Annotated in this window: 67 protein-coding genes (2 of these 67 only partly in view); 34 read left to right on the top strand and 33 right to left on the bottom strand. The window is 34.1% G+C overall.

Annotated elements, in window-relative coordinates:
• Window positions 1-162, bottom strand: the 5' portion of a protein-coding gene (locus tag OEM44_06885; protein ID MDH3516523.1) for a plastocyanin/azurin family copper-binding protein. It extends 1152 nt beyond the left edge of the window; the window shows 162 of its 1314 coding nt (coding positions 1-162); its start codon is at window positions 160-162; its stop codon lies off the left edge, out of view.
• A gap of 1 nt (window position 163) precedes the next feature.
• Window positions 164-652, bottom strand: coding sequence for a HEAT repeat domain-containing protein (locus OEM44_06880; GenBank protein ID MDH3516522.1), 489 nt, complete (start codon window positions 650-652; stop codon window positions 164-166).
• A gap of 99 nt (window positions 653-751) precedes the next feature.
• On the opposite strand from OEM44_06880, the gene OEM44_06875 reads away from it, so the two are divergent.
• On the top strand, window positions 752-1414 hold the full coding sequence (locus OEM44_06875) for a redoxin domain-containing protein (GenBank protein ID MDH3516521.1): 663 nt from the start codon (window positions 752-754) through the stop codon (window positions 1412-1414).
• Window position 1415: 1 nt separating this feature from the next.
• Here OEM44_06875 and OEM44_06870 read toward each other — a convergent pair whose 3' ends face one another.
• From OEM44_06870 to OEM44_06855, 4 genes are all read right to left on the bottom strand, one after another.
• A complete protein-coding gene (locus OEM44_06870; protein ID MDH3516520.1) occupies window positions 1416-1634 on the bottom strand; it encodes a hypothetical protein in 219 nt (72 codons plus the stop codon).
• A 105-nt stretch (window positions 1635-1739) separates the two neighbouring features.
• Window positions 1740-2285 (bottom strand): hypothetical protein, encoded by a 546-nt coding sequence (locus OEM44_06865; protein MDH3516519.1) that lies wholly within the window; start codon window positions 2283-2285, stop codon window positions 1740-1742.
• A 1-nt stretch (window position 2286) separates the two neighbouring features.
• The gene (locus OEM44_06860; protein MDH3516518.1) at window positions 2287-2742 is read right to left on the bottom strand and encodes a 50S ribosomal protein L15e; all 456 of its coding nucleotides are present in this window, start codon (window positions 2740-2742) and stop codon (window positions 2287-2289) included.
• Window positions 2743-2788: 46 nt separating this feature from the next.
• Window positions 2789-2998 (bottom strand): hypothetical protein, encoded by a 210-nt coding sequence (locus tag OEM44_06855; GenBank protein ID MDH3516517.1) that lies wholly within the window; start codon window positions 2996-2998, stop codon window positions 2789-2791.
• Window positions 2999-3269: 271 nt separating this feature from the next.
• Between OEM44_06855 and OEM44_06850 the strand changes: the two genes are divergently transcribed.
• Together OEM44_06850 and OEM44_06845 are read left to right on the top strand one after the other, a co-directional pair.
• Window positions 3270-3917, top strand: a complete 648-nt coding sequence (locus tag OEM44_06850) for a hypothetical protein (GenBank protein ID MDH3516516.1) — start codon at window positions 3270-3272, stop codon at window positions 3915-3917.
• Window positions 3914-4429: a thr operon leader peptide gene (locus tag OEM44_06845; protein ID MDH3516515.1), complete on the top strand. Its 516-nt coding sequence runs from the start codon at window positions 3914-3916 to the stop codon at window positions 4427-4429. Before OEM44_06850 ends, OEM44_06845 begins: the two co-directional genes overlap by 4 nt.
• Here OEM44_06845 and OEM44_06840 read toward each other — a convergent pair.
• From OEM44_06840 to OEM44_06830, 3 genes are all read right to left on the bottom strand, one after another.
• Complete coding sequence (locus tag OEM44_06840) at window positions 4426-5289, bottom strand: hypothetical protein (protein ID MDH3516514.1); 864 nt, start codon at window positions 5287-5289, stop codon at window positions 4426-4428. The genes OEM44_06845 and OEM44_06840 overlap by 4 nt on opposite strands.
• Before the next feature lie 114 nt (window positions 5290-5403).
• The gene (locus OEM44_06835) at window positions 5404-6336 is read right to left on the bottom strand and encodes a D-2-hydroxyacid dehydrogenase (GenBank protein MDH3516513.1); all 933 of its coding nucleotides are present in this window, start codon (window positions 6334-6336) and stop codon (window positions 5404-5406) included.
• Window positions 6337-6410: 74 nt separating this feature from the next.
• Window positions 6411-7796 carry a multicopper oxidase domain-containing protein gene (locus OEM44_06830; GenBank protein ID MDH3516512.1) on the bottom strand — a complete coding sequence of 462 codons (1386 nt, stop codon included), beginning with the start codon at window positions 7794-7796 and terminating at the stop codon, window positions 6411-6413.
• A gap of 86 nt (window positions 7797-7882) precedes the next feature.
• Here OEM44_06830 and OEM44_06825 point away from each other — a divergent pair, with 86 nt between their 5' ends.
• The 3 genes from OEM44_06825 to OEM44_06815 all read left to right on the top strand — a co-directional run bounded on the left by OEM44_06825 (window position 7883) and on the right by OEM44_06815 (window position 11573).
• A complete protein-coding gene (locus tag OEM44_06825; GenBank protein MDH3516511.1) occupies window positions 7883-9277 on the top strand; it encodes an aspartate ammonia-lyase in 1395 nt (464 codons plus the stop codon).
• A gap of 3 nt (window positions 9278-9280) precedes the next feature.
• A complete protein-coding gene (locus tag OEM44_06820) occupies window positions 9281-10549 on the top strand; it encodes a tRNA (N(6)-L-threonylcarbamoyladenosine(37)-C(2))-methylthiotransferase (protein ID MDH3516510.1) in 1269 nt (422 codons plus the stop codon).
• 73 nt (window positions 10550-10622) lie between these two features.
• A complete protein-coding gene (locus OEM44_06815) occupies window positions 10623-11573 on the top strand; it encodes a cell division protein FtsZ (protein MDH3516509.1) in 951 nt (316 codons plus the stop codon).
• Between the two features lie 32 nt (window positions 11574-11605).
• Here the strand turns inward: OEM44_06815 and OEM44_06810 are convergent, their stop codons facing one another.
• From OEM44_06810 to OEM44_06800, 3 genes are read right to left on the bottom strand one after another with little or no spacing between them, the layout of a single operon-like run.
• Window positions 11606-12031 carry a 60S ribosomal protein L31 gene (locus OEM44_06810; protein MDH3516508.1) on the bottom strand — a complete coding sequence of 142 codons (426 nt, stop codon included), beginning with the start codon at window positions 12029-12031 and terminating at the stop codon, window positions 11606-11608.
• A complete protein-coding gene (locus tag OEM44_06805; GenBank protein ID MDH3516507.1) occupies window positions 12032-12190 on the bottom strand; it encodes a 50S ribosomal protein L39 in 159 nt (52 codons plus the stop codon).
• A 37-nt stretch (window positions 12191-12227) separates the two neighbouring features.
• On the bottom strand, window positions 12228-12776 hold the full coding sequence (locus tag OEM44_06800; GenBank protein ID MDH3516506.1) for a CoA pyrophosphatase: 549 nt from the start codon (window positions 12774-12776) through the stop codon (window positions 12228-12230).
• Window positions 12777-12849: 73 nt separating this feature from the next.
• On the opposite strand from OEM44_06800, the gene OEM44_06795 reads away from it, so the two are divergent.
• Both OEM44_06795 and OEM44_06790 read left to right on the top strand, forming a co-directional pair.
• Window positions 12850-13587: a 5,10-methenyltetrahydrofolate synthetase gene (locus OEM44_06795; GenBank protein MDH3516505.1), complete on the top strand. Its 738-nt coding sequence runs from the start codon at window positions 12850-12852 to the stop codon at window positions 13585-13587.
• A gap of 202 nt (window positions 13588-13789) precedes the next feature.
• Window positions 13790-13927, top strand: coding sequence for a hypothetical protein (locus tag OEM44_06790; protein MDH3516504.1), 138 nt, complete (start codon window positions 13790-13792; stop codon window positions 13925-13927).
• Window positions 13928-13966: 39 nt separating this feature from the next.
• Here the strand turns inward: OEM44_06790 and OEM44_06785 are convergent, their stop codons facing one another.
• Window positions 13967-16465, bottom strand: coding sequence for a dihydropteroate synthase (locus OEM44_06785; protein ID MDH3516503.1), 2499 nt, complete (start codon window positions 16463-16465; stop codon window positions 13967-13969).
• 37 nt (window positions 16466-16502) lie between these two features.
• Entirely contained in the window at window positions 16503-17459 is a 957-nt protein-coding gene (locus OEM44_06780) for a homocysteine S-methyltransferase family protein (GenBank protein ID MDH3516502.1), read from the bottom strand.
• 112 nt (window positions 17460-17571) lie between these two features.
• On the opposite strand from OEM44_06780, the gene OEM44_06775 reads away from it, so the two are divergent.
• The 3 genes from OEM44_06775 (at window position 17572) to OEM44_06765 (ending at window position 20883) form a co-directional block, all read left to right on the top strand.
• Complete coding sequence (locus OEM44_06775; GenBank protein ID MDH3516501.1) at window positions 17572-18672, top strand: MFS transporter; 1101 nt, start codon at window positions 17572-17574, stop codon at window positions 18670-18672.
• A gap of 221 nt (window positions 18673-18893) precedes the next feature.
• On the top strand, window positions 18894-19160 hold the full coding sequence (locus tag OEM44_06770) for a hypothetical protein (protein MDH3516500.1): 267 nt from the start codon (window positions 18894-18896) through the stop codon (window positions 19158-19160).
• Window positions 19161-19545: 385 nt separating this feature from the next.
• Entirely contained in the window at window positions 19546-20883 is a 1338-nt protein-coding gene (locus tag OEM44_06765; GenBank protein ID MDH3516499.1) for an MATE family efflux transporter, read from the top strand.
• A gap of 416 nt (window positions 20884-21299) precedes the next feature.
• On the opposite strand, the gene OEM44_06760 is transcribed toward OEM44_06765, so the two are convergent.
• The 8 genes from OEM44_06760 to OEM44_06725 form a co-directional block, all read right to left on the bottom strand.
• Window positions 21300-21455, bottom strand: a complete 156-nt coding sequence (locus OEM44_06760) for a universal stress protein (protein MDH3516498.1) — start codon at window positions 21453-21455, stop codon at window positions 21300-21302.
• 97 nt (window positions 21456-21552) lie between these two features.
• Window positions 21553-22284, bottom strand: a complete 732-nt coding sequence (locus OEM44_06755) for a hypothetical protein (GenBank protein MDH3516497.1) — start codon at window positions 22282-22284, stop codon at window positions 21553-21555.
• A 276-nt stretch (window positions 22285-22560) separates the two neighbouring features.
• On the bottom strand, window positions 22561-22707 hold the full coding sequence (locus OEM44_06750; GenBank protein MDH3516496.1) for a hypothetical protein: 147 nt from the start codon (window positions 22705-22707) through the stop codon (window positions 22561-22563).
• 181 nt (window positions 22708-22888) lie between these two features.
• Window positions 22889-23254 carry a hypothetical protein gene (locus tag OEM44_06745; protein ID MDH3516495.1) on the bottom strand — a complete coding sequence of 122 codons (366 nt, stop codon included), beginning with the start codon at window positions 23252-23254 and terminating at the stop codon, window positions 22889-22891.
• A 14-nt stretch (window positions 23255-23268) separates the two neighbouring features.
• Window positions 23269-23454: a hypothetical protein gene (locus OEM44_06740; GenBank protein MDH3516494.1), complete on the bottom strand. Its 186-nt coding sequence runs from the start codon at window positions 23452-23454 to the stop codon at window positions 23269-23271.
• Window positions 23455-23621: 167 nt separating this feature from the next.
• A complete protein-coding gene (locus OEM44_06735; protein ID MDH3516493.1) occupies window positions 23622-24380 on the bottom strand; it encodes an ABC transporter permease in 759 nt (252 codons plus the stop codon).
• A gap of 5 nt (window positions 24381-24385) precedes the next feature.
• On the bottom strand, window positions 24386-25150 hold the full coding sequence (locus tag OEM44_06730) for an ABC transporter ATP-binding protein (GenBank protein ID MDH3516492.1): 765 nt from the start codon (window positions 25148-25150) through the stop codon (window positions 24386-24388).
• Window positions 25147-26175, bottom strand: coding sequence for an ABC transporter substrate-binding protein (locus tag OEM44_06725; protein MDH3516491.1), 1029 nt, complete (start codon window positions 26173-26175; stop codon window positions 25147-25149). The genes OEM44_06730 and OEM44_06725 overlap by 4 nt, the downstream gene beginning before the upstream one ends.
• Window positions 26176-26307: 132 nt before the next feature.
• Here OEM44_06725 and OEM44_06720 point away from each other — a divergent pair, with 132 nt between their 5' ends.
• From OEM44_06720 to OEM44_06670, 11 genes are all read left to right on the top strand, one after another.
• Window positions 26308-27507 (top strand): argininosuccinate synthase, encoded by a 1200-nt coding sequence (locus OEM44_06720; protein MDH3516490.1) that lies wholly within the window; start codon window positions 26308-26310, stop codon window positions 27505-27507.
• A complete protein-coding gene (gene lysW/argW / locus OEM44_06715; GenBank protein ID MDH3516489.1) occupies window positions 27504-27671 on the top strand; it encodes an alpha-aminoadipate/glutamate carrier protein LysW/ArgW in 168 nt (55 codons plus the stop codon). Before OEM44_06720 ends, lysW/argW (OEM44_06715) begins: the two co-directional genes overlap by 4 nt.
• On the top strand, window positions 27671-28528 hold the full coding sequence (gene lysX, locus OEM44_06710) for a lysine biosynthesis protein LysX (protein MDH3516488.1): 858 nt from the start codon (window positions 27671-27673) through the stop codon (window positions 28526-28528). Before lysW/argW (OEM44_06715) ends, lysX (OEM44_06710) begins: the two co-directional genes overlap by 1 nt.
• A gap of 28 nt (window positions 28529-28556) precedes the next feature.
• Window positions 28557-29603, top strand: coding sequence for an N-acetyl-gamma-glutamyl-phosphate reductase (argC, locus tag OEM44_06705; GenBank protein MDH3516487.1), 1047 nt, complete (start codon window positions 28557-28559; stop codon window positions 29601-29603).
• 2 nt (window positions 29604-29605) lie between these two features.
• Window positions 29606-30409: a [LysW]-aminoadipate/[LysW]-glutamate kinase gene (locus OEM44_06700; protein ID MDH3516486.1), complete on the top strand. Its 804-nt coding sequence runs from the start codon at window positions 29606-29608 to the stop codon at window positions 30407-30409.
• The gene (locus OEM44_06695; protein MDH3516485.1) at window positions 30402-31577 is read left to right on the top strand and encodes an acetylornithine/succinylornithine family transaminase; all 1176 of its coding nucleotides are present in this window, start codon (window positions 30402-30404) and stop codon (window positions 31575-31577) included. Before OEM44_06700 ends, OEM44_06695 begins: the two co-directional genes overlap by 8 nt.
• Complete coding sequence (gene lysM, locus OEM44_06690) at window positions 31570-31989, top strand: HTH-type transcriptional regulator LysM (protein MDH3516484.1); 420 nt, start codon at window positions 31570-31572, stop codon at window positions 31987-31989. The genes OEM44_06695 and lysM overlap by 8 nt, the downstream gene beginning before the upstream one ends.
• Before the next feature lie 116 nt (window positions 31990-32105).
• Window positions 32106-33266, top strand: coding sequence for a 2-isopropylmalate synthase (locus OEM44_06685; protein MDH3516483.1), 1161 nt, complete (start codon window positions 32106-32108; stop codon window positions 33264-33266).
• Between the two features lie 1349 nt (window positions 33267-34615).
• Window positions 34616-36823, top strand: a complete 2208-nt coding sequence (locus OEM44_06680; protein ID MDH3516482.1) for an FTR1 family protein — start codon at window positions 34616-34618, stop codon at window positions 36821-36823.
• A complete protein-coding gene (locus OEM44_06675; protein ID MDH3516481.1) occupies window positions 36804-38930 on the top strand; it encodes a methylhydantoinase in 2127 nt (708 codons plus the stop codon). The genes OEM44_06680 and OEM44_06675 overlap by 20 nt, the downstream gene beginning before the upstream one ends.
• Before the next feature lie 112 nt (window positions 38931-39042).
• Window positions 39043-40158 carry a PEFG-CTERM sorting domain-containing protein gene (locus OEM44_06670; GenBank protein ID MDH3516480.1) on the top strand — a complete coding sequence of 372 codons (1116 nt, stop codon included), beginning with the start codon at window positions 39043-39045 and terminating at the stop codon, window positions 40156-40158.
• 196 nt (window positions 40159-40354) lie between these two features.
• On the opposite strand, the gene OEM44_06665 is transcribed toward OEM44_06670, so the two are convergent.
• On the bottom strand, window positions 40355-40489 hold the full coding sequence (locus tag OEM44_06665) for a hypothetical protein (protein ID MDH3516479.1): 135 nt from the start codon (window positions 40487-40489) through the stop codon (window positions 40355-40357).
• A 153-nt stretch (window positions 40490-40642) separates the two neighbouring features.
• On the opposite strand from OEM44_06665, the gene lysW/argW (OEM44_06660) reads away from it, so the two are divergent.
• The 5 genes from lysW/argW (OEM44_06660) to OEM44_06640 are packed head-to-tail and all read left to right on the top strand — an operon-like array spanning window position 40643 to window position 44479.
• The gene (lysW/argW, locus tag OEM44_06660) at window positions 40643-40810 is read left to right on the top strand and encodes an alpha-aminoadipate/glutamate carrier protein LysW/ArgW (protein ID MDH3516478.1); all 168 of its coding nucleotides are present in this window, start codon (window positions 40643-40645) and stop codon (window positions 40808-40810) included.
• Window positions 40807-41649, top strand: a complete 843-nt coding sequence (lysX, locus tag OEM44_06655; protein ID MDH3516477.1) for a lysine biosynthesis protein LysX — start codon at window positions 40807-40809, stop codon at window positions 41647-41649. Before lysW/argW (OEM44_06660) ends, lysX (OEM44_06655) begins: the two co-directional genes overlap by 4 nt.
• A 3-nt stretch (window positions 41650-41652) precedes the next feature.
• Window positions 41653-42780 carry a M20/M25/M40 family metallo-hydrolase gene (locus OEM44_06650; protein MDH3516476.1) on the top strand — a complete coding sequence of 376 codons (1128 nt, stop codon included), beginning with the start codon at window positions 41653-41655 and terminating at the stop codon, window positions 42778-42780.
• Complete coding sequence (gene dph5, locus OEM44_06645; protein ID MDH3516475.1) at window positions 42780-43817, top strand: diphthine synthase; 1038 nt, start codon at window positions 42780-42782, stop codon at window positions 43815-43817. The genes OEM44_06650 and dph5 overlap by 1 nt, the downstream gene beginning before the upstream one ends.
• 44 nt (window positions 43818-43861) lie before the next feature.
• The gene (locus OEM44_06640) at window positions 43862-44479 is read left to right on the top strand and encodes an FAD synthase (protein ID MDH3516474.1); all 618 of its coding nucleotides are present in this window, start codon (window positions 43862-43864) and stop codon (window positions 44477-44479) included.
• Here the strand turns inward: OEM44_06640 and OEM44_06635 are convergent.
• The 4 genes from OEM44_06635 to OEM44_06620 form a co-directional block, all read right to left on the bottom strand.
• Window positions 44476-45159, bottom strand: a complete 684-nt coding sequence (locus OEM44_06635) for a DUF120 domain-containing protein (protein MDH3516473.1) — start codon at window positions 45157-45159, stop codon at window positions 44476-44478. The genes OEM44_06640 and OEM44_06635 overlap by 4 nt on opposite strands.
• Before the next feature lie 8 nt (window positions 45160-45167).
• On the bottom strand, window positions 45168-46313 hold the full coding sequence (gene dnaG / locus OEM44_06630) for a DNA primase DnaG (GenBank protein ID MDH3516472.1): 1146 nt from the start codon (window positions 46311-46313) through the stop codon (window positions 45168-45170).
• A 151-nt stretch (window positions 46314-46464) separates the two neighbouring features.
• Window positions 46465-46815: an iron-sulfur cluster insertion protein ErpA gene (gene erpA / locus OEM44_06625; GenBank protein ID MDH3516471.1), complete on the bottom strand. Its 351-nt coding sequence runs from the start codon at window positions 46813-46815 to the stop codon at window positions 46465-46467.
• A gap of 88 nt (window positions 46816-46903) precedes the next feature.
• On the bottom strand, window positions 46904-47257 hold the full coding sequence (locus OEM44_06620) for a CBS domain-containing protein (GenBank protein MDH3516470.1): 354 nt from the start codon (window positions 47255-47257) through the stop codon (window positions 46904-46906).
• A gap of 305 nt (window positions 47258-47562) precedes the next feature.
• On the opposite strand from OEM44_06620, the gene OEM44_06615 reads away from it, so the two are divergent.
• Together OEM44_06615 and OEM44_06610 are read left to right on the top strand one after the other, a co-directional pair.
• Complete coding sequence (locus tag OEM44_06615; GenBank protein ID MDH3516469.1) at window positions 47563-47718, top strand: hypothetical protein; 156 nt, start codon at window positions 47563-47565, stop codon at window positions 47716-47718.
• A gap of 42 nt (window positions 47719-47760) precedes the next feature.
• On the top strand, window positions 47761-48087 hold the full coding sequence (locus tag OEM44_06610) for a plastocyanin/azurin family copper-binding protein (GenBank protein MDH3516468.1): 327 nt from the start codon (window positions 47761-47763) through the stop codon (window positions 48085-48087).
• 57 nt (window positions 48088-48144) lie between these two features.
• Here the strand turns inward: OEM44_06610 and OEM44_06605 are convergent, their stop codons facing one another.
• The 3 genes from OEM44_06605 to OEM44_06595 are packed head-to-tail and all read right to left on the bottom strand — an operon-like array spanning window position 48145 to window position 51785.
• Window positions 48145-48906 carry an enoyl-CoA hydratase-related protein gene (locus OEM44_06605; GenBank protein MDH3516467.1) on the bottom strand — a complete coding sequence of 254 codons (762 nt, stop codon included), beginning with the start codon at window positions 48904-48906 and terminating at the stop codon, window positions 48145-48147.
• 35 nt (window positions 48907-48941) lie between these two features.
• Window positions 48942-51059: an acetate--CoA ligase family protein gene (locus OEM44_06600; GenBank protein ID MDH3516466.1), complete on the bottom strand. Its 2118-nt coding sequence runs from the start codon at window positions 51057-51059 to the stop codon at window positions 48942-48944.
• 42 nt (window positions 51060-51101) lie between these two features.
• Entirely contained in the window at window positions 51102-51785 is a 684-nt protein-coding gene (locus OEM44_06595; GenBank protein MDH3516465.1) for a type 1 glutamine amidotransferase, read from the bottom strand.
• A 49-nt stretch (window positions 51786-51834) separates the two neighbouring features.
• Between OEM44_06595 and OEM44_06590 the strand changes: the two genes are divergently transcribed.
• Window positions 51835-52212, top strand: a complete 378-nt coding sequence (locus tag OEM44_06590) for a topoisomerase (protein MDH3516464.1) — start codon at window positions 51835-51837, stop codon at window positions 52210-52212.
• 2 nt (window positions 52213-52214) lie between these two features.
• Here OEM44_06590 and OEM44_06585 read toward each other — a convergent pair whose 3' ends face one another.
• Both OEM44_06585 and OEM44_06580 read right to left on the bottom strand, forming a co-directional pair.
• Window positions 52215-53489, bottom strand: a complete 1275-nt coding sequence (locus OEM44_06585) for a Glu/Leu/Phe/Val dehydrogenase (protein MDH3516463.1) — start codon at window positions 53487-53489, stop codon at window positions 52215-52217.
• Window positions 53490-53557: 68 nt separating this feature from the next.
• Complete coding sequence (locus tag OEM44_06580; GenBank protein MDH3516462.1) at window positions 53558-53941, bottom strand: winged helix-turn-helix domain-containing protein; 384 nt, start codon at window positions 53939-53941, stop codon at window positions 53558-53560.
• Between the two features lie 111 nt (window positions 53942-54052).
• On the opposite strand from OEM44_06580, the gene OEM44_06575 reads away from it, so the two are divergent.
• Genes OEM44_06575 through OEM44_06565 form a run of 3 tightly spaced genes read left to right on the top strand, consistent with a single transcriptional unit; the run spans window position 54053 to window position 56663 of the window.
• Window positions 54053-54775, top strand: a complete 723-nt coding sequence (locus OEM44_06575; GenBank protein MDH3516461.1) for an archaeal proteasome endopeptidase complex subunit alpha — start codon at window positions 54053-54055, stop codon at window positions 54773-54775.
• 47 nt (window positions 54776-54822) lie between these two features.
• Window positions 54823-55512 carry a class I SAM-dependent methyltransferase gene (locus OEM44_06570; protein ID MDH3516460.1) on the top strand — a complete coding sequence of 230 codons (690 nt, stop codon included), beginning with the start codon at window positions 54823-54825 and terminating at the stop codon, window positions 55510-55512.
• Entirely contained in the window at window positions 55509-56663 is a 1155-nt protein-coding gene (locus tag OEM44_06565; GenBank protein MDH3516459.1) for an MFS transporter, read from the top strand. Before OEM44_06570 ends, OEM44_06565 begins: the two co-directional genes overlap by 4 nt.
• On the opposite strand, the gene OEM44_06560 is transcribed toward OEM44_06565, so the two are convergent.
• A complete protein-coding gene (locus OEM44_06560) occupies window positions 56660-56974 on the bottom strand; it encodes a P-II family nitrogen regulator (protein MDH3516458.1) in 315 nt (104 codons plus the stop codon). The two genes, OEM44_06565 and OEM44_06560, sit on opposite strands and share 4 nt — an antisense overlap.
• A gap of 127 nt (window positions 56975-57101) precedes the next feature.
• On the opposite strand from OEM44_06560, the gene OEM44_06555 reads away from it, so the two are divergent.
• A protein-coding gene (locus OEM44_06555) for a twin-arginine translocase TatA/TatE family subunit (protein MDH3516457.1) crosses the window boundary here: on the top strand, window positions 57102-57433 show its 5' portion. 13 nt of this gene lie beyond the right edge of the window; 332 of the gene's 345 nt are visible here — the first part of the coding sequence; it begins with the start codon at window positions 57102-57104; its stop codon lies beyond the right edge, outside the window.

Here is a 57433-nt window from a genome sequence, read left to right as displayed (position 1 = left end):
ACCATCAATACCACACATCGGTATCCATTCCAAAGTACAAGGACTAGGTTTCTCTTCAACAACTCGTGGTTCAATAATAAAATTGGGATCCATTATAATAAACCCAATTGATATTGCAACTAAAATACCAACAATTACAATTACCCCGTATGCGAAATTCATCTCATCCACCTGTTAACTTTGCAAACTTTTCATTCTTACTTAACTTTTCCATAAATTCAATATTAGATAGTGCTACAACTGCAGATTCTACTACTGATATATCTGTGTCATTTAATGCCTTTAGCAAAGTCTCTTTTGCCTCCTTATTTCCAACAACACCCAAAGCAATTGCAGCCTCATGTCTCACAAACATGCTAGGATCATTAAGAGTTGCATCTGCTAGTGGCGAAATTGCACTAGAATATGACATCTGACCTAAAGAAAAGGCGGCTTCATGTCGTACCAATTCATTTTCATCATTTTTTAAGACTTTAGCAATATATGGGATTTTATCTTCTCCACCAAAATCAACTAAAATGCAAGTTGCCCTTGTTCTTATCACATAATCAGGATGTTCCAAAAGAGAAACAAAATAATCAGTGTTTTTTTGCTCATATTTTGATTCCATTTCCGAAAAAAGCGCTAATCGTTCATCAGTTACTACTTGCAATTTGTTTTTGAATTTTCTGTGTCCTATATTAGGCTACTTGAAAAAGGATCTAAAATTAGTAGAGTTATGTATTTAATGGAAAAAAAATAATGGTACGCGATGAGTGCAATAATTGGTGAAAAGGCACCAAATTTTGGAGTTTCAGAATGGGTACAAGGTGCTCCAACAAACTTTGAACAAGAAAAAGATCATATCGTACTAGTTGAAGTCTTTCAGGTAAACTGTCCTGGATGTTTCATGCATGCAATTCCAGAGGCTATTAACATTTACAACAAGTACAAAGATGAAGGAGTGCGGGTTTTAGGGATTGCAACTGCCTTTGAAGATTTTGACAAGAATACATTGGATAATTTGAAGATGCTTGTAGAAACAGGTGAGGTGATTGGAGAAACAAAAAACGCACTTTCAATGTATGGTCAATTAAAGGATGGTAAGTTACCATTTAAGATACCATTTCCATTAGCGATGGATAATTTAACAAAGACATCTGAGGAAATAAGTCAAGAAAAAATTTTACAATTTATCTATCCACAAATTCCTGAATTTGACTCACAACCGGAAGAATACAAAAAACAAATCATTGAGAAGGTAAAAAGCTACATGAAATCAAAAGAATATTCTGCAGAAACTTTTGAAAAATTTGCTCTTCAAGGAACACCATCAACAATACTAGTAGATAGAAAAGGAATACTCAGAGATGTCTCATTTGGACAAGCAGGACATATTGAGACGATGATTCAAAAATTATTAAACGAAAACTAAATCATATGTTCAAAACATATTGATTTGTCAAAATTTTTGTCACATCATCAAGATACTGTTTTTTAGTGGTACTGACAAATCTCCAACGAATACTCATTTGTTCATCAAGTATTTTATAGACTTGAGAGACATCTTTGCCTGATTTTAATTCTTTTCTTGCAATAATCATTAATTTCTGTAATCGCAGTTTTTTTCTCCAGGTATGAGCACAATCTGACATTTGATTGTATTTTGTGTTAATGAACTAAAAGCATCACTATCAAGTTGTAGGACAAATATGAATTCCAACATAGAATTTTTTACAGATTGGATAAAATAGTAAATTTCATTTAGTCAAGGATTTCTTTCTTTTCTTCACCGCTATAATGAATCCTGAAACACATAATGAACCTGCCAATAGTAACCACCAGAAATAATCATCCTCTGGTTCTTCAGAGGCAAAAATGAATTCGTTTTGTTCCATATCAGTTAGTCCGGAAAGATTAGTGCGTCCAGAGATATCCAATTTGTTATTTCCAGTTCCTGTAAAGTTCAATGTTACAAAAGAGATTTTTTCATTTGATTTTATTTTTGGAAAAAATTGCTGATCATTTAGATTAAATGTAAGATTACTTCCCAAAAGGTCCTTAGGAATTTGCAATTCACCTAAGTTATTTTTTAATCCACTATTGATATGTAAAGTCAATCTATCTTCAGATACATCAAATTCAAAATTATAAATTTCAAAATTTGAAACGACTTCAACTTCAAAAATATTTCCGTTTGATTCCACATGTAGTCGATTTACTAATCCAGTTGCATCAGATAATTGACCATAAGCAGGAGTCAATACAAGAAGAAATGTAAGTGGAATTAAAAATACAATTTTCAACTTATGCAGTATGAGATATTCGTTTGTTTAATTCTTTATCTTGAATAATTCTTGGATGTAATGGATCGGCCAAGATGACTTCAAACCAATAATGTTTTCCATCTTTATAGATAAAGTAAGAGCCTAAAAATTTCATGTTTGGATATCTTTGAATAGCTCTTCTATTTGCAACAGTTTTCATATCATCGTCAGCCTTTATTCTTGTAACACCAAGATGTTTTGGTCTTCTGCCACCAGTGGGTCTTTGTTTTCTCATACCACCAGTACCAACCCTCATCCTAACAACGATAATACCTTGCTTTGCTTTGTAGCCTAATCTTCTAGCCCTTTGTAATCTACTTGGTTTGTCAATACGAGTAACTGCAGCTTGTTTTCGCCACCCAACTACACGATCACGTATTTCAGGACTGTTCTCTTTCCAAAGTTTGATCCAGCTTTGATCTTGAATACTAGGCATAACGGAATTGATGAAATTCCCATTAATAACTCAAATGCTTAGAGAACTATTTTGATTCTATGAATATAGTATTTACTAAATCACCATTACTACGCTTAGTCACTGTATCACGAGAGGCATTATGATGATTTTGAAGATGTGCCTTTCTAGTTTTTATTCCATAATTTCTACACAATCTACAAAAATAGGTCACTTGTCTTTCGGCTCTAGGAAGTGCCTGAAATGATATCGAATCCAAAACAGATTTTTGTTTCACGATATGATGCTCACCAAGATAATATTTTAATGTTGTCATGTTTATGACAACTTGTAATTATCTAATCATAGAAGTAAGATTAGTGTTTCATTTTGGACGACACCCAATTAATGTTAGTTAATAAAAATTCTCTTGAGTGGGGTTTCAGTCCACGCACTCAAAGAGTTTGCTTCCGCAGAAAACTCGATAAATAAAACACACTTGAGTGGTTAAAAAAGATTCCTCAGTATGGATTGGAGATTTTTATTGAGCAGATCAAACTAAGATGTTGATGAAAATATATGCATTATTTGTTGCACTTTGTGTCATTGTATTTTTGCCTCAAGTACATGCAGAACAAACAGTCTCTATAATTATGGAAAAAACAACATACACTTATTGTGAAAAATTATTTTATACGATCAAAGTTTCAGAAGTTACAGGAAACCCTGCAATCATACACATAAGAGATGAGGCAGGAAAAGGAAGTAGTGCAATTCCTATTCAGATCACTGGTTTAGAGAATCCAATTCCATCATTGATTCCATTTGAAAAAGAAGTGTTTCCATTAGGTAAATATTTCATAGATGTTGAGTATCAAAATAGTAAGGTAACAGCAGAGTTTGAATTAATTGATTCAGATAATACTTGCATTCCAGAATTAATAAAACCGATAATGAGTAATTGGCTTTCAGGAAATATTTCAGATGGATTTCTAATGGACGCATTTGAAAGATATGTAGATAATAAACTAGTCAGCATACCTTTTGAAATCAATGAGAGTAATGTGTATAGTATCAAGATACCAGAATGGGTAAAAAATATCGGATACTGGTGGGTAGAGGAATCAATCACAGATGATGAACTCAGTAAGGCAATAAACTATTTAGTAAATCGCAACATTATCGAATTTCCAATAGAGACAGAAAATGAAATATGAATAAACACACCATCATCACAATAACAGCAATTATAGTAATCGTCATACCTTTTGCAGTTTCAGGATTGAATATTATTGGAATTCAGCAGATGGAATATAGATGGAACGGTCCTGGAACATTTTCTTTTTTTACATTGTCTAATTCAGGGAATATGGAGTTTTGTAATGCAACTCCATTTTGGACGAGTTTTAAGAAATTAGAAGTAAAAACATTCTATGAAGCAAAGCACATAGGAACATTTACGGTAAAACCACTAACGATCAATCCATTCTCATCAACTATACAAGATGGGGTTTTTTCATCAGAAGAGATTGTTTCAGCTCAGCATATTTTCATGTCAATGGATTTTGAATTTGATGGAGGAGATATAAGACTTGATCCCAATAATCTCATTGTTGTAATACACACGGAAACCCCCATTATAGGAATAATTCCATACGCATCAAATATTCAGATTTCAGGATTTGATTTTGATAAAATGATGAATGTAGAAGATTTGTCTTGTGACTAATTGCTCTTACTTGCTTTAGACATTATACCCAAAATTAATCCAACAGTTCCAGCAACTATAAATGCCACTACCACTCCCATTACCAGTTCTTTACCCATTCCTTTTACAGAAGTCTGTGTTGGCTTTGATGTTGAATCAAGTACACATGTTCCATCTTTGAGAATAGTTCCAGGACCACATCTTTGATCAAGTACACATGCTCCATCTTTGAGAATAGTTCCAGGACCACATTGAATCTTAGGTGTTGTCACAATGGGGTTATCATCAATTACTGGTTCTTCAATTACTGGTTCTTCAATTACTGGTTCTTCAATTACTGGTTCTTCAATTACTGGTTCTTCAATTACTGGTTCTTCAATTACTGGTTCTTCAATTACTGGTTCTTCAACAGGAATTGATGGATTTCCAAATGCAGAACCAATAATTTCTACATCTTCAGTTCCTGAAGGCAAGTCAATACGGAGTATTCGACTTTGAGAATTACTTGTAGTTTCTGTAAAAGTTGGCTCAGTTCCATCTGCCAAAATAATAAAATCTTCATCTAATCCATTAAAAGTAGAATCAAAGAAGGAGCGGTCTAGTGTGATATCAAGAATTCCAGGTGAATCAGTAACATCTACTGCCAGAATCAAAGAGATGAAATCCAAGTCAGCCTCAATTGCAGACACAGTCATTCCAGTTGCAGTGTACTCTACATCATAGGTAGTTCCATCAACATCGACTGAAATTGTTTCTGCATATACAAGAGCGAAAGAAAGAATTGTAAACAACACCAAGCCCAACGTGATTTTTAAAAAAGTATTAACATTAAGAAAAGAAGTTCTTTTAGAGATTAATTTCTCTACAACATAGTCACTCATTACAATATTTTCACCTCCAAATACACGTTAAAAACAATGAGAGTATAATTAATCACGCAAAAGTCAATTTTTTTACTTATTTTTATAACTCACGCATAACTTATGTATGAAAATCTAGATTACACCACGCAAAATCTGAATGATTTTTTCACCGATCACATTTGCAGCCAGCGATTGTGCCTCTTTTGTTTGGGCTCCAATGTGAGGTGTTAAAATCACATTGTCTAATTCAGCTAATTTGTGTCCAACAGCAGGTTCTTTTTCAAACACATCCAAAGCAGCACCACCTAAAGTCCCATTCGTAATTGCCTCATAGAGTGCATCTTCATCAACTACACCGCCTCTTGATGTATTGATAATTTTGGCAGTTTTTTTCATGGTAGACATTTTTTGTGCATCTAAAAGATGATAAGTTGAATTTAGAAGTGGTACATGAATTGAGACATAATCAGAACTTTGTAAAAGAGTAGCCAAATCAGCTTTCATCAATCCAACTTCTTTGGAAAACTCTTCATCAATTGAAATAACATCATAACCAATGATATTCATGTTTAGTCCGCGAGCAAGTCTCGCCAATCTTTTTCCAATATTCCCTAAACCAATAATCCCAAGATATTTTCCACGCAGTTCTGTTCCTTTGAGTTCTTTTTTGAGCCATTGTCCATTTCGGATTGCTCTATCACCTCGTGTAGTTTGTCTTGCAAGAGACAACATCAGGCCAAGAACTAATTCTGCAACAGCATTCATTGCTCCTTCTACTGCATTAATTACTCGAATATTTTTTTCCTTTGCTGCATTTTGATCCACATTGTCTAATCCAACTCCAACTCTTGCAATGATCTTACAATTATCTGCTTTGTCAATCATTTCTTTTGTAATAATAGTTCTACTTCTAACAATTACAATATTGAAGTTTGAGATTTTTTCTAAAATTTGTTGAGCAGTAATTTCAGGTTCATATGAAACGTTTAATCCATTATCTTCTAAAATTTTGGTCAAGATAGGATCGACTTCGTCACAAATAAGCACCGACTCGTTAAATCCCATAATCTAATAGATAGAATTACGAAATATAATTGATTGTGAATGAAAAAGAGAAAAAGATTGAGATTAGTACCAATCTAAGGTACTGGTGGTAATGTTGGTATTACTTCCCATAAAGGAATCATACCTGCATCTTTCATTTCAGAAGCTACTTCATCAGTGTATAGACCATGAATGTTTACTGCTGGGTGTGCAATACTGTTCTTTCCCATTGGAGGGACAGCATCACTTGGGTTGCCCAATGCATATGCATATGATGGTACTGGTGCTGGAATTATTCCTGCATCAACCAATCTTGGGTTTAATCCAAATGGATCACCTGCTACAAATACTGTAGCTGCACCAGTGTAAAGTGCTGCATAATCGTGGTTAACTGCTGCGTATGCACCTGGTTCATCAAAGACCAAGTCAACAATCATGTTCTGTGATCCACCGAGCAACCATGTTTCAGTTGCTGCGGATTGTACTCTGTTACCTTGTGTAACTCTGTCCAAGATTTCTCCAACTATATGGAAAAATACTGGTTCATTACCATGGTTTTCAACAAAGAGTCTCACATGTTGATCATTTTCAACAAACAAGAGTTGTGATTGGTATTGCTTGTGTTCAAGTCCATTCCATGGTTGTGCAACAAAGATGTTCTTGTTTGCATCGCCCTTAACGAGGATGTTGTGGAGCATGTTTGGTACATAACTGAATTGCATTCCGTTAACAACTGTTGCAGTGTTGTGATGCAAGAACATTGCTCCTGCATCATAATTACCTTCAGGTGTTAGGTACAATTGATTGTATTGGAGTTGGAACTCTAATGCATCTGCATCGTAGAACTTTCTGTCTAATTCACCGCTTCCGCTGGTTTTCTCGACCATTAATTTGTTGTAACCATCAGCTGGATCAACGATTGCAATTCCGTACATGCCGGAAAAGACGTGTTGGTCCATACCAATTAGTTTAACACCAGAACAATGGTATTTGAAGACACCAGCTGCTTCAGCGATATAACAGTACTGACTTGTTTCACCAGGGTTAACTGATTCAAAAGCTGATGAAGAAATTTGTGATGAATGCATGTCGTTACCGTGACCAGTAATTTCATCTGATGGAATTGTTAATGTCATTTTTACAACATCACCTTGTGTTACTCTTAGTGTTGGTCCTGGGACTTGTCCACTAAAGGTCATGGCGTTGTAAGTTTTTCCTCCCATGATTGGAAGGGTGACACTTTCACCAGTCAAATTGAACTCAACTAAGTTGCGTCCAGTTTTTGATAATTCACCACAATCAGTTTCTGCGAATGCCTGTGGCATTACAAGCTGCAAACCGCCCATTTGGTGGATTTGTTCAATTACATCGACATCCATTTTATTGATGTCAAGTGATTGTCCGCCAATTTGGGTCTGTGTGTATGTGCTTCCGAATAAGGTTGCTCCCATTACAGCTACTGCTGCAATAGTAAAGAGCATACTAACGCGCTTATTCATAAGCACGGTGACTAGTGAATCCTATATAATAATTCCCATTATCAATCTATGAGATTATCTGGAAAGGAATGAATAAAGGTGAAGAAATTATCAAAATCATCATGAAATTTAGATTAGATGAGGATTCATTAGGAAAAGTCAAAATTCCTGCTGACGCATATTATGGTGCATTTACAGGTAGAGCAATCAAACAATATCATGTGACAGGAAACAAAAGTCACGAGAATCTGATAAAATCATTTGTAATGATCAAACGCTCAGCAGCAGTTGCAAATATGAAGACAAAAGCTATTGATGTTAAACGTGGTAAAGCCATAGTTGCTGCATGTGACAAGATTTTGTCTGGAAAATATATTGATCAATTTGTGGTAGATATGATAAACTCTGGTGCAGGTACGGCGTTCAACATGAATTCTAATGAGGTGATTGCAAATATAGCTCTAGAAATTTTACACAAAAAGAAAGGACAAAATGAATTCCTGCATCCAAATGATCATGTCAACATGTCTCAATCAAGTAACGATACATATCCAACTGCCATGCATGTTGCAATTTTAATGAATCTAAAAGATACAATTCCAGCGATAGATATTTTGATAAAATCATTATCTAAAAAAGCAAAAGAATTTTCATCATATAAGAAAATAGGTAGAACCCATCTCATGGATGCATTACCAGTAACATTAGGAAGTGAGTTTGCAGCTTATGCAACATCAATCACCAAAGCAAGAGAAGCAATCATTGCATCACAAAAAGAATTACAAAATGTTGCACTTGGTGGAACCGCAGTAGGGACTGGTGCAAATACGCCAAAAGGTTATAGAAAGATTGCCATTGCAGAACTTGGAAAAATTTTAAAGATTCCACTTAGACCTGAAAGAGATATGCAACACGGTTTGCAGAGTAAATTTGCAGTAGCAAATTTGTCAGGGAATCTACGAAACTTGGCATTAGAAATAGGAAAGATTGCAAACGATATCCGATTAATGGCATCAGGTCCAATCGCAGGATTGGCAGAGTTAGGAATCCCAGCAGTGCATGCAGGTTCATCAATTATGCCGGGAAAAGTCAATCCATCTTTGGCAGAATGTATGAACATGGTATGTTTTAACATTGTTGGAAACGATACAGCGGTTTCATATGCAGTGCAAGGAGGACAGTTTGAGTTAAACGTCATGTTGCCTGGAATGCTAAAGTGCATGTTAGAATCAACTGATATGCTCAAGAATTTCTTACCGATATTTTCTGCAAATCTAATTGACGGGTTAACTGCAAACAAAGAAAAATTACGTGCAGATATTGAGAACAGTCCAGTAATTGTAACATTGTTAACTCCAAAAATAGGATATCTAAAGTCAGCAGAGCTTTTCAAAGAATCATTAAAAACCGGAAAGACTATCAGAGAACTTGTTGTTTCAAAGAAACTAATGAGTAACAAAGAGATTGATTCTCTATTCGGGTAAATTATGGCAAAGATTTTCGTAGAAGCCTATGGATGTTCTGCAAGCTTTGCAGATTCAGAGATGATTTCAGGATTGATTCTAAACGGAGGGCACACTTTAGTTGGCAATTCATCCGAGTCAGATCTGAATATTATAGTTACGTGTTCTGTCAAAGATTCAACTGCAAACAAGATGATGTACAAAATAAAATCATTAAAGTCAAAGCCACTAATTGTTGCTGGGTGTCTCCCCAAAGCAGAGAAAGATATAGTTGAGAGATTTTCAGAAAAAGCCAGTCTCTTAGGGCCTAACTCACTAGGAAAAACACTTCAGGTGATTAATTCAACAATAAATGGGAAAAAGCAAATAGCATTAGAAGATTCGGATTTATCAAAGGTTGGACTTCCTAAAGTTAGGTTAAATCCAGCAGTAGGAATTGTAGAGATTGCAAGTGGTTGTATGAGTGAATGTACATTTTGTCAGACTAAATTATCCAAAGGAGATCTTTCAAGTTATAGACTAGGAGACATCGTAAGACAAGTTGAAACAGAAATCAGAGAAGGATGTAAAGAGGTGTGGTTAACATCTACAGATAATGGGTGTTATGGATTCGATATTGGAACTGACTTGCCGTCACTGATAAATGCAGTTGTAGATATTCCAGAAAATTTTATGGTCAGAGTTGGCATGATGAATCCAATGTACTTGCCAAGAATCAAGGAAAGGTTAATCAAATCTTTTGATAATGCCAAAGTCTTCAAATTCATACATGTTCCAGTACAATGTGGAAGTGACAAAGTTCTTCAAGATATGAAACGAGGTCACACAGCAGAAGCGTTTAGAGAAATTGTAAAAAAAGTAAAAGAAAGATTTGGACAATTCACAATTTCAACAGATATCATAGTCGGATTCCCTTCAGAAACTGAAGAAGAGTTTCAAAAAACGATTGCTTTGCTTGATGAAACAAAGCCTGACGTAGTAAATCTATCAAAATATAGTGCAAGACCAGGCACAGATGCTGCAGAATGGAAACAATTGGATGCCGCAGAGATCAAACGAAGAAGTAAGATAATTTTTGAGCAGATCAGCAAAATGTCAACTGAGAGCAACAAAAAATGGATCGGTTGGAAAGGTAAAGTGATATTTGATGAAATGACAGATGAAGGTATTAAAGGTAGAAACTTTGCCTACAAGCCTGTATCTGTTAGAGACAAAGTATGCATTGGTGAGTCACACATGGTTGAAATCACTGATGCCACCGTAAAGAGGTTAATTGGGAAGATCGTAAGTTAAATTTTTTCGATCTGTAATTTGATTAAAAAAACGTAAGAAGGTTTTTTATCCAAATTAGAAGAGAAGAGTAGAAATGAGTTTTCAAGTCAAAGAACCAGTTTTGGTCATAGGTTTAGGTGGAGTAGGCTCAAAGTTAGCAATTAAAGCAAAAAATGCCCTGAATTTAGATTGTCTAGTAATTAGTAATGATGTAAAAGATCACTCAACTGAGAATATATCTATCCACGTTTCAACTGGTTCAGTAATCAATCCATCTGTACAATTAATCAGAGGTTCAACTTACAGCCTCATAGATGAAATAAAATCAAAGATTTCAGGATATTCAACAATTATCTTAATGAGTAACTTGGCTGGAAAAGCGGGTTCTGCTATGGCACCCGTAGTATCAGAGATATGTAAAGATGCAGGTATTGGATTAGTTTCATTTGCAATCATGCCTTTCAAATATGAAAAAGACAGAATTTTTAATTCAGGAGTATCATTAAAGAGGATCAGAGAAAACTCTCAATGCACCGTTGTGCTTGATAATGATTCATTATTAGAGAGCAACCCAGAACTGAGTCCAAAAGCATGCTATGAGATTGCAAACTCTGCAATTTTGCATGTAGTGGAATCATTAAGTTCATCAGATATAGTAAAAGATACAAGCATCATCACAACAAGCAAAGAGGGACAAAACATAGAGGATTCATTAAGGGATTCACTAAAAATGTTATATGGAAATGCACCTCCAAATTCAGTTAAACGTTCGATGTTGTATGTTGTTGGAGGAAATAATATTCCAGTAGGAATCTTAAACTCAATCACCAAGATCACAGCAGGAATACTGGATGAAAGTAATTCACAGATAGATATGTCATCAACTGCGGATGAATCCAAAGTTGTAATGTTATCATCAATTCAAGGGATGACAAAATTTGATGGTTATGATCCACTTGGAATAATCCCACAGGAAAATACACTTGATTGGTCTACACCAGATTGTAGTATAGACTGCAAATTAGAATTATATCAACTAGAATAAGATAATTTTTTAAAATTATAATTTTGAAATAGTTATTCTTTCTTTGGTGCTTCTTTAACTGGGTCTTCTTTCTTTGGTGCTTCTTTAACTGGGTCTTCTTTCTTTGGTGCTTCTTTAACTGGGTCTTCTTTCTTTGGTGCTTCTTTAACTGGGTCTTCTACCTTAGATTTCTTCTCAGTGACTTCTTTAGATTCTATTGTTTCGTCATATATAGAAACAAGGATGAAACCATCATCAGTTTTACTCATTCTTACTCTGACTTTCCTTGGAGGACTTCGAACACCTTTAGACCATATAAGATGAGCCAATTCTTCTTCGATTTTAACAGTTTCAACTTTCATGTGATGACGAGCAAATTCTTTAATCATATTGATTGCTCTAACTGCTCTGTGTTGGGATTGCGAAAGTAAAACCTTTCCAAGATTAATTGTATAGACTCTTTCTAATTCTTGAGACATTTATCCTACCTCCACATCAGTTGATCTCCAAGCCCTACGTTTTGGATTTGTTCTAACATTTCTCTTTGTTTTGAGAATAATCCAAGCTGGTACTGCGGAAGTTTGTCTAGTCTTTTTCAATAGACGAATCTTTCTAGGTGAGGACTTACGAGCAGCCATAGACTTTCAGGCACGAAAAGCTCTTTTTAAATGAATCTCAGGATTTCAGGCAACTTTGAATCTGTTTGAGGATTCTCGCAGAAGCTCCCCAAACAATTTGGTTTTGATACTCAAATGTATACATTTCTTGAATAATATTGTGAGTAGGATCAGGATCCCTTGCTCCAGTTTTTAAAAAGGATTCCAAAGGAATATGAAAAATTTTTTCAACCTCGCAGTTAGCTGAAAGAGTTGGGATCTTGTCCACTATCGATACAAAAGGTAAAATCAGAAAACCAGAATTCAAAGTAACAACTGGTTCTAGTTGACCTATAACTTGATCTCTGGTAACAACCAATCCAATTTCTTCATTTGTTTCTCGTAATGCAGTTTCTAAAAGATCCGAATCATTTTCATCTAATTTTCCACCAGGAAATGATATCTCACCAGCATGAAATTTCATGTCTTGCGGTTTTTCAGTCATTACAATTATTGGATCATCACCGTAAATTATTACGAGTATTGAAGCTAAACGATATTTTTTATCAAATTGAATATCAGGGTTAATTGAAGTTGAAAGTATTGATTTTAATTCATCTAAGTGCATTTAGTTTCTTTCCTACTACTCCATATGGTTTTTAGTATTCAAAGGTTTTAACCAAGGATAAAAAAATTACAATATGACAATTAGATATGAAGCAAATCCTCCCAAAATTTTACCGGATGTGGATATTGATGAATCCATTCTAAAATTTATTGAAAAAATAAAAATTATATCAAAAAAATGTGATGCAATTCATCTTACTGAAAATGTATTGGGACATCAAAGAGTGTCTCCAATTAAGATTGGAGAAATAATTAAAAAAAAAATTCCAAATTTATCAATTACTGTAAGTCTAAGGGTTCGCGATAAGAGTGAAGAGGAGGTTTTAAAATTTGTAGAGAATTGCATTACTATAGGTTTTTCAGGAATTCTAGTATTAATGGGAGATCCATCACAAACAGGAAAACAAGATTCAGGTTTAATTCCAAGCACAATTGTGGGAAAATTAAGAGATAAAGGGTTTGATTCAAAAATTGACTTGTACCTTTCAATTTCAAACAAACCTAATTTTTTAAAGGTTAGAAAGAAGATAGAAGCAAAACCAAAGGGATTCATGACTCAGGTTGTCCAAAACATTGAGCAAGTTCAGAATCTATCAAATAATCTCAAAGGATTTTCAGTAATTCCAATCATCTTGTTTCCTTCTGAGAAAAATATAAAATCTGCAAAATTTCTGAACTTAGATTTAGCATTGTATAGCCAAGAGTTTGATGAATTTGTTAAAAAAATATATACAATTACAGGTGATATTCTAATTACATCTCCAAGTGACTTTAGTGGACTAGATGAGTTTTTAGGAAAAATCAAAGTTTAGAATATAGGATTAAATATTATACAAAAGATAGAAGAAAAAGAGATTAATCCAAATTTATTATTTTAGAAAGTCAGGGTAAAATCTAATGAGGTAAACTAGTCATAATATATCAGAGTTATCCCTTTTAGGATATAACAAAATTCTAAATTTAAACTAATTTTTATAAAAAACTAAAAATATTCGATATAATTATCCTACAAAAATGGCAGAAGGTAAAGGATGTATAACATGCACTTTAGAGCATGACGGAGATTTTTACAGGTTTTGTAAATGTTCATGTCATGATAAAATAACTAGAAATATTGTAGACCAAGGTAATATCAAAAGATACGCACAGTAATACACAGACTGTTCTTATTAATACACAATACAGCATGTATTACAGTACAAAGTATTTTGTTTTTGGATGATGAATTACAATTGCAGCAGTTGACTGTTCAGGGATTATCTGACCAGATTCAGTTAGAGTCATTCCAGACTTTTCAGGTTGTAAAAGTTTCCATACCAAGTGATGCTGTGCAACATCAGGGCAGCTAGGAAATCCCCAACTATACCTCAAACCGCCCTCACTCAAATTTAGTTCAGATTTTATTTTTCTATTTACCCATTCTGCCAAGGCCTCTGCAACTTCTACTGCCAATCCATGAAGATAGTAAGCATCAGTGTACTTGTCTTCTTTATTCCACTGATCTATTATTTCTGATACTTTGTTTCCAACAGTTACAGATTGAAATGCCACAATGTCATCTTTACCAAAATAATCAGTAAGGCACAGATGATCAGGTTTAGTAGAACGAGGAAATTCGAATTCCACATAATCTCCATCATGATTCTCAACAAGTAATTTTCTTCCTTTGTTGTGACATTTGAAATAGCCATATACTATTTCAGGCTCAAATAGATTATCTCGTATTATTCGGATTTTCCATTCAGTTAGTAGTTGATCATGTGCAGATTCAGATTCTGCACCAGTCTTTCCCCTTAACCCCCAAGACAGTTTGAAAAGAGATTTCTTGTCAATCATAGTCCAAACTTCATCCATGTTAATTTGATCTAGTTTTAGACGTATTGGTTCTCCAATTATCTTAGGGACAGGAGGTGTGACAGGTTGAATCTCACTCTTTGGAAGAGTGTCTTGATCTATAGTTTCAGTTGGTTTTTCTTTCCAACGTTTCACCTTTTCTTTCCAATCAGCTAAAAGTTTTGATTTTCCATCTGAAATTAAAATATCCATTGTTTTAAGACCCTCAAACATTGTATTGCAGTAAAATACACCTGGCTCGTAAATTCCGTCTTCCTTTGCAATTCGATTAATGTAATTACTGTTAATTGCGGCACCACCACAAAGAATGGGGATAGTCATGTTGTTTTTTCTTGCATGATCGACAAAAAATTTCATCTGCTTTGATGTAGAAACAAGCAATGCAGAAAGACCAACGGCATCAGGGTTTACTTCATCAATTTTTTCCAAAAATTTTTGCAGGGGAACTTGTTTTCCTAAATCATACACAGAATAACCATTATTTTGAAAAATTGTTTTTACAAGATTCTTTCCTATATCGTGAACATCACCATATACTGTACCCAATACAAGTTTACCCTTACTTGTTCCTTCTTCTTTTACAAGATATTTCTCAAGTTCGCTAACTGCTGCCTTCATACATTCAGCAGATTTGAGGACAAACGGCAAAATTAATTCCCCTGCGCCAAACTTATCACCAACTTCCTTCATTGCAGGAAGTAAGTCTTCATTAAGAGTTCTAATTGCACCATTATGTGTTACTACTTGTGGAAGATCCAAAGATAAAATACCATCATTATCATTGATTAATTCATTTTTTTTAATCTTGTCTGCAATCGCAGAAACAACATCATTTTGAATTCCATCCTTTAACCTATTGATGATTCTAAAATTAGCACGTTTACCAGGAGGCCAAGAGGAATCAACAGAAATTTTTTTTGAAGCAATTACATTTTGAGAACCTGTGTTTTCAAAATAAGATATTAAATCAGATAGAGCATTTGGCTGAGTGTTAAAGATCAGATCTTCGGCAAGTTTTTTCTCTTTTGGATCAATTTCACCATAAGGGATGATCTCTTTTGCATTAACAATGGCAGTATCAAGTCCGATTTTTACTGCATGATATAAAAATACAGAATTTAAAATTTTTCTAGCATATGGTGTTAAACCAAAACTGATGTTACTAAGACCCAGTGTTGTAAACGCATGAGGGAATTTTTCTTTGACAAGACGGATTCCCTCTAAGGTGTTTTTTCCCGCATCAATAAATTCATCCTCACCAGTTGCAAGTGTAAATGTAAGAACATCAAAAATAAACTGTTCAATTTTCAATCCATATTTTTTTCCTGTCTCAAAAAGTAACTCAGCAGTTTCCAATTTTTCTTGAGGAGTCTTTGCCATACCTTTGGGTCCAATACACAATGCAATGGCAGGTAATCCATACTTTGCCATCACAGGAGCTAACTTTTCAAATCTGCTTCCATCACCCTCAAGATTGATTGAGTTGATTATAGGTCTGCCAGGAATTTGCGTAACTGCTGCTTCAATGATTTCAGGATCAGTTGAATCAATTACAAGAGGAGCATCAATTTCCAAGCTCAATCTTTTGACAAGATTCAACATGAACTCTCGTTCATCAGAACGTTCGGTAGTTGCAACACATACATCAAGACAGTGAGCTCCATCTTCAACCTGAATTCTCCCCAGATCAACTAGACCATCATAATCATCATTAAGAACCAATTCCTTTGCCTTACGAGAACCTTGAGTGTTAATTCTTTCTCCAATAATCAGAGGTCCAGGAATTTGTTTTAGATCAACTGCCTTTAATGCAGAGCTCACTCTAGGAATGGTCATTGTGTAAAATCACCACCCTTTTTCTAAATACTTAACCCTAGATAGAACGGGTTTTTTCGTCAATTACTTTCCTTAGGACTTTAATGTGCTCAGGATTTGTACCACAGCACCCACCAATAATTCGAATTTTTTTGTATTCATTAAGAAAATCCCCCAAAGCCTCACCCATTTTTTCAGGAGTCATCTTATATACTGCCTTTCCTCCAATATTCTCTGGCATTCCTGCATTTGGAACAACAAGTACATCATGTTGGTTTTGCTCATCAAGCCATCGGATGCTTGGAGTCATCTCAATTGGCCCAGTTGAGCAATTCAATCCAAACACATCAATTCCCATATCAGAGACAGTAGTGTATGCAGCTTGAATATTTGTACCAAGTAGCATCTTACCATATTGATCCAATGTAGTATTACAAATTATCGGAGTTTTTTTGCTAGTTTTTTTCATTGCGTTGTGAGATGCTTCAATTACTAATTTCACTTCTAAGATATCTTGACTTGTTTCAATAAGTAATGCATCAACACCGCCAAGAATTAGCCCTTCTGCTTGAAGCTCAAAGGCCTCACGTATTTCATTAAGAGGTTTTTGACCTAAATCAGGATCATTTGAACTTGGAAGATAGCCAGTTGGACCCATAGAGCCAATCACATAACGTGGCTTGTCAGAGTATTCATTACATACTTCGCGTGCAAGTGTTGCAATTTTTTTATTAAACTCAATTGTCTCATTACCAAATCCATATTCATCTAATTTGATTTTGTTTGAACCGAAAGAATTTGTTTCAATACAATCAGCACCTGCATCCAAATAATTTCTGTGAATCTGTTTAATCCATTCAGGATGTGTTAATACCAACCCATCATTAAATCCATCTTGGCTGTTTGGAAAGTCCTCTGGTTTTGGATCATATTTTTGAATCTCAGTTCCCATTGCTCCATCAAAAAGCAAGACTCTATGTTTTAATGCATCCAAGAAAGGTTCTTTTTCAGACAATTTAATTTCAAAAATGCGATGCACAGTTTAACTCTTTTCAGAAAAATCTACAGAGACATGTTTGATTGAAACGTATGTTGAAATTAGGTGAAAAACAATTTGAAGTGTATTTATGCTAAAACTTCAAGTCAACAATCTAGTTCGTAGTGCAACTTTTTTTCAACACGCAGGAATTTCAATTATATTTGTATTCATGCCTATAATTGCCAAAGAGGTCACAAATTCGGTTTTTGAGATAGGACTTTTGGTTGCATCGTTTAGTTTTGCCCAGATTCTCTCCGAGATTTATTTTGGTAGACATTCAGACAAGAAAGGAACCAGACTCAAATTCATCAGAATTGGCTTTATTGGGTGTGCCATAGCCTTTGGATTGCATTATTTTGCAGATGATCTTACAATGTTTTTCCTTGTAAGAATTGCAGCTGGAATTGCAAGTGGGATAATGATTCCTGCAATGATTGCATATACATATGAGGCAAATACTGATAAAAAAAGAGCAGCTACAGTAATTTCATTTCATGCATTAGGATGGCTTGCTGGAATTGCAGCAGCTGGATTTGCAAATGATTTAAAATTAATTTTCTTGATTAGTTCAGCCTCATTTATTATTGGATTGCTCTTTACAATCAAACTACCAAACCCAGAACAAATAAAAGAACTGGCACCAGGAACTATGAAAAGAGTAATTTCGAAAAACAAATTTCTATTCACATCATTATTACTAAGACATATTGGTGCAACAGCTGTATGGACAATTTTTCCAATAATATTAATGGAAAAATGGGGTGCTGAACTTTATCAAATATCAATCGTGTATGTTGCGAATACGTTAACAGCATTTATTTTGATGAATGTGATGGCAAGTAAAATAAATCTCTCAAATATAACTAAATTCAAAATGGGTGTTGGCTGCACAACATTTGTATTTGTAGGGCTATTGTTTGTGACAGAATGGTGGATGACAATGCCGTTTATGGCACTTGTTGGTGGTACATGGGCATTTTTGTTTATTGGTGGAAACTTTCATCTAATGGAAAATAATCCACGTTCCACATCAACTGGAATATTTAGTTCTACAGTATCCATTGCAACTGTTGTAGGTCCGGTAATTGCAGGAAGTATCGCATTTACTTTTGATTATTTTTCAGTAATGTATTTTGCAATTGCAGTAATAATTTGTGCATTTATGATATCACTAAAGATCAGAAAATAAAAAAAGTTCGAAGGCATACTTTCTACGTACATGTTTGAGAACATTTACAGTTATCAATAATAAATAAATAAGATTCAAGATTATCTTAATCTACATGAACATATAAAAAAATCAGAATATTTCATTAAAACAAATGTTGTCAATTATGCAGGAAGATGTTATAAAGATATTTCTAAATTCTGTATCAAAAATTTTAATAATTATATTGTAACCTAATGTACATGGCACGTTCAAAGAAAATAGAAAAAAACCAAAAATTAAAAGGAGATCAGGCACGTTTAGAATTTTTACAAAGAATAGTGGAGGATAAACGATCTGAAGTAGTAATTTATGAAGAGCGTATAAAACAATATTCAAAATGGCCTGCAATCGCAAAACAGGCTCAAAAGAACATGGAAAATGCAAAAAAGGGACTTGACAAAGCACGTAAGGACTTAGAAACACAACAAGATCGTGTGAATAAACTAGAAGAAATATCGAATTTTTAAATTAGGATATAGTAAACATACATCTAATGGATACTAAGAGGTATGTTATATTACATTAAAAAAACTTCAAATTAAAAAAACCAAATGGTATTTTGTAAAAAAATAGATTTTCAAATGGAAATGATAAACACATTATTAACTGTAATCCTATGCAAATTGTGGTTGGATAGAGTTAATGTTATAAAAATGGTATTCACGTGAAACTGAAAAGTTTGAAGAAATACTTAATGTTCATTACATGGTACTGATCAGGATACTTTTTGCGGTGTCATTCAGAGAGCATTAAATTATCATCATCCACTCTCAATACATTATTCAGATAGAATAATTAGTGTTCTTTTAATACTCACATAGAAACGAAGGCGTAGGAAAAGGGATTAGAAAAATGGAAAAAATATTTGCAGAAGGGAAGGTCTCAAAAGTTTTTGTCAAGTTTGCAATCCCTGCAATACTCACAAATCTCTTGACTATGAGTGCATTTTTCATAGATGGAATTTTGATTGGTCAATTTATTGGCTTAGAGGGACTAGCTGCAGTTAATCTTGTCTTTCCCGTGTTCATCATGATTGGTGCTACAGGAATTATTGTTGCCTCTGGCAGTTCCGCACTTGTTGGCAAATATTTAGGGCAAGACAACAAAACAGAGGCAAAACATGTGTTTAATCTTGCACTGGCTCTGTGTATCATTCTTTCAATCATAATTTCTAGTACTGTCTTGATTTTTGTAGATGATATAACAGGATTGCTTGGTGCAACAGGTTCACTTTATGAGTTGACCAGAGAGTATTTTTCAGTAATTTTGATATTTTTTGGATTGATTTTGACAAGTTTTGTTTTGGAATTTTTCATAAGAAATGTCGGTGATTCTATTTTTCCTATAAAGTCCACCGGAATAGCATCTGTAGTAAATGTGGTTCTGACATATGTATTTCTGACGGTTTTTGACATGGGACTGGCCGGTGCGGCATGGGCAACTGGAATATCCTTTACGTCTAGCATCATCATACTGGCAACATATTTTTTGAGAAAAAAGTTATCTCTTTCATATGGCAAACCAGTTTTCAAAATCATTACAATAAAAAAAATTCTACATAACGGAGTGTCAGAAAGTTTATCGGAATTTTCCTCTGGAAGTGTCATTTTAATATTCAATCTGATGTTGTTGCAGTTTATTGGAGAAATTGGCGTTGCAGCATTTGCGATTATCTCTTTTATATCTTTGATGATGCTTATGGTGAATTTTGGGTTTTCAATGGCACTTCAACCAATGGTGAGCTATAATTACGGAGCCAAACTAGCAAAAAGAGTAACAGATACACTGAAAATTGCAATTACAATCTCAACTGCCGCAGGTATTGTTTTTTACTTCATAGTTTTGGTGTTTGGTGAGTATGTTGTTGGACTTTTTGTAAACAACAATCAGCAATTATCCACAATTTCACTTGAGGCGTTACAAATCTATGGATTGTCATACATATTCATTGGTATAAACATACTTGCTTCTGCATATCTTACAGCTCTTGAAAAACCCAAGCTCTCATTACTTGTTGCGCTATCATATAGTTTTATTTTTGCAGTGATTGGTTTAGTAATCTTCCCTCAAATTTTGGGTGTAACTGGCATATGGTGGGCAATCCCATTTGCAAACATAGTATCTATTTTTGTATCCGTGTATATGATTAAACGTTCAAATAGAAAGTTAATCTTGCAGTCAAATTCATAGTTTTGAACAATTTTAAATTATAGTATTACACCTAGAACATTCGATCAATCGTTAAATTTTATTTTTTTAGAGGTTACTATTCAGGATGATTTTTTATATTTTATCTAAAATAATTGCAGACAAGATAGACACTGGAAATAGAATAAGCTTTTGCGTTATTCCTTCTTATATTACTAATTAGATTTTTTAGAAGTGTTTACTCTAGTCGGTTTTCTAATGGCTACATTTTTCGGGTTTGTGTCAAGGTATGACAAGTACATCGGTAAAGACAATAATTTCAGGAATGTCTGTAAATATATTAGAAATAGGATCTTTGAATATACTATCTTATTGTTGGATATATTGCAGATTACATTACATATTTTGGAGAGAGTCTTTGCATGATTTTTTTTAGTTTGTGTTTTTATAAAATTTTTTTATGATTTTGACGGTTTGGCAATTAACACGGAGCAATCAGTTTTTTTTATAACTCCAGATACCACACTTTCAAGAACCAATTTTTTAAATCCTGATCTGCCGTGCGAGCCCATTACGATTAAATCCATATTGTTTTGGTTTGCAAAAACAAGAATCCTTCAGTGGAAGAAGGATTATGAAGAATTTCTATAGACATATCAAAACCATTATTTGATTTTTTTATATTATTCAAATCATCTAAAATTTGTTTTTTTACTTCATCTTGCGTTTCTTAACCAAGACATTGCCTGATGAAGATATGTTTGTCTTTGATCTATTTATTTTTCTTCTAATAACTATGATAGGAAGTGCAACAATTCCAATTAGTACCAAAACAAATATCGCAACAGATGCATAATCTTCCACAAACAGTTTTGTTTCGAGCCAAGCAGTTGGAAGAGTTGTAAACAGATCTTCTCCTGAAAAGTCTTCAATAGTCCCTACAGCTAGGCTATATTTTCCAACCTGATTTTTCTCATCTAAAACTATGAGATAATATTTGCCTTCAGTAGTAAGGGTGGTTTTTATCTCCTGTCTTTCCCAGTATGTTACTTGACCAAATGGCTCATAAAATTCGATTCCTGGAAAACCTTCATCATAGTCAACTTTTTCCATTACTGCCTGACTCTCCAGTAGATTGTCATCTTGTTCAATATAGTTACTATTTATCAGAACAAGTGTGGGAGAATACTCTTCCAATCCAGCAATTTTAGGAATAACTATACTTGCGTAAAAAGAATCTCCAGATTTTGCTTCAAATGAATAAAACTTTTCTTCATATGGACCAAGATTTTCGTAGATGGCCCATGAAATCTTGTGGTCTGAAATCTCCAACGCATTCTCTAAATTTCTGTGCTTATCATCATGGGTAATTAGTTTATGTCCATATGCCGAACTAGATGACATTATTGTAATAACAAACATCAGAGCAATGATTTTTTTCACATTCTTATGTTTCGGAATCAGTATTTTAACTCAAACAGATATAATTTAAGTTAGCACTAGATTATATTTTACCATTACTAGGTTACCACCAAAAAAAACTGATGATTTAATTTATTAACGATTACCAAGATTAAGATGTTTTTTATCCATCAAGAACATGATTAGTATTTTTTCTAAATAACTTTTAGAGTGTTAGTAAAATATTCGATAAATAGATATAGATGAATCTTTTCATGTAAGAAGATATAGACTAGATTTTATATTTTATATTCTTTCTTAAATAGTAAACAGTTTCTTCTTTAGTTCCTCTGCAAATATTGCTAAATTGCAACTTTTGCATGACAGCAAGTCTTCTCTTTTTCTTCCTGATGCAGATTTCAATAATACCAAAGAAGGTTTTCTACATTTAGGGCAATTTGCCAACAAGTCTTCTCTGCTCGAATAATTTTGATTCACAATTGTTATCATCTAAAATATTATTTAATAAATAACAAAAGAATATTCTAGTGGTAATGAGAAGATCAGAAAATAAATGTGTTAAAAAAGAAATTGATTGTATGAAAATTTCTAACTCATTTGTATTTTTATCTCATTTAAAATATTCTTAAAACTCATCACTCAATTTTTTTAATTTTCTCAAGTCAGTTATCTCGATATCACCACTAAGCGTGACAATCTTTGCTAGTTTTGGATTTGCCTTTTCTCCAAGCTTGAGTACTGGCTCTCCTTGTAATCGGATTTCAAGTGTAATGTTTTCTTGTTTTAGATTTTTTGCAAGTTCTTTTGCTTCTGATAATCCTTTGATGAGACCAGGTCTTTTTGTAATTTCAATTGGAATGTCAATAACATCTACAATTCTAGATCTCCCCTCAGCCATAAAATTAATTGATGGTATACCATCACATGTAATCTTTAGACTTCCATGTTGTAAGAAAGATAAAAAGTTGGCTGGGAGATCAAAAGAGGCCATTCTCATCTGCCGCCTCATTTTGCTGTAATTGTCAGTTTTCCATTTAGGGAAACCGTACCTGTTGGGATTACCTTGCCTTCCTTTTCAACCTTGCCTTGCATCTCAAGATTTTCAAAATCATAAGTGATTGAGGCGTGTTTTTGTGTAAGCTTGTCAAAAATTTCTGCAAGCAAATTTGCCCATTCTTGTTCTTCTGCCATGACTATTTTGATTAATTTATTATATTTAACCTAGTGATAAAAATAATTCTAGTGCCAATAAATAAGAAAATAATATATCTCAATTTTTGAAACAAATTCTACTAGGCATTAAGAATTTCCTCTTATGTCTATTTTTTAGAATCTTTTGTTAGATTAGAATAAAAAAACTATCGTAATCCCCATCTAGACATTACTTTATTTTCCAATTTTTTGAAAACAAGTCCATCAATTACTAAACCAATTCCCATAATTACAATCATTATCGCAATTACCTGAGATACATCAGTTAGAGAACGGCCAGCATTTAGCAAAAAGCCCAATCCCAAATATGAAAATAACAATTCAGCCCCAATTACACCTCTCCATGCAAATGCCCAACCTTGTTTAAAACCTGAAATCATGTATGGAAATGCTGCTGGAATTAATACAGCTGTGATTAACTGAGTTCCTTTTGCTCCCATATTCCTTGCTGCTTCAATAAAATGAGGATTGATGTTCTTGACACCAGTATAGGTATTGATGGTAACCGCAAAAACTGCACCAATTGCAGTTACAAAAATAATTCCACCATCAGTTAATCCAAACCAAAGAATTGCAAGAGGAACCCAAGCAACTGAAGGAATTGATTGGAGTCCTAAAACCAGCGAACCTACAGTTTGGTTTACCACTTCAACTCTTGCCATGAAAATTCCAAGTATAATGCCGCCAGCAATTGCGATTGCCAAACCAATTAATAGCCTCCACATACTAGTTGCAATTCCGTAGAACAAACTTCCATCTACTGCGCCATATGCCAAATCTTCAGCTACTTCAAATGGAGATGGAAAGATATTGTCAGGCCAAATTCCACCCATTGAGACAAGCTGCCAAATCACAACTATCCCAAGATAAAATATAATTCTATGAGGTGCGAAATTTTTTGCCATAGTTATCACTGCTTGCTTATTTTTATTTCAGGTCTGAGTTCTTTCAAAACATCCTGCTGAAGTTTAACTAAGGATTCATCCTCAGTGACTCTAGGTCTTGGAAAATCATTATCAATCTCTTTTTTAATTACAGATGGACGATTGCTAAAGATTACGATTTTGGTTCCAAGTACTGCAGCTTCAGAAACACTATGAGTCACAAACAAAATTGTTTTTTTTGTCTTTTCCCAAATCAACTGCATCTCAACTAGCAATAAATCACGAGTCTGGGCATCAAGTGCTGCAAACGGTTCATCCATTAATAAGATATCAGGATCCATTACAAGTGCTCTAGCAATAGCTACTCTCTGCTTCATTCCAGTTGAAAGTTGAAAAGTGTATGAATCGGCAAATTTAGTCAATTGCATCATATCAAGATATCTATGAGATATCTTTGCTCTCTCTTCTTTTGGAATACCTGACATTTTCAATCCAAATTCCACATTATCTTGAACCTTGAGCCAAGGGAATAATGCACCTTCTTGGAAGACCATAATTCTTTCAGGTCCAGTTTCATCAACTGGATGTCCATCAAAGAGAATTTGTCCTTCATCGGGCTTCTCCAAACCTGCAACTATACGTAAAAATGTAGATTTTCCACATCCAGAAGGACCTACCAAACATACAAAATCTCCTGCCTCAACTTTGAGATTTACTCCTCCTAATGCCTTGAGTTTGTGAGAATCATGACTGAAATATTTTACAATATTTTTTGCCTCAAGTTTAGTCATCTAGTTATCTCCTTCAAACCAGGATTTGAATCAAAAGAATAAAAAATTCCAGTCAAATCATAACCATTTCTTCCCAAGTACCCTAGCGCATCAGCTTTTTTTGCAAAGGAATAAACAGAGTCACTTTGAGGATCATCAGTAATTACAAGATTAGACAACGCAATATCCACAACATCATCAGATAATGATTTTCCCAGATGAGATTTTATAAAATCATTAAAGATAATTCTAGTTTCTACGGGGTTTTGATTAATCCAAGTAGCTGTTTCATGATGAGATGTTAAGAAATTAGAAACCACTTGCAAGTGATTCTCAACATAATCAACATTCCCAATTAAAAGAACAGATGCAAACTTTTTGTTTGGCCACAGATCCTCTTCATAAAATAATCTTTTTCCACCAAGTTCAGTTTCTAAAATAGTTGCCCATGGTTCTGCAACCCATGCACCATCAATATCACCTTTTACAAATAAGGTGTAAATATCAGGATTTGGAATATTGTAAATAACTACAGAACCACCTTTATCAGCTGATTTTAATCCATTTTCAAACAAATAGCTTCTCAGTGAAACATCCTGAGTGTTTCCAATTTGAGGTGTTGCAATTTTTTTTCCTGCAAAATCAGAGGCAGATAGGATTTGAGAATCAGGATGAACAATAAAACTAGCACCACCACTTGCTGCACCTGCAAGAATCTTTACGTTGTGATTCTCTGAATTCAAAAATCCAGTAATTGCTGGGCCAGGTCCTACATAAGCAAGATCTATAGAATTTGCAAACAATGATTCTATTGCTTGAGGTCCGCTATCAAAAACTCTAGATTCAATTTTAACATCATCTCCTAAACTTTTTGCAAAAAAGCCTTTTTCCATCCCAACTATTGGGATAACATGCCCTATATTTGGAAAATAAGCGATGCGAATCTTGTTTTCATATATAGTATCACCAGAATTAAGAGCAATCCCCAGTGCAGAAAGCAAAATAATTCCTACAGTACTGGCAAAAATCAGCGATCGAGACTTCATAAAACAGCGTTATATTTCACGGTTAAATAATCATCGAATTTTAGCTCAAGCTAGTCAGAAATTTTTTCAAAATTATCAAATTATCCGCCAACACAAAAGATAAATTCCAAATTACGACGGAAAAGATGTTTTATGACTCAAAAAGGAATTCTTGCATTTTCTGGAGGATTAGATACTTCAGTTGTTGTAAAATACCTACAAGAAGAACACGACATGGATGTAATCACAGTAACAGTAGATGTAGGACAGGGTGATGACAGTAAAAAAATTGCAGCCAAAGCAAAAAAACTCGGAGTAAAAAAACACTACAATGTAGATGCACGGAAAGAATTTGTCAAAAATTACATCTTTCCAGCAATTAAAGCCAATGCACTTTATCAGAAAAAGTATTGTCTTGCAACAGCTCTTGCAAGACCACTTATCGCAGAAAAAGTATTAGAAATTGCAAAAAAAGAAAAAGTCACATCACTTGCACATGGTTGTTCAGGTAAAGGAAATGATCAAGTACGTTTTGATATCACACTACGTTCTGGTTCGGACCTTCCAATCATAGCTCCAATTAGAGATAAAAATCTAGACAGAAAAACTGAATTAAAATTTGCAAAAAAGCACGGTATAGAAATTGATGCTGTTGCAAAAAGATTCAGTATTGATCAAAACTTATGGGGACGTGCAATTGAAGGTGGGGTATTAGAAGACCCATACAACGAACCACCAGATGATGCATTCATTTGGGTTAAAACAAAAAACTTGCCAGATAAGCCAACATACTTAGAGATACAATTTCAACAAGGAATCCCAATTGGTGTGGACGGAAAGATAATGGAAGGTCAAAAATTAATTGAGTATATGAACAAGAAAGCAGGTGATGCAGGTGTTGGGATTGTAGACCATATCGAAGACAGAGTTGTTGGAATTAAATCAAGAGAAGTTTATGAAACCCCAGCAGCAACCTGCCTAATTGAAGCACATATGGATTTAGAAAAAATGGTACACACTAAACATGAAAATAAATTTAAATCATTAATAGATGATGAATGGGCATATTTAACATATTCAGGATTATGGCAAGATCCACTTAAATCAGATTTAGATGGATTTATTGAAGCATCACAAAAACCAGTTACTGGGACTGTGAAACTCAAGTTATTCAAAGGAAGTCTCAGAGTTGTAGGAAGAAAGTCCAAGAACTCGTTGTATAGTCACAAGATTGCTACATATGGAACAGAATCTACATTTGATCAAAGATCGGCTAAAGGATTTGTAGAGTTATGGGGAATGCAGTCTACAGAAGCTAATAAATTACAAAAGAAAAGTTCAAAAAAAATATGAAATGCCCAGAATGTGATGCAATAATAAATATCCCAGAGGATGCCTCAGTTGGAGAAATAGTCTCCTGTCCTGATTGTGGTGCTGACTTTGAAATCGCAAAAAAAGATGGATCAAATGTTGAGCTTAAGCAAGCAGAAAGCGTAGGCGAAGACTGGGGAGAGTAATGTCAAAGGTCTGTATCGTGTTTGACCGCCTAAGAGCGGAAGAAAAGATGCTTCAGAAAGAAGCAATCGATCTAGGACACAATGTAGTGATGTTAGACGCAAAAATCACTCAAATCAACACAGATAGTAAAAAAGAAGACTATGATTTAGGAGATGTTGTCTTAGAAAGATGTGTTAGTTATTTCAGAGGTCTTCATTTTACAGCAAGTCTAGAATTTTTAGATATTCCAGTACTAAATAAGTTTGAAGTTGCAAATATTTGTGGAAATAAAATGTTTATGACATTATTATTGAAAAAACATAACATTCCAACACCAAAAACATATTTTTCATTCTCAAGTGAGAGTGCAGCAGTGAATTTAGAAAAAGTTGGATTTCCTCTGGTAATCAAACCAGTAATTGGAAGTTGGGGAAGAGGAGTAATGCCATTAAAAGACAAAGACACGATGGAAGCAGTTTTTGAAATTAGAGACATTACAGATAGTCCACACGACAGGATTTACTATTTACAAGAATTAATCAAAAGACCACCAAGAGACATCAGGATTATTACAATAGGAGACCAAGCCATTGCAGCCATGTACAGAAAATCATCTGGTGGTTTTAAGACAAATATCGCATTGGGTGCAGATCCAGAACTTTGTAAGATCACAAAAGAGATGGAAGATATGGCAATCAAAGCATCAAAAGCAATGGGTGGTGGAATTTTAGGGATTGACATGATGGAGGATGACAAGAAAGGTTTAGTCATTCATGAAGTCAACAACACAGTTGAATTCAAGGGACTGGCAAGAGTTGCGCAACGAAATATACCACAAGAAATGGTAAAATTTACGCTAGATTACGTTAGGAAATAAATTATAGGTCTTCACGAGGAGGTTTATGTTGAAGGTAGGTATAGTAGGAGCATCAGGTTATGTAGGTGGAGAGACGCTTCGTCTTTTAGTCAATCACCCAGATGTTGAGATCAGCATGGTAACATCAAGACAACATGTTGGAGAATATCTTCACAGAGTTCAACCAAGTCTGAAAGGATTTACCGATCTGACTTTTTCAGAATTAGATTATGACAAATTAACTGACAAATGTGATGTAGTGTTCACAGCAGTTCCTCATGGGACTGCGACTGAGATTGTAAAGGCACTATATGACAGAGGAATCAAAATAATTGATTTGAGTGCAGACTATAGATTACACAATCAAGAAGCATATGACAAATGGTATGGCTGGGAACATCCACATCCAGATTATTTAACAAAATCAGTTTTTGGAGTTCCTGAATTACACAGAGAGCAAATCAAAAAAGCACAGCTTGTTTCATGTCCAGGATGTATGGCAGTAACATCAATACTTGCACTTGCACCATTAATCAGAAATGATATTATTGACACTGAACACATCATAGTTGATTCAAAGATTGGTTCATCAGGTGCAGGTTCTGGTTCAGGAACTGCACATGCAATGAGAGCAGGAGTTATCAGACCATATAAACCAGCAAAGCATAGACATACTGGTGAGATTGAACAAGAATTAAGCGAAATTGCAGGAAAGAAAATTCGCGTTTCGATGAGTCCGCATGCAGTTGACGTAGTTCGTGGTATCTTGTGTACAAATCACACATTCTTGAAAAAAGATATTGGAGAAAAAGAATTGTGGAAATTATATCGTGAAGTTTATGGAGAAGAGAAATTCATCAGACTGATTCGAGATAAAAAAGGATTATACAAATTCCCAGATCCAAAATTCCTTGTTGGTTCAAACTTTTGTGATATTGGTTTTGATATAGATGAAGACAACAATAGATTAATTGCAATGTCTGCATCAGACAATCTGATGAAAGGTGCAGCGGGATCTGCTATTCAAAACATGAATGTTATGTGTGGCTTTGATGAAATGGATGGACTAAGATATACTCCACTAACTCCTGTTTAGAAATGATCACAATTAAGATTGGTGGAAGTGTTGTTGATAATCTCCACCCGTCCATAATTACAGACATTAAAAAAATTGCAGAGACTGAAGGAATAATTCTAGTTCATGGTGGAGGTAAAGAAGTCACAAAAGTTTGTAAACAACTTGGAAAAGAACCAAAGTTTGTAACATCACCAAGTGGAATCAAAAGTAGATATACGGATAAAGAAACTGCAGAGATTTTTACAATGGTAATGTCTGGCAGAATAAACAAAACAATAGTTCAGATGCTTCAGAAAAATGGCGTTAATGCAATTGGTCTTTCAGGAGTAGATGCAAAAATAATTCAAGCCGATAGAAAAAAGAAACTTCTCATAATGAATGAAAAAGGTAGAAAACAGGCAATTGACGGCGGATATACTGGAAAAATCACCGATGTCAACTCCAAATTTATCAAATTACTCTTAGAGCAAGGATTAACACCTGTAATTTCACCCATTGCCATCAGCGAAGAATCAGAATTCCTCAACGTTGACGGAGACAGAGCTGCAGCATATGTAGCAGGCAAAGTGGGTTGTAGCAGAGTATTATTCATCACAAATGTAGATGGATTACTAATGGATGATATGTTAGTTACAAAACTGACGCTTGCTGAAGCAAAAGAGATCAGATCAAAAATTGGACCAGGTATGGAAAAGAAGATCCTAGCATCTACTGAAGCACTAGATATGGGAGTAAAAGAGGCATTGATTGCAAACGGTCAAAAAGAAAATCCTATATCAGCGGCAATTGCACATGATAACTGTACGGTAATAAAAAATGAGTGAAGATCAATTCATGGGAAATCTCTATCAGAGGTTTCCAGTAACAATTGAAAAAGGGGTAGGATGTCATGTATGGGATGTAGACGGAAAAGAATACATCGATTGTATGGGAGGGTATGGAGTATCACTAGTGGGTCATCAAAATCAAAGAGTGAACAATGCAATCAAAGAACAGATTGACAAAATCATTACAGTTCACAGTTCATTATACAACAAGACAAGAGAGGAATTTTTACAAATACTTATCAAATTAGCACCAAAAGGACTCACACAAGTTCATCTAAACAACAGCGGTGCAGAAGCAATTGAAGCAGCTATAAAATTTGCAAGAAAGTTTACAGGTAAAAAAGGAATGGTGGCAATGAAAGGATCATACCATGGAAAATCACTGGGAGCATTATCATTAACATTTAATCCAAAATATAAAAAAGCATTTGAACCACTTGTTGAGAAAGTTTCCTTCGCATCATTTGGAGATATTGAATCTCTTCGTTCAGTAATTGATAAAGATACTGCATTTGTGATTTTAGAACCAATACAGGGTGAAAGTGGAATAAATGTTGCACCAGAGAGATTTTTGCAAGAAGTAAGAAAACTTTGTGATGAAAAAGGAATTCTGTTAATCTTCGACGAAATACAAGCTGGTCTTGGTAGAACTGGACGAATTTGGGCTTGTGATCATTGGAATACAGCTCCAGATATTTTGTGCCTTGCAAAAGGAATTGCAGGTGGAGTTCCAATGGGAGCCACACTTGTAAGACACGATATTTTAGCTACAATGAGTAAAGGAGAACACTCATCAACATTTGGTGGTAACCCATTATCTTGTGCAGCAGGAATTGCAGCACTTAAGGCATTAACTGAGGATGGATTGATTGAAAATTCTGAAAAAATGGGAAAAATATTCAGAGAGGGTTTAGAAAAACTAAAAGAGAAACACACCATAATTAGAGAAGTCAGAGGGATGGGACTAATGATAGGAGTAGAGATGAAATTTGAAGTAAAAGGTATTTTGATGGCATTGATAAAAAAAGGAGTTCTCATGCTATACTCAGGCAGAAACATACTAAGAATTCTTCCTCCTTTAGTAATATCCGAAGATGATATAAGAAAAGTTTTAGATATTTTAGATATTGTACTAACTGAAGAGGAGAAAAAACTTAATGTATAAAGACAGTATAGATGAAAAAATTATTGGTTACCTCAAAGAAGATGCAAGAGAATCATTTGTAGACATTGGAAAAAAATTAAAGTTATCAGAATCAGCAGTTAGAAGACGTGTAAAAAATTTAGTTGATAACAAAACTATTAAAAAATTTACTTTAGAACTTGGCGAGGAAAATACAACAAGTGCAATTGTTTTAGTTTCAGTAGATTCCGCAATGGACACATCCAAAGTTTCTCTGAAGCTTGCCAAGTTGGACGGAATAAAAACAGTTTATGAGATAACGGGACAATATGACATTACAACAATAATGAGTGGTTCAAGTATTTCTGAGATCAACAATACAATTGACGCATTAAGAAAAATTCCAGGTGTTGTAGATACCAATACCGTAATAATTTTGAGAAAAATAGTGTAAAACGACTTTCGTATTATAAATTGAATAATGAACTAATATAGGATCATTTCTAGTTATTTCCAACGAAAATAGTACGAATATGTTTATATCATCGATCTAGTTCACCGATTTTAGTAATGAAAGATCCGAATCACTATGCAAACATCTACAATGCATATGACAAGACTCCAAAGAAGATACGAATATTAGATAGTACTTTACGAGAAGGGGAACAACACCCTGGTGTTTCGTTTACAAACAAACAAAGGATTCAGATTGCGTGGATGTTAGATTATTTTGGTGTAGATCAAATAGAAATATCACCAGTTGTATCAGGCGACCACAAAGAGGCAACTAAGACAATTATCAAACAAGGATTAAAAGCAGATATTGTTTCCCATGGACGAGCACTAAAAGAAGACATAGATACTTCATTAGATTGTGATGCAAAGTGGTGTGCAGCATATTTAGGAATTTCAGATATACATCTAAAAGACAAACTACGAATTTCAAGAGAAGAGGCACTTGAGAGAGCAGTTGGAACTGTAGAGTATGCAAAGTCTCACGGTCTTAAAATCAGATTTACTGTAGAAGATGGAAGTAGAGCAGAGCCAGAATTTTTGCTAAAAGTTTGCACGGCAATAGAAAAAGCAGGTGTTGATAGAATTAGTCTTCCAGATACTGTTGGAATTTTGCGTCCTATTGGGATGTTCAATTTTGTTAAGAAAGTCAGAGAGGTAGTAGATGTACCATTAGATGCACACGTTCACAATGATATTGGTTTTGCACTTGCAAATGCATTTTCAGCATGTGATGCAGGAGTTGATCAAATTCATACTACCATTGACGGTATTGGAGAAAGAACAGGAATTCCACCTCTTGCAGAAGTGGCAGTAGCCTTAACATATCTTTACAAATCACCAAATGATTTGAGATTAGACATGCTACTTGATCTATCTAGATTAATTGAAGAATACACAAAGATTGTACCTTATGATTCTAAACCAATTGTTGGGAGCTCAGCATACAAACACAAAGCCGGTACACATCTTGCAGCAATTCTTAGAAACCCTGCAGCGTATGAGCCAATTCCACCTAGAGCAGTAGGAAACAGACGACGAATTGTTTTTGGAGAACTAGCAGGAAAAACAGGTGCAGCGTATTTAATGTCATTACTAGGTTTAGAAAAAGACGATGAAGGTGCAAAAGCAGTTGCGTATGGATTAAAGAATCTCAGAATGGGAGATTTAATTGAAATACCACTAGAAGACAGACTTGAGAGAAAAATATCTAAGTAATCTGTGTGTTTTTGGGAAATATCAATAGATCAACAAAAATCACCTATGTTAAATTCTTACGGACATCATGAAATTTCATAGTATCAAAGATTATGATGAAGATGGGAAGATCAGAAACTCATAGGTAATAGAAGCTAGAGGGTAAATTGTTTTAAATTTAATTTGAAAAAGAGAAATATAATTTTGGATCTTAAGACCAAAAACTACCGGTAGTATCTTGGTGACAGATCCTGTAAAGATTAGGATAACGTTTGATTAGTGTGATAGTATTTAGATCCTGCTGATCATTTGTATGGATAAATTCTACCGCTTTCTTTTATACAAATTTGTTCATATCAATAGTAATTCATACGACAGAGTCATCTAACCGTTTAAGCTATCATATCATATAGGATTGGGTAAACTTTGGCCCAATTCTAAAGTATAACATAATAACCAGAAAATTGATTTCATCCTATCCTGTATCTAGTGATGATTCATACGACAGTATTATATTTTAAGAAAAAATATCACATTATGCAAACCACAACAGTCTGGAAATGTTACAGATGTGATATGATCTTTAAGAAAGAGATAACTGCTACAATTCACAACGATGTATTCAAACATCCAGTACAAAAGATAGAGACAACATTATTTGCATAAAACTTTTTATTTTTACTTTTAAACAGATTATAATTACACACTCAAATTTGATTTTTCATAGCAATCACTGAATATTTGTATACACAAATTATTCCTGCTGTGTAACATAGTATTTCATACACTTGCCTTTAGTATATGGGATTTTAGATAAATCGTAAAAATAATAGTCAGTAGATAAATTTTGAACATAAGCAATTCGCTCATGGTAATTTTTTAAAATGTAATTATAGATTCAAATTTAGAAATGATGATTTTTGTATTAGTTATTCTACTCCAATACAATCTTGTTTTGAGTTTATTCTTTGTAAATGTTATTTGAGAATAAATTAATGTATTTCCTTCAAGATCTTGAATTTTTTTATACACTGAACTACTAGGAATTGTCAATTCTTTTTACATTGCAACTACGCTTTTTGATTTATTGATAATTGAAAATAAAATATGCCGGGATTCTAGATCAGATAATTCATTAAAGATCTTATGCATAATATCAAATTTTTTGGTCTACAATGGATCCATTTTTTTATCCTAAAAAATTTTAAAGTAATCTATTTAATAAAAAACCAGTAATTTCAGAAGTGCAGGATTTAGTTTTAGAATAAACTTCTAGAATTTTAATTACATATCTAAAATATTTTCATTCTATGATTGTAGAATTAATCAGAAATTTAAATACCTTCTATAGAATTTTCGACTTGTTCATTATGGAAACTAGAATTATAGTAATATTTCTTGCATTTTTTGTATTTACAATCAGTATTGATGGGGTATATGCATATTCAAACTCGGGAGATATTAGAACCGCTATTGAATCTACGTCCTTGGGATTAGATCAAACCAAAGACAGTTTGATTTTAAATAATTTAGAAGATGCAAAGAAATACTCTACATTCTCTTCAGAAATTTTTGGCAAATATATCCAAACACTCAGAATGACGGGTTATGAACATGTAGATGAGATTCATATTTCATTGTTAGATCTAAATTCAAAAATTAATTCAAATGCTGAAATATTGTCAGAAATTGATAAAAATCTAAACTTACTCCGAAAAATTCCACATGAACAAGATTCAATAAATTATGTGATTGTCAATTTGCTGTCAATTGCAGATGAGCGATATCAGAAGGGAGTTCAAAACAATGATGAAGTATCATACCAAATTGCTCTAAAACTAATCCAAAAATCTGAAAGTTTGCTTGATGAAACAACTTTTGATGATAGGCTTAATCTAGAAATTGAATCTTTTTTCAAGGATCTAAACAATCTTGCAGAGAAAAAGGAAGATTTTGTAAAAGTAAGTAGTTTGATTACTGCCATACAAAAAGATGTTTTAGGCACTCAGACTGTTGCCCTTGATCAATTAGAACTATATCAAAACATCTACAAGATATATGACGAACTTGTTGAATCACTTAATTCAGGAGACTATGTTATGGCTGAAGAAAAAGCCATCATTGCGTATCTTGATAATTTTGAATACTTAGAACCAACAATTGAAAAAATTGACAAGGATTTACTTTATACTCTTGAGATTGACATGCGTGAAAATTTACGTGACATGATAAAAAATAAAAAGACATCTAATGAGATTAAGCAATTTTTAGATGAAAAAATTGTTCCGGATCTTAACAAATCACAATCTTTGATCTCTAAACAATTAATCATAAACTCATCTGTATTAACACAAACTGAGATTTCAGATCAGGATCTTAAAAAAATGGGTGATTCAACTGAAGAAGCAAAATCTATAGTTAGAAATGAAGTTGATTTTATCAGAGATTCCTTGGATGATGTGGTAATTTTTTATGGTGACGGCGACTTCCAGTCTGCTTATGCTACAGCAAGAATAGCATATTTGGACAGTTATGAATTTGTAGAGATTCCACTAAGGGCAATAGATCCTGATTTCACTCTGGAGGTAGAATATCAATTTGCAGAACTGCGAAATCTTATCGATAAAAAAGAAGATTTGGAAAAAGTAAGAGATGTAGTGATTGAAATAAATAGGAATTTGGATGAATCTGAAAGACTTGTAAGCGGAACAGGTTCTTTGGCGCCTTCAATAGCATTTACTTCGTCATTTGCAATAATTTTCCGAGAAGGATTAGAATCTGTCTTAATTCTTGGTGCAATTATGACGTATCTTGAAGCATCAAGGAATAATCAACTGAAAAAATACATCTACTATGGCGTCATTGCAGCATTTGCAGCAACTGCAATTACTTGGATTATTGCATCGTATATAATTGAAATTTCAGGGGCTAATCGGGAATTAATTGAAGCAATAGCTGCATTGTCTGCAACTGCTGTTTTGTTTTATGTGAGTTTTTGGGTTTTAAATAAAATTGAACATAAAAAATGGATGGAGTTTGTAAAGGCCAAGGTGTGGCAGGCAACTACAACTGGTAGTGTTATGGTTTTTGTAATGCTTTCATTTTTTACCGTCTATCGAGAAGGATTTGAAACTGTCTTGTTCTATCAAGCGATGTCGGGTTTTGCAAAATACATGGAAATGTATGTAGGTTTGGGTTTTGTTTTGGGTATTATTTCATTATTGGGGTTATATTATGTGATGAAAAAACTTGGAAAACGATTACCATTACGCGCCTTGTTTGGATTGACTATGGGTGTTGGTGCATATCTATCAATTGCATTTTTAGGAAATGCCATACGAGAACTTCAGATACTAGATATTATTCCATACACTAGTATGATCGGAATAATTCCTAGATTGGACATCAACCTAGCAGCTATGACTGGAATTTATCCCACATTAGAAACTGTAATTGCACAAGCAATGCTATTGGGAGTTTATTTACTTGCATCGTCATATGTATTGGTGTTAAGGCCCAATAAAGAAAGACAACTGGCATCTATGAGAAAATCTAGAGGTGTTAAAAATACCCAATAAACAAAGAATTAGAATTGGAATTGATGTGGGTGGAACTTTTACAAAAGCTGTTGCAATAGATAATAAAACGGGATTGATTGTTTCAAAATCCACTGTACCCACCACCCACACCTCCAAGAAAGGGGTTTCTGAAGGAATAGTGCAGACTATCTCAAATATTTTGAATGAATCTAAAATTAATTTAGAAGACATAGAATTGATTTCTCATAGTACTACTCAGGCAATCAATGCTCTGTTAGAATCGGACACTTCCAAAGTTGGAATAATTGCTATGGGTGTTGGTCCTGAAAAGAAAGATGTCATCAAACGCACAAATTTGCAAGATACAAAAATTAATTCTGAGCAAGACATCAAGATATGTCATACATTTTTGGATACTTCCCATTTGATTTCTGAAGAAGAAGTGAAAGATGCTATACAAGATCTAAAGAATAAGGGTGCAAAAGTGATTGTTGCGACCGAGTCATTTGGTGTAGATGATCCTTCAAATGAATTGTTTGTAATGAAAAATGCCGCAGACCTTAATATGCCATCTACTGCATCGCATGAAATTTCTGGAACCTATGGGCTTGAAATACGAACACTTACAGGTGCAATTAATGCAAGTGTGTTACCTAAAACTTTCCAAGTTGCAAATTTTGTAGAACAAGCAATTCGCGATGTAGGAGTTAAAGCACCATTAATGATAATGAAAGGTGATGGAGGCGTCACAAGCATCGATACTTTTAAAATAAAACCTATCCTCACTATCCTGTCTGGTCCTGCAGCAAGTGTAGCAGGGGCACTTCTTCATCTTAAAGTCACTAATGGTATCTTTGTAGAGGTAGGTGGAACTAGTACCAATATCTGTATAATTAAAAATGGGAAACCCGAATTTCAGTATGTCACAATTAAAGATCATCCAACATGTGTTCGTTCTATGGATGTGAGAATTTTAGGAGTTGCAGGAGGTAGCATGGTTAGACTCAAAGACAATAGAGTGTGGAAGATAGGGCCTAGAAGTGCCCATATTGCTGGACTAAAATATTCCTGCTTTGCAGATCCTGAAGAACTAAAAAAAGGGAAAGTAACTAGGATTAGACCTAAAGAAAACGATGATGAATATGTCGTAATTGAGTGCAAAAGTGGACTATATGCTATTACAAACACATGCGCTGCTAACGCTTTGGGGATGATTGATGGTGATGACTATGCATTTGCAAACAAAGAATCTGCAAAAATTGCTATTGAGATTCTAGCAAAAGAACTGGGTGTGACATTTATCGAAATTGCCCAGTCCATAATCCAAACATCCTCTTTTGAGATAATGAAAACAATTAGTAAAGTTATAAAAGAATTTAAACTAAATCCTCAAACAACAAAAATAGTTGGTGGTGGAGGGGGTGCATCTGTATTGGTACCATTTGTGGCAAAACAACTACAATTACAATACCAAAAGGCAAAACATGCCGAAGTCATATCATCTATTGGTGTTGCATCATCAATGCTGCAAGAAGAAGTTGAACAGACATTAATTGATCCAACTCCAGAATTGATCAACCAGGCACATAAAAAAATTCATGCAATGATGATTGGTAAAGGAGCAGTTCCTGAATCAATTGTAATTGATAGTCAATATATCCCCGACAAATCTATTTTACGAATAACTGCTATCGGAAATGTAGAACTCGACAGTGTAGAAACCACAAAGAATGTTTTCACATTACATGAAGCAAAAAGTAGAGCCAGTGAAATACTCCAAATTTCAGAAGAATTAACTGATCTTAGTTTTGAATCTGATCATTATCTAGTATTTGCTGGACATATTACCGAAAAACATCTTTTTAGTAAAAAACATCGTCATCCATTTCTCATACTTGATAGATTCGGTAAAATGAAAAAATATTTAAAAAATGGAAAGATTTTCCAAGGTGGAAAAATGTCCATACTTGAGGAATTAGATGATTTTCTAGAATCTAGGAATAATGATGTTGCCCCGCAAGTATATCTGATCAATGATTTAAAATTGATTGATTATTCTAGTTTAACATCATCTTCCCACATACTCAATGCAGTCAAACAAGAGTTAGATGAAAATGAACGAGCATCAATTGTAATTGAATTATAAAATAATATAGAAATCCATAGTTAATTTTTCACGTAGTTACAATTCTACACATTTAGAATAAATTCAAAGAATACACCAACCCTTTAAATCGATATTCTATAGTTAACGACTAATGACAAAAGTTACAATATTGACATTTCTGATGACTTCTGTTCTTCTCACTACTGCTTTTTCACAAGTAGTTTCTGCAGAATCCTATCAAGACAAAGTCGACTTTGCTTCTTCCCTTGAGGAAACACTTGGGCATTTTTGGGCATTAGAACAAAATCTTGATGATAAAAATGCGGAACTTGCGTTAATTCATGCAACACATCCAATTTCAGAGCTGTATGATTCAATGAAACCTACACTAAAGGCATCAGATTCTAACCTTGATGCTCAAGTTCAAAAAACATTGATGGAACTAAAAGATAAGGTAAACACCAAGGTAACACGTGCACAGGCTCAGCAAGCGATTGATGATGCAAAAGGCGTAATTGCAATAGCACGTTCAACTGTTGTTGGAGATGAATTGAGTAAAGAAACGGCATTTAAGACTGAATTAATGAAAGTCTTACTTGAAACATCGATAGCAGAGTATGGCGAGGCAGTATCTGATGGAGTCATCGCCGAAATGGCTGAATTCCAGGATGGTTCTGCATTTGTATGGAGATCACAACAGATTTTCAGCGAAATAAAACCAGATATTGACTCACACATGGCCGAAGAGATTGATGAATTTTACATAGATCTTTGGGCAGCATATGATGCAAAAGCAGATCCTTTGCAAGTTGAAAATATAGTGAAGAGTATAATTCATGAACTTGATGAAGTCTTAGGTGTTGAAGATGAAGGAAACAATCTATTAGATTATGTCAAAAACATAAGAGAACTACTTGAGCAAACAAAACTAGAGTATGGTAATGGTAATACGGACTTGGCACTAAGCCTTGCTACAAAAGCATATCTTGATAACTTTGAATTTCTCGAAGCTCCTCTCATTGAATTAGACCAAAAAGAACTGATGGAGGAAGTAGAAATCATGTTAAGAGAAGATCTCCGAAATATGATTAAAGACAAGGAATCCATCTCTAAAGTTAATTCACAAGTGGATGTAATTCTTGAAAAAATTGATACTGTTGCAACAGTTGTCCCAGAATTTGGTACTGTTGCAATGATGGTATTGATGGTTGCGATTATAAGCATTGTTGTAATTACTGCAAGATCTAGAATCAGTCTAAGAGTTTAGACCCTCTTTTCTATTTTTATTTTATTCAATTAAACATGGATGCACTAAATTTTTAATTCATAATTTAAAAAATTAAGAATTTCTATCAATCATTCCGATAAAACGGATATAATTAGTATTACATCACATTGATTCATTTCATAAATGGGCATATTCTGAACAGATGCCTTCATGCTTTAAAAAAGTCCTTTTCTTCTTATTCTGAGGCTTCAAAAATTGCCATGGATGAAACTTGATTATCAAATGCATCTAACCACATTATTCTCCCTTGTGACTGCCATTCATCAATAAAGGTAGATTTTGCAGAGGAATCATTTAATTCAAAATACAACTATTTTACAAAAACGAATAATAAGATAAAATACATATTCTCATTACTGTTTTTATAAATTAGTGGTAATTTTGGAAGATAATGAATTTGTTAGGAAAAATACGATAATAAAGATAATTAATGATAAATAAAGAGGATTAATTGAGATAAAATATGTCAAAATGTGAAGAATGTGATGCAGACATTTCTGTTCCAAGTGATGCACTTGAGGGGGAAATTGTAACATGTCCGGAATGTGGCGCAAGTTTTGAATTAGAAAAAAAATCAGACGGTTTCCAACTAAAGCCTGCCCAAACGGTTGGCGAGGATTGGGGACAGTGAGTCCTGACGTTACTATTCTTTACGATACCATCCGTTGGGAAGAAAAAGCCCTGTTAGAAGCAGGTAAAAAAAAGAACATCAACATACAGATGGTTGATTGTAAGAAGTTAGCATTAGATTTAGAAAAAAAACCCGAGGATTATGGGGTAGTCATTCAGAGATGTGTAAGTTATTACAGAAATCTTCATTCAACTGCAGCACTTGAAGGACTTGGTGTTAAAGTGATCAATTGCCTTAACACGGGTGTTTTTGCAGGAAATAAATTATTTACACATATGTTATTAAAAAAATTTGGAGTTCCAACACCTGATGCAACTGTTGCGTTTTCAAAAGAATCAGCATTGGAAGCTTTGCAAACTCAAGGATTTCCAAGAGTCATCAAACCAACAGTCGGTAGTTGGGGAAGATTAATTTCAAAATTAAACGATACGGATTCTGCAGATGGAATTCTTGAGAGCAGAGAAAATATGTATCCAATTTATCAGATTCACTACTTAGAAGAGTTTGTACAAAGACCACCAAGAGACATTAGAGCAATAATGGTAGGAGATAAAATAATTGCAGCAATTTATAGAATTTCAAAACATTGGAAAACTAACATGGCACTTGGAGGAACAGCCGAACCATGCAAAATAACACAAGAAATGGAAGAAATGTGTATAAAGGCAAAACAAGCAGTTCAAGGAGATATCGTAGGTGTAGATTTAATGGAAAGTGATGAGAAAGGACTAGTTGTCCACGAGGTCAACAATACAACAGAATACAAGAACACTGTAAGAGTATGTGGAGTAGACATCCCATCAGCAATGCTTGATTATGCACGGAAGATAGACAAATAAGAATTGGACACAAATTTTACAGTTACACCAAGATTTGCAGTTAAGATGCTTGAAAAAGCATTAAGACTTTACACACCATCTCTTAGTGAAAAACCAATGGCGGAATTTTTAGCTGACAAATGTGATGATTTAGGGTTTGAAGATATTCAAATTGATGAAGTAGGAAATATAATTGCAAAAAAAGGTTCTGGATCACCAAAGATCATGTTATGTGGACATATGGATGTAGTTCCAGGAAAAGTCAAAGTAAGAAAAGAGGGAGATGCTCTTTATGGGCGTGGTGCATCAGATGCAAAGGCACCATTGATGGCAATGTTATTTGCTGCAGCATCAATTCAAAATAACAACGGAACAGTATTTTTTGTAGGAGCTGTAGATGAAGAAGGGAACGCCACAGGAATTAAAAATCTTGTAAAAAAAGAGATGGGTATTGATTATGCAGTTTTTGGAGAGCCAAGTGGAATTAAACAAGTTACAATCGCGTATAAAGGAAGATTAGCAATTAATCTTAAAATCAGTGTAGATGATAGTTCTCATGCAAGTGCACCGTGGCTTTCAAAAAATGCAATTCAAGAATCGATGATTTTTGTAAAAGAACTCAAAGAAAGATTAGAGATGAATCAAGAAGGTAAATCCAAAGGGATGCTACTTACTATAACAATGACAGAAATTAAAGGTGGAACAAGTCATAATGTAACACCAAAAGATTGTGAGACCACATTTGACATTAGAATTCCAGTAGATATGAACTGTAAAACTATTGAACAAAAAATTGCTACACTAGTAAAAGAAATTGCCCAAGAAAGAGAAGTTGAGGCATTCTACTCAATTCTTGATGAGACAGAGCCATTTGAGGCATCTCATACTTCACCATTAGTAAGAGCATTTACTCTTGGAATTATGGAAGCAGAGCACTCAAGACCAACCCTAATTAGAAAAACAGGTACAGGAGACATGAATGTTTTAGGCAATCAATGGAATATTCCAGTGGTTACATATGGTCCAGGTGATCCACATGAAGCACATACAATTGATGAGAAAGTCTCAATTGATGAATATTTAAGAGGTATAGAAATTCTCAAAAAGACCCTACAGCATTTAAAAAGACTTCACGACAGAAATATTCAGTAATGTTGTGGTTTATAGGTTTAGGAATTTCTGGATTTAAATCAATTCCTATTGAAGCATTAGATGCTTTATCAAAGGCAGATACTGTATATCTGGAACAATTTACCAGTCCAATTGGAAAATCTGATTTAATTAAAATCAAAAATGCTACAAAAGGTGAATTCATACTAGCTAAAAGATGGATGATTGAAGATGGTAAAGAGATTTTAGAAAATGCAAAGAAGAAGAAAGTGATCTTGTTAGCATACGGAGATCCATACATTGCAACAACACATATCGAATTAAGAACTAGAGCAATAGAAGAAAAAATAAAGACACACTCTATTCACGCATCTTCATCTCTTACTTCAATTATTGGTGAATGTGGTTTACATTTTTACAAAGTTGGAAGAATTGCAACAATTATGAATGAAATTAAATCACTCACAACTCCTTACTATATAATTTACAAAAATATCATTGAAGGAAATCATACTATGTTACTTTTAGAATATAATCAAGACAAGAATTTCTTTTTAGATCCTAAAGATGCATTAGAGATATTAGTAGAAACAGAAAAAGGACAAAAAAGAAATGTCGTAAATTTATCTACATATGTAATAGTTGCATCTAGAATTGGATTCAAGGATCAAAAAATAATTTCAGGTAAAATTTCTAGTTTAATGAAGATTAATTTTGGTAAACCTCCACATACAATAATTATTCCGGGAAGATTACACTTTACAGAATCAGATGCACTCAAAATATTTGGTCAGTGTGTAGATGAACCGTATGATAACAGTGAAAAAACAAAAAAGATTTCAATTCAGATGATGAAAAAGTATGTCCCAATGGTAAGAGACGCACTTGAAGAAATTACACCATATTATAAAGAACAAAAAGAATTTCATGGGATTTTAGAAAATGCAGAGCTGTATGTTCAAGATGCAGAAAAATTTCTAGAAGATGGTCAAGAAGAAGTAGCAATTTTGAGTATAGGGTATGCAGATGGTCTTGTAGATGCATTAAGATTGGCAAAAGGCCTTGAACCAAAAATGTAATTTTTAGTAATGAATTAAAGAGAGGTCTTAAAAATAAAAAAGCATTGGAAAAAAATGAAAAATTAATTCTTTCTGCTATTTACATAGGCGAAATTCAGGAAAAGGCACCATTTGAAATAATTATGGAAAAAATAATGTTATCATCTGATGAAGTCAACTCTAAGATAGACAAGTTAATTAAAAAACAACTTGTAAATAAAGACAGAAAAACACTAACTGGAATTGGTAGAGATTCATTAAAAATTGTATTAGCAGGAGGAGTATTTGACATAATTCATCCAGGTCATATATACACATTAAATGCCGCAAAAAAACTTGGTGATGTTCTAGTGGTAGTTGTGGCAACGGATAACACAGCAATTAAGATGAAGAAAAGGACACCACTTCATACACAAAATCAGAGACAGGAATTAGTAAACTCACTTTCTATGGTAGATCTTTGTTTGATAGGACAAGAAGATGATATTTTCAAGACGGTAAAACACGTCAAGCCCCAAATTATCGCATTAGGGTATGACCAAATTCATCAAGAGCAATTCATTACAGAAGGATGTAAGAAAATAAATTTGGATGCAAAAGTTGCAAGATTGCAATCTCCAATTCCAGAAAGTTCTAGTTCTAAGATAGAGAAAGAGTACGGTGAATCAATTCATGGACTCTAGGAATTTATTGAAATTTTAATTAAAACTTTAGAACCATCTTTTAATTTCGCAGTTTTTCTCAAACAGTATTTTGAGATTAATTCAATGATCGATGTATCATGGTGTGTGCGCTCAAGTATAATCAATTCGCAGTTTATAGAATTATTTAGTTTAGCGGTAAAACATTTAACCCAACCATATGTTCTTTTACCATCTGAAAAGCTGTCAATTTTAATGCCATCCAAAGTTTCAAATTGTTTTACTGCTGCTTGATGGATTTTTTGATCCAGTAAAACATTAAGAGTTCCAGGGAATGGGATGTATCCAATTTTTGATTGGAACTGTTTTGTATATCCTTTTAATCCCATATAATATGCGCCCTCACCCATTCCAGAAATCAATGTTCCTTTTAGTTCAACATGAGATGGTGATGAATCCAAACTTTTTTGTAAAATAGATGAGAGTTTTACCATCTCAGAAAATCCTTTTGGAGTAATTTTTACAGATATATTTCTCCCATTAATTATTCTCTCAATAAATTGATTTTGTTCTAATTCAACAAGATGTTTTGATGCTGCTTGTTGAGATTTATGGATATTCTTTCCAAGTGATGAAGTAGTAATAGAAACATAGTTGTGTTTGGCACCTTTTGATAATAAATAAGAAAGAGTTAGGATGTGCTGAATCTTTAATTCAGTCATCTAAGATCCTAAGATATGCCTAAATCACCGAATGTTTTAAGCGTCATTCCATCAGAGTTTGATAGCTTGGCAATTCTATGACCAATGATATATTCAACACCAGCAGTTTTGGCACCTTCCAAAAGCCTTTGAGTGATAATTCCATCCAATAGAAGGTATTTGATTCCAGATTGTGTAGATAATTTGCTTACAACTTCACTGATTGGAACTTTAAATATTTCATTCTGATCACCGTCTAATGCAACTGCTTCAAGAGTTTCATTAAGATTTGAGAAAACCTTTGCTGCCATTTCTGCAACTGGTTTATCATCTTCATTTTTGAGTATGGGTGTTGATTTCCCATGTTTGATTTCATCAGCAACAGGTCTCAGAATCTCGTCAATTCTTTGTGGAGTTAATTCTTCAACTTCGACATCTTTGTCTGCTCGTAATTCATAATCTAATGTAACTACAGATTTGAGTTCTTTGAGAATAAATCCACCTGCTCTATCACCATCGATGAAAGCAACAACAGTATCTTTTGAATTACATAGTTCTTTGATAGATTCATCAATTTTTGCACCTTCAATTGCAAGTGCATTATCATATCCAGATCTTAAAAGATTGATTACATCAGCTCTTCCTTCAACCAGAATAACCCAATTAGAAGTAAACAGACCAGAACTACAGGTTAGTTTTGATGGCCCATAGGTTGCTAGTTTTCCAGTATCACCCTGATGAACATCATTTAGCATGCTTTCACCCTCACTAACAGTCTTAGTTGCCCATTTTTGCTTGATCTCTTTTGCACGTCTTACAATATCTTCTTTCTTTGCAGCACGAACATCATCAATTGCTTCCAATTTGAATTTGCAATCAAAGGGGCCAACCTTGTCAATACTTTCAATTCCTGCTGCAATTAATGCACAAGTATCAATATCCGTACTCATAGGAATTAACGCATCACCAAGTGTTGTGTTTGATGTAGATTTTGCATTTACTTCAATGCGACCTACCTTAGAAACCCGTTGCAGTTCATTCAGATTCATCTCAGGGCCCAACAGTCCTTCTGTTTGGCCAAAGATAGCTCCGATTATGTCTGCCCTTTCAACAAGTCCATCAACTTCATAGGAAAGTTTAACGTGATATTTGACAATTCCTGATTTACCGGACATAGGTTCATCTCCTTTATTTTCATAATTTTGGTCTCTACTTTCGATATATAAGGTATCGCAAAAATTACTCAAAAAATAGAAATTTTTTTCAGAAAATATGCATCTACAGCATCGCTAGAAGTGAACTAAAAATTAAAAATAAAAAAATTGTTTATTCAGTGCTAAATGAGTGACCGCATGAACAGGATTTTGTAACATTTGGATTATTGATTTTAAATCCAGAACCCATTAGGCTTTCAATATAGTCTACATTTGCACCTTGTAGATGATCAACGCTATAGCTGTCAACTAGGAGTTTTACTCCATTTTCTTCCATGACGATGTCATCCTCTTCTGGTACTTTCTCAAAACCCATTCCGTAGGACAGACCAGAACAACCGCCACCTTGAACATATACCCTAAGGTACTCAGGAGACTCGGCTTCTTCTTTCATAAATTCATGGATTTTTTCAGCTGCTTTCGCAGTAACTGTAATCATCTTTTGTGTTTGTTCAGTTGCCATAATGAAGAAAATGATGTTTCAAATTATAATAAGCTTTTCCCACCCATCACACTAGTAATAAAAGAAATTATCAATATTCCAGTCTATTCTAGTAATTTGTAATGTATTTAAGTAGATCACTTGGGGTGAGTATTCCAACAACTTTGTCGTCATCAATTACAGGTAATTTTCTGACATTTCTTGTAGACATGAGATCAGAAGCTATAGATAGATCAGAAGTTGGATCGATTGAGATCAAAGGAGAAGACATTATTCTTCTAACTAGAGTCGATACAGGAAAAGAATGAGCCGTAATTTTTATAGCAAGATCCCTATCAGTTACAATCCCAACAGGTAAATTATTTTCTAAAACAATAACAGCTCCAATTCCAGTATATTCCATCATTCTTGCAGCATTAGCTGCAGTAACGGAGGAATCAATGGAAATAACTGAATTATTCATAATATCTCTCACACATGTTTTTTGTTGAGTGTGATTGGAGAAATTCATAGACATATCTTAGGAAATCATATATTTCAAAGGATTAATTGAATTTCAATTATGATAATCATGTTCATTAAAATCAGAATCTAACGGTACCAATAAAGATATGGTGTTATCAGTTGTTTGAAATTTAAGTTCTTTCATGTAACATTTTTTATTTTTTTAAAAGATCATGAAAATTATTTAGCACCTACATAAAAAAGATAAAAATCAAATCTAAGAATAGACCAATCAATTAAAATCATTGTTAAACCATGTTAAACATGGAACAAATACCAAGAAAAATAATTATTCTGACAATGATGTTTTCAATCCTGCTAGTTTCTATTTCAACAAATATTGCAAATGCAGAGATGATTCCAGAGTGGATAAAAAATAATGCGTTATGGTATGGTCAAGGAGTTATTTCAGAGACTTAATTCCTAAATGCTATAAAATTTTTGATAGAAAATGATGTCTTGGTGATAGAAGATTCAGAGACGAGATTTTCTAAAAACATAGATGCAACAGTGGTAATTCCTAATGGAAATTCAGGCATTACTAATGTTGGATTTTACTTGCCATTGAATCTAGAGATTCCTGTAGGGGTTACAGTCACATGGGTTAATAATGACTCAGTACCACACAATATTCAAAGTCAAGATGATTCTGGAAAAGTCACAGATATCTTCAACAGTCCGCCACTGAACACAGGTGACAAATTTGAATACACATTTGATGAAGAAGGGATCTACAAATACCATTGCTCATGGCACCCATGGAGAATTGGATTGATTACTGTAAATTAGAGTTATAGAAACTCTAACTATATTTTTTGAATAAAATAAAAATGAAATTAGAAATAGCTATTTCTTTGATTTGTTAACAAATGCTGTCATACGATCTTCTCTATCATGATGGGTAAAGCAATTTCTCCAGGCAAGAAGTTCTATGGAAAGACCAGTATCAAGGTCTGCGTTTCTTCCTTTATTTATTGCAACTTTAGACATCTGAACACCCATTACAGAGTTTGCAGCTATTTGTTGTGCCATTTTCAAAGATTCTTCTTGTAATGATGCAAGAGGAACTATATGATTTACAAGGCCAATTTCTTTTGCCTCATCTGCTTTGATCATCTTGCCAGTATAAACAAGTTCTTTGGCTTTTGCTATTCCCACAATTCTCATCAATCTTTGGGTTCCACCCCAGCCAGGAGGGATCCCAATTGTTACTTCTGGCTGACCGAGTCTGGCAGTATCTGCAGCTATACGAATATCACAGGACATTGCAAGTTCACAACCACCACCTAGAGCAAAACCGTTAATGGCTGCTATTGTTGGTTGTTTTACTAATTCGACTGTTGCAGTTACAAGTTGACCAGTTTTTGCATATTCTACTGATTCATCTGCAGTGATTTTTGACATATATTCAATGTCTGCACCTGCAGAAAATGCTTTTTCGCCCTCACCAGTCAAAATGATAACTTTGACATCATCATTCAGATTGAGTTCTTCAAAAGTATTGATCAGTTCTTTTGCAACATCGGTATTCATGGCATTGAGTTTGTCAGGTCTGTTAATTTTGACCGTACAAATACCATCAGAAGTAGATGTGGTAACTAGTGACATATAATCTGCCAAGTATTGATAAACTTAAATGTTATCTATTTTCCGCGTACTTTGCCCCATTGAGATAATGCAGCTGCAGCTGCAACCCAAGTCCTGAGATCATGATAAACTGGAACATGGTGATTCTCAATTAATTTTGTCATTTTTTCAGTGTATGGACCACCATTACCGCCAGCTAAAATTGGCTTTACTTTTTTCTTTGAGAGTTCAGCTAGATAATCAACAATTGTTTCTTCAAGCGGATCATCTTGAAAGACAAACCATGGCATAGCAATGTCAATATTTTTTTCATCTAAAAATTGTTCAATGACAAATCTATAGTCATCTGCAGTTGCACCGCCACCTACATCTGCCGGATTTCCGTTATGAATAGGAACAGTGGGTGGGAAACGATCCTTTATTTTTTTGAGAATTGCTGGTGACAACTTTCCTATTGTAAGACCTAATCTTTCTAATTGATCAATTCCACCAATCATTGGACCAGCACCATTGCTAGTCATAGCAACACGATTACCCTTTGCAGGAGGTTGCCATGCTAATGCCTTTAAAACTCCAACCAGTTCTTGATAACTGTCAACTGAAATGATTCCCGCTTGTTTAAATGCACCCATAATTATTGCATTTGAACCTCCAAGTGAGCCTGTATGTGATGCAGCTTGTTTTGCACCTGCAGCAGTTCGTCCACTCTTCCAAATTACGACGGGTTTCTTTGTCTCATTCATTACGCGTTTAGCAGTATTGATGAATTTTCTACCATCACCAAATCCTTCAACATATAATCCAATTACTTTTGTTTGAGGATCATTTGCAGCATACCATATCATATCTGCTTCATCAACATCAGAACGGTTACCAAAACTAATCATCTTGGATAAACCAAACACGTCAGCACTTTCTAACATACTAATTCCCATAGTTCCACTTTGTGAGAAAAATGCAACATTTCCTAATTTTGAACGTATCATTCTCTCTTGTCCTTGAAATGCACAATCAAGACGATTTGCAGCATTAAACATTCCGATACAATTTGGACCAATTACACGAATTTTGTGTTTTAATGATAATTCTTTTACTTCAGATTCCATTGCGGCTCTGTCACCACCAAGCTCTTTGCCGCCACCAGAAACTATTACAACATTATGAATTTCTTTTTCTGCACAAGTTTTCATAATTGGTCCACATGCTGCAAGATCAACACAAACAACAACCAGATCAACCTTTTCTGTTATTGCATCTAGTGATGGATAGCATTTGATCCCAAGAATTGACTCTTGTTTGGGATTAATTGGATATACTTTACCTTTATAATCTTGTTTGCCAAGTGCATTCAATACAGAATTACCAATCTTTCCAGGCGTTGCAGATGCACCAACTAATGCAACTGATTCAGGAGTAAAGAATAACTCCATTGATGTAATATTTGGTTTGGCTTTTGAGATGGAATTCTTTTTGAGTTCATTATTTAGAATAATTTTTGCATCCACTACAAAATGTGATTTTGGATAAACAACTACAGGGTTAAAGTCAATACTGTTAATATAATCGGCATTTTCTACACCTAATTTTCCAATGTCTACTAACATTTTTGCAGTCATGGTAAGATCAATTGAGTCACTTCCTCTGAATCCCTTGAGTAATGCTGCACCCTTGAGTTCGTTAAGCATAGATTTTGCATCAGAAGTAGTTATTGGTAACATTCTAAATGCAACATCTTTCATCACTTCAGTCATAATTCCACCTAGTCCAACCATAATTACTGGACCAAACTGTGGGTCGTTTTGAATACCAACAATTAATTCAACACCTTTTGGAACCATCTTTTCAAGAAGAATTCCTTTAACATCAACTCCTTTCTTTTTGGATAGTCTACCATACATATCCTTGAATGTTTTTTTTACATCATTGACATTATCTAATCCAACTTTAACACCGCCAACATCTGTTTTGTGTAAGATTTGAGGTGAGACTACTTTCATAACAAGAGGGAAACCAATTTTCTTGGCTTCTTTTGCAGCCTCTTCAGCAGAAGTCACAAGTGCAAAAGGTGGAACTTTAACACCATACGTCTTGAGAATAGATTTAGATAATTCTTCGGTGATGACTTTGTGATCGGTTTGAATAATTTCTTCAAAAATTTTCTTTACTGCAGCCATCACTCAATCCATGGAATTAAAATTAACTATATTAAACTTTGGTCAAAGGTTGAAAGAGGATTTGAAATTATTGTAAAAACTATTCATATTTGATTTCACAGTTGAAATATTTTCAATTATATCAAAACGGATTTTTTGTGGATCTATATCAGGGATTTTTTTCAATTTTTCTTCAGTATTGTCAAGCCATAGATTTACCATCGCTTCATTTATTTCCAAATGGAATTGCAACCCTATTGCGCTTTTGTATTGAAATGCTTGATTTGGATAATGATCAGATGAGGCCAATCTGATGGCCCCTTGAGGCAAATCAAATGTATCAGCATGCCAATGAAATACTGTGAATGGATTTTTGAAGCCAGAAAAAAAATTAGAATTATTAACAATTTTCAAATCGTTGTAAAACCCAATCTCTTTTTTTGGTCCTCGGTATACTTTTCCACCAAAAGTTTTAGCAATTAACTGAGAACCTAAACAGATTCCAAGAACAGGAATATTTTTTTCGACATAATTTTTGATTAGATGCTGTTCTGCTTGAAGATAATGTAAGTCATCATTTGCACTTTCAGGTCCACCTAAAATTATAACCAAAGAAAATTGTGAGTCTGGAAATGGCTCATGTTTTGCATTGACTGAAATGATTTCAAAACCGTCGCTTTTAAGAAGATCACCTAGATATCCAGAACCTTCTATTTGAGTATTTTGAACAAGTAAGACATCAGACATTATGTTCCATTAACAAAAGTGCTTAATATCTTAAAAGGGATTAAAGCGTATGTTAGTTTCCGAACAAGAAATATTAGAATTAAAAGACTTTATTTTTGAATTAAACTCTATGAATAAAAGTGCGGTAGTAGTTGAAGGAAAGAGAGACTCAAATGCATTAAGAAAACTGGGATATCAAGGAAAAATTTTAGAATTTTATAGATTTGGTAGAATTATGAATTTTGTAGACTCGGCTGCAGGTTATCATAGACTGATTATTCTTTTTGATAGAGATAGAAAAGGTAGAATATTAACTGGAAAAACAATTCAGTTGCTGCAAAGGAGAACCAAAGTGGATCTTTCTTTCAAAAGAAAACTTCGAGTTATAACAAAAGGAAAAATAATGTTTATAGAGCAACTAGTAAGCTATGAATCTTTTCTGGCATAAGCTTATGGCCAGATGCCTTTTTGATTAAAGGCCTCTAGGACTCGCTCTACTGCCAAGACCATAGTCGCCTTTCTCATGTCAATCTTGTGTTTCTTTGAGAGAGCATAGGCATCTTTGAATCCTTTAGTAATATTTGCCTCCATCTTGTTAGCAACTTCATCAAATGTCCAATAGTAACCCATGTTATTTTGCACCCATTCAAGGTATGAAATACAAACACCACCAGAGTTTGCCAAAATATCTGGAATTACTAAAATTTTCTTTTGTTCTATTATTGGATCTGCTTCGGGTAACGTTGGACCATTTGCAGCTTCTGCAAGAATTTTACATTGGAGATTCTTGGCAATATTTGCAGTGATTTGATTCTCCAAAGCACCAGGAACTAAAACATCGCATTTAGCAGTAAGTAATTCTTCAGTTGAAACTTTTTTACTGCCAGGAAATCCAACAACAGAACCAGTTTTTTCTTTATACTCCATGAGTTTACTAACTTGAAATCCCTTTTCAAACAAAATAGAACCTTTAGAATCACTTGCACCAATTATTTTAGCTCCCATCTTTTCCAAATAGATACCTGCAAAGGTAGATGCATTTCCAAATCCTTGTAAAATAACTTTGGCAGTTTTAAGATTAATTTTTAGTGTATTTGCAGCTTCTCGTATACAATATGCTGCTCCCAATCCAGTTGCAACATTTCTTGCAAGTGAACCACCCATTGAAATTGGTTTTCCTGTAATTACACCTGGTGTTGAAATGTTACCATTTAATTTCCCAAAAGTATCCATGATTTGTGTCATCTCCTTTCCTGTTGTGTAAACATCAGGTGCTGGAATATCTTTTCCTGGACCAATAATTTCAGAAATTTTAAATGCAAATCCTCTAGTGAGTTTCTCTAGTTCAGTTTCACTGAGTTTTTCAGTTTTCGGATTGACATAGATTCCACCCTTACCGCCACCAAGAGGGATGTCAACAATTGCACATTTCCAAGTCATCCATGAAGAAAGTGCCATGACTTCGCGTTCCATGTATTCAACCCCGCCTTCAGGATTAAAGTAACGAATACCACCTTTGTATGGTCCTCGGTCATTGTTATGTTGACTTCTAAATCCTGTGAAAATTCTAATTTTACCATCATCCATTTTTACTGGAATCTTTACTCTCAAAACTTTATTTGGCATTGCCAAATATTCACGAATTCCTTTGTCTTTGATGCCAATTATATCACACGCATCATTAACTTGCTTAGTAGCATTTGCAAAAGGATCGTTTTTGATCAAGATATGTTTTCAAACGGTACATATTATATTAACTTTAATTGAACATATTAGATCGTTGGAAATGAGAATCACAAATAGATTTTTTCGTGATTAATTTTTTTATCAAGTTTATCTATTGCCTCATCCAAAGTAGAGATGTTAAGTTCAAGAAAATTAGATAGATAGAAAAGAGCACCATATTTTTCACCAATTTTTGAGACCATGTTGTTTTTTTCTAGAACTTTCATATGATGTTGAATTGCCTTATAATCAAGATCAAGTACAGTAGCTAGTTGATGCGTGTTGTATGGTTTTTCAAACAAATTGATAATAATGCGTAAACGTGTAAAGCCACCACGCGTACTTGTAAACAAATAAAGCAATAATTTTCTAGTCTGTTTATCAGGTTTTCTGTACTCTGAGACTTTTCTTGATCGGATAATTTCTTTGAATTCTAATAGTTGATTAACCATATTTCTTAAAAATAATAGTACAAATTTTGCTTAAAACCCTATTTCCAGATCTTTTCCACATTCAGGAGAGATAATTACCCTTAAATTGACTTAGAATGAACTCGTTTTGATATGATGGCATCACGTGGTTATGATATGACGCCTACTATGTATTCTCCAGATGGTAGAATCTACCAAGTAGAGTATGCAATAGAGACCGTAAAGAGAGGTGCTTTGGCTATTGGGGTTTTAAGTAAGGAGGGAGTAATCATGGCAGTAGAAGAGAAGCCCAGAATACTACAAACCGCCAATATCACACAAAAAATTTTCCAAGTTGATTATCATATAGGAGTTGCAGCTGCAGGATACATTCCAGATGCACGTGTTCAAGTGGATAATGCAAGATTCTTTTCACAAGGTAACAGAATGACTTATGATGAATCTGTAGAAGTTGCAGCAGTTGCAAAGTACTTGGCAGACCAAGCACACCAATTCACACAATATGGAGGAGTGCGTCCAAATGGAGTCTCCATGATTATTGCAGGGATTGATCAAAAGGGAGAATCAATCTATGTGACTGATCCTAGTGGAACTTATGTACAATTTGCAGCAGTTGCAATCGGTGCAGGCTCTGATGAGGTCAATGAATTTTTGGAAAAACATTACAATGTCAATATGAGTTTAGATGATGCTGCATCGTTGGCAATAGCAGCAATTAACCTCAAAGCAGAAGTAAAAGAAGGAATCAATCACATAAAGATGGCAAAAATTACATCTAAAGAAAAAGTTTTTGAAAAAGTTTTAGAGTCTGATTTACAAAAATATTCTCAAAACGCATCAAAGTTTGCACAATAGAAGTTTTAGATTTGAAACATAATCAATCTATACAGAGTCGATAAATTATGGGTTTAGGTAGTTATTGGGGTGAAGTAATGGATGTACTTCGAGAAATCATCCCAATCTACGATAAAGTAAATTCAATTATTTCACTTGGCAAAGATAAGGAACATAGAATTCGCGGAATTTCACAAAGAGTTGTTCCTGGAAACAAAATTCTAGACGCAGGTTCTGGTTTTGGTAATATGTCAAAAACAGCATTAAGATTAACAGAAGATAAGATTTCAATTACACTTTATGATCCACTTGTACCGATGTTAAAAAATACAGCCACACATTTTGAGAAAATTCCAGATATGATAAATGGGGTTTTTGAACATATTCCATTTAGAGAAAAGGAATTTGATGCAGTTTTGTGTGGATATTCTTTAAGGGATGCAATAAATTTGAGAATAGCAATTTCTGAGATCCACAGAGTTTTGAAAAAAGAAGGAAGATTTGTAATTGTAGATTTAGGAAAACCAGATGAGAAATTTTTTAGAGCAGGAGTTTCATTTTATCTTAGATGCATTCTGCCAATCCTTGCATTTGCAGCAGGGGGAAGATTGGGATTAAAGTTTGGAACATTGTATGGAACATACAAAAGATGGCCTCAAAACAAAAAACTTGAAGAATTACTGCTAGAAAAATTCTCAAGAGTCGAGTTCGAGAAAGATCTTATGGGTGGGGCAATAATAGTTGCAGCATACAAATGAACAAAGTTCTGATATTAGTAAACATCACAGGTTTAATCATAGGTATTTCATATGGGCTGCATGGGCCAATTCTACCAGTATTTGCAAAGAATGTTATTGGTGCAACATACTCTGATCTTGGATTAATTGGATTATCTAACTTCATTCCTTACATGTTCATTCCATTATTTGTAGGAATTCTTCTGGACAGAGTTAATAACGGATATCTGCTTTCATTAGGAGCAGCTCTGAATTCTGCATCAATCTATCTTATATCAATTGCACAATCAGTACCAGAAATTATGGGATTCAGAATTATGACAGGAGTGGCTCATGCATTTTTCTGGCCTCCATGTGAATCCATAATATCTAATGAGAGTTCTGAAAAAAATAGGGTCAAAAATATCTCTTGGTTTACAATGTTTTTTGTTATAGGGTTCATGGTAGGGCCATTACTAGGAACAGTTTTTCTAGAAGGACTTGACATTACTTACAGGATTTTATTTCAGATCGCTGCATTTGTTCTGGCTGCTGCAATAATTACATCACTTTTAGCTTCGAGAAAAAGCGTCAAAAACCATCATGAACGATTTTCATTTTCATCAATTAAAGAGATGAAAAGATTTCCAGAAGTCATAATATTACTTGTATTTTGTACATCATCTTTTGGAATAATTCTGACAATTTATCCGGCATTCCTAAATGACAATGGAATGAATGCTACAGATATTTTGCTTTTGTACTTTGCTTTTGGAGTATCACGAGTAATATCACTAGCATTAACAGGTAAACTGGCTAGAAAAACTAGTCATACTTTGATTGCTGCAACTGTTGCAATATCAGTAGGATTAGCCATCTCCATTATTGCAGATTCAATCATTGTTTTTGGGATAGCCTTGGTTCTAATGGGGTTTGGATTTAGTATATTCTTTCCATTAACTCTAGAAATTATTTTAACTAAAACCAGAAAGGAGATTTCTGGAAAAATTATCGGTGCATATGAAACAGTTTTTGGAATGGGTTGGGTCATAGGACCAACTATAGGTGGCCCCATCACACAGTTATTTGGAAATGAAGTATTGTATTTGTTATTTTGTACAATAGGAATTGGAGTAGCTATATTTGCAATAATTTCTAGAAAGAAACTAGAGCCACAAAGAATCTTGAACTAGATATTCATTGTTCCACGTTTTTTGGTGCATATATCAAGTGCATCAACAACATTTGTAACAAAGATTTTGCCATCACCTTTAGTTCCAGTGCAAGCAACATTTGCAATCGCATCTATAATTTCATCTACTTTGGGATCATCAACTACACAAATGATCATGTCTCTGCTAAAATATTCTCCTACTAGAGGTGGATCTTGTGCACCTTGACCTTGAACTTTATGAATGGTTACACCACCAACACCTATTTTTTTGATTGCAGTAACTACTGCATCCTTAGTTTTGGATTGAACTATCGCTTCAATTTTTTTCATAAAAATTAATAGTTTTAAATTTATTTAAAGCAACAAGTACTTCTCATGTTTGATTTTTGATGGCATACTTGAATTTAGGCACAATCACAGACATTAGGTTTAATTTTAAATTAAGATAGACGGGATCATGCTTGATTATTCACTCAATATTGGCGGAAGTGAATGGATGATCATTATTTTTGTGGCATTAGTTTTGATTCTAGGTACAGGAAAGCTTCCAGGTGCAGCAAAGAAAATTGGTCAAGCAGTTAATGAATACAACAAAGCAAAGAATGAGATCCAAAACCATATGAAAGAAATTACAGATGAGTCATCTAAAATTTCAGGACCAGTCGAAACAGAGAGAGAAAAGTTAGAAATGATAGCAAAATCAATAGGGGTTAAAACAGAAGACAGAACTGATGATGAGTTAAGAGAGAGCATATCAAAAAAAATAGGTCAGAAGAAAGCAGAGGAATC

Origin of the sequence: Nitrosopumilus sp., from assembly GCA_029862745.1 — an archaeon.
In the GTDB taxonomy this organism is placed as follows: Archaea; Thermoproteota; Nitrososphaeria; order Nitrososphaerales; family Nitrosopumilaceae; genus Nitrosopumilus.
The sequence above is the reverse complement of the archived record's forward strand: the minus strand, read 5'-3'. Positions and strand labels throughout refer to the sequence as shown.

Coding starts and splice junctions, on each gene's coding strand:
- OEM44_06825 (MDH3516511.1), top strand. CDS start 7,883: ATGAATAAAGGTGAAGAAATTATCAAAATCATCATGAAATTTAGATTA.
- OEM44_06700 (MDH3516486.1), top strand. CDS start 29,606: ATGATCACAATTAAGATTGGTGGAAGTGTTGTTGATAATCTCCACCCG.
- OEM44_06785 (MDH3516503.1), bottom strand. CDS start 16,465: ATGACCATTCCTAGAGTGAGCTCTGCATTAAAGGCAGTTGATCTAAAA.
- OEM44_06870 (MDH3516520.1), bottom strand. CDS start 1,634: ATGTCAGATTGTGCTCATACCTGGAGAAAAAAACTGCGATTACAGAAA.
- OEM44_06605 (MDH3516467.1), bottom strand. CDS start 48,906: ATGTCACTAGTTACCACATCTACTTCTGATGGTATTTGTACGGTCAAA.
- OEM44_06875 (MDH3516521.1), top strand. CDS start 752: ATGAGTGCAATAATTGGTGAAAAGGCACCAAATTTTGGAGTTTCAGAA.
- OEM44_06770 (MDH3516500.1), top strand. CDS start 18,894: ATGGCACGTTCAAAGAAAATAGAAAAAAACCAAAAATTAAAAGGAGAT.
- OEM44_06685 (MDH3516483.1), top strand. CDS start 32,106: ATGAAAGATCCGAATCACTATGCAAACATCTACAATGCATATGACAAG.
- OEM44_06835 (MDH3516513.1), bottom strand. CDS start 6,336: ATGGGATTTAACGAGTCGGTGCTTATTTGTGACGAAGTCGATCCTATC.
- OEM44_06565 (MDH3516459.1), top strand. CDS start 55,509: ATGAACAAAGTTCTGATATTAGTAAACATCACAGGTTTAATCATAGGT.
- OEM44_06575 (MDH3516461.1), top strand. CDS start 54,053: ATGATGGCATCACGTGGTTATGATATGACGCCTACTATGTATTCTCCA.
- OEM44_06615 (MDH3516469.1), top strand. CDS start 47,563: ATGGAACAAATACCAAGAAAAATAATTATTCTGACAATGATGTTTTCA.
- OEM44_06820 (MDH3516510.1), top strand. CDS start 9,281: ATGGCAAAGATTTTCGTAGAAGCCTATGGATGTTCTGCAAGCTTTGCA.
- OEM44_06800 (MDH3516506.1), bottom strand. CDS start 12,776: ATGCACTTAGATGAATTAAAATCAATACTTTCAACTTCAATTAACCCT.
- OEM44_06860 (MDH3516518.1), bottom strand. CDS start 2,742: ATGCCTAGTATTCAAGATCAAAGCTGGATCAAACTTTGGAAAGAGAAC.
- OEM44_06695 (MDH3516485.1), top strand. CDS start 30,402: ATGAGTGAAGATCAATTCATGGGAAATCTCTATCAGAGGTTTCCAGTA.
- OEM44_06745 (MDH3516495.1), bottom strand. CDS start 23,254: ATGGCCTCTTTTGATCTCCCAGCCAACTTTTTATCTTTCTTACAACAT.
- OEM44_06730 (MDH3516492.1), bottom strand. CDS start 25,150: ATGACTAAACTTGAGGCAAAAAATATTGTAAAATATTTCAGTCATGAT.
- lysW/argW (MDH3516478.1), top strand. CDS start 40,643: ATGTCAAAATGTGAAGAATGTGATGCAGACATTTCTGTTCCAAGTGAT.
- lysM (MDH3516484.1), top strand. CDS start 31,570: ATGTATAAAGACAGTATAGATGAAAAAATTATTGGTTACCTCAAAGAA.
- OEM44_06845 (MDH3516515.1), top strand. CDS start 3,914: ATGAATAAACACACCATCATCACAATAACAGCAATTATAGTAATCGTC.
- OEM44_06735 (MDH3516493.1), bottom strand. CDS start 24,380: ATGGCAAAAAATTTCGCACCTCATAGAATTATATTTTATCTTGGGATA.
- OEM44_06600 (MDH3516466.1), bottom strand. CDS start 51,059: ATGGCTGCAGTAAAGAAAATTTTTGAAGAAATTATTCAAACCGATCAC.
- OEM44_06795 (MDH3516505.1), top strand. CDS start 12,850: ATGACAATTAGATATGAAGCAAATCCTCCCAAAATTTTACCGGATGTG.
- OEM44_06830 (MDH3516512.1), bottom strand. CDS start 7,796: ATGCTCTTTACTATTGCAGCAGTAGCTGTAATGGGAGCAACCTTATTC.
- OEM44_06765 (MDH3516499.1), top strand. CDS start 19,546: ATGGAAAAAATATTTGCAGAAGGGAAGGTCTCAAAAGTTTTTGTCAAG.
- OEM44_06680 (MDH3516482.1), top strand. CDS start 34,616: ATGGAAACTAGAATTATAGTAATATTTCTTGCATTTTTTGTATTTACA.
- OEM44_06775 (MDH3516501.1), top strand. CDS start 17,572: ATGCTAAAACTTCAAGTCAACAATCTAGTTCGTAGTGCAACTTTTTTT.
- OEM44_06560 (MDH3516458.1), bottom strand. CDS start 56,974: ATGAAAAAAATTGAAGCGATAGTTCAATCCAAAACTAAGGATGCAGTA.
- lysW/argW (MDH3516489.1), top strand. CDS start 27,504: ATGAAATGCCCAGAATGTGATGCAATAATAAATATCCCAGAGGATGCC.
- dnaG (MDH3516472.1), bottom strand. CDS start 46,313: ATGTCCGGTAAATCAGGAATTGTCAAATATCACGTTAAACTTTCCTAT.
- OEM44_06790 (MDH3516504.1), top strand. CDS start 13,790: ATGGCAGAAGGTAAAGGATGTATAACATGCACTTTAGAGCATGACGGA.
- OEM44_06805 (MDH3516507.1), bottom strand. CDS start 12,190: ATGGCTGCTCGTAAGTCCTCACCTAGAAAGATTCGTCTATTGAAAAAG.
- OEM44_06570 (MDH3516460.1), top strand. CDS start 54,823: ATGGGTTTAGGTAGTTATTGGGGTGAAGTAATGGATGTACTTCGAGAA.
- OEM44_06810 (MDH3516508.1), bottom strand. CDS start 12,031: ATGTCTCAAGAATTAGAAAGAGTCTATACAATTAATCTTGGAAAGGTT.
- OEM44_06595 (MDH3516465.1), bottom strand. CDS start 51,785: ATGTCTGATGTCTTACTTGTTCAAAATACTCAAATAGAAGGTTCTGGA.
- OEM44_06670 (MDH3516480.1), top strand. CDS start 39,043: ATGACAAAAGTTACAATATTGACATTTCTGATGACTTCTGTTCTTCTC.
- OEM44_06590 (MDH3516464.1), top strand. CDS start 51,835: ATGTTAGTTTCCGAACAAGAAATATTAGAATTAAAAGACTTTATTTTT.
- OEM44_06815 (MDH3516509.1), top strand. CDS start 10,623: ATGAGTTTTCAAGTCAAAGAACCAGTTTTGGTCATAGGTTTAGGTGGA.
- OEM44_06740 (MDH3516494.1), bottom strand. CDS start 23,454: ATGGCAGAAGAACAAGAATGGGCAAATTTGCTTGCAGAAATTTTTGAC.
- OEM44_06620 (MDH3516470.1), bottom strand. CDS start 47,257: ATGAATAATTCAGTTATTTCCATTGATTCCTCCGTTACTGCAGCTAAT.
- lysX (MDH3516488.1), top strand. CDS start 27,671: ATGTCAAAGGTCTGTATCGTGTTTGACCGCCTAAGAGCGGAAGAAAAG.
- OEM44_06720 (MDH3516490.1), top strand. CDS start 26,308: ATGACTCAAAAAGGAATTCTTGCATTTTCTGGAGGATTAGATACTTCA.
- OEM44_06635 (MDH3516473.1), bottom strand. CDS start 45,159: ATGACTGAATTAAAGATTCAGCACATCCTAACTCTTTCTTATTTATTA.
- OEM44_06840 (MDH3516514.1), bottom strand. CDS start 5,289: ATGAGTGACTATGTTGTAGAGAAATTAATCTCTAAAAGAACTTCTTTT.
- erpA (MDH3516471.1), bottom strand. CDS start 46,815: ATGGCAACTGAACAAACACAAAAGATGATTACAGTTACTGCGAAAGCA.
- OEM44_06725 (MDH3516491.1), bottom strand. CDS start 26,175: ATGAAGTCTCGATCGCTGATTTTTGCCAGTACTGTAGGAATTATTTTG.
- OEM44_06580 (MDH3516462.1), bottom strand. CDS start 53,941: ATGGTTAATCAACTATTAGAATTCAAAGAAATTATCCGATCAAGAAAA.
- OEM44_06850 (MDH3516516.1), top strand. CDS start 3,270: ATGAAAATATATGCATTATTTGTTGCACTTTGTGTCATTGTATTTTTG.
- dph5 (MDH3516475.1), top strand. CDS start 42,780: ATGTTGTGGTTTATAGGTTTAGGAATTTCTGGATTTAAATCAATTCCT.